Annotated in this window: 54 protein-coding genes and 1 pseudogene (1 of these 55 only partly in view); 44 read left to right on the top strand and 11 right to left on the bottom strand. The window is 37.1% G+C overall.

Features of this window, described 5'->3' with window-relative positions:
• From tkt to BS1321_RS02920, 7 genes are all read left to right on the top strand, one after another.
• Window positions 1-1,737: the 3' portion of a transketolase gene (gene tkt / locus BS1321_RS02950; protein WP_063234650.1), read on the top strand. The gene continues 267 nt to the left of window position 1, outside the view; only the last 1,737 of its 2,004 coding nucleotides appear in the window; its start codon lies off the left edge, out of view; the stop codon is at window positions 1,735-1,737.
• Window positions 1,738-2,034: 297 nt separating this feature from the next.
• Window positions 2,035-2,475 carry a sporulation inhibitor of replication protein SirA gene (gene sirA / locus BS1321_RS02945; protein ID WP_063234651.1) on the top strand — a complete coding sequence of 147 codons (441 nt, stop codon included), beginning with the start codon at window positions 2,035-2,037 and terminating at the stop codon, window positions 2,473-2,475.
• A gap of 84 nt (window positions 2,476-2,559) precedes the next feature.
• Window positions 2,560-2,775 (top strand): YneF family protein, encoded by a 216-nt coding sequence (locus BS1321_RS02940; protein ID WP_034312934.1) that lies wholly within the window; start codon window positions 2,560-2,562, stop codon window positions 2,773-2,775.
• Window positions 2,776-3,888: 1,113 nt separating this feature from the next.
• The gene (locus BS1321_RS02935; RefSeq protein ID WP_063234652.1) at window positions 3,889-4,308 is read left to right on the top strand and encodes an RrF2 family transcriptional regulator; all 420 of its coding nucleotides are present in this window, start codon (window positions 3,889-3,891) and stop codon (window positions 4,306-4,308) included.
• Window positions 4,309-4,408: 100 nt separating this feature from the next.
• A complete protein-coding gene (locus BS1321_RS02930) occupies window positions 4,409-4,795 on the top strand; it encodes an IDEAL domain-containing protein (protein WP_063234653.1) in 387 nt (128 codons plus the stop codon).
• Between the two features lie 47 nt (window positions 4,796-4,842).
• Window positions 4,843-5,157 (top strand): thioredoxin, encoded by a 315-nt coding sequence (trxA, locus tag BS1321_RS02925; RefSeq protein ID WP_063234654.1) that lies wholly within the window; start codon window positions 4,843-4,845, stop codon window positions 5,155-5,157.
• 85 nt (window positions 5,158-5,242) lie between these two features.
• A complete protein-coding gene (locus BS1321_RS02920; RefSeq protein WP_063234655.1) occupies window positions 5,243-6,367 on the top strand; it encodes an NADH-dependent flavin oxidoreductase in 1,125 nt (374 codons plus the stop codon).
• A gap of 397 nt (window positions 6,368-6,764) precedes the next feature.
• On the opposite strand, the gene BS1321_RS02915 is transcribed toward BS1321_RS02920, so the two are convergent.
• The 3 genes from BS1321_RS02915 to BS1321_RS02905 all read right to left on the bottom strand — a co-directional run bounded on the left by BS1321_RS02915 (window position 6,765) and on the right by BS1321_RS02905 (window position 10,145).
• Entirely contained in the window at window positions 6,765-7,583 is an 819-nt protein-coding gene (locus BS1321_RS02915; protein ID WP_063234656.1) for a hypothetical protein, read from the bottom strand.
• Between the two features lie 817 nt (window positions 7,584-8,400).
• Complete coding sequence (locus BS1321_RS02910; RefSeq protein WP_063234657.1) at window positions 8,401-8,799, bottom strand: DoxX family protein; 399 nt, start codon at window positions 8,797-8,799, stop codon at window positions 8,401-8,403.
• Between the two features lie 1,172 nt (window positions 8,800-9,971).
• Complete coding sequence (locus BS1321_RS02905; protein WP_076368851.1) at window positions 9,972-10,145, bottom strand: aspartyl-phosphate phosphatase Spo0E family protein; 174 nt, start codon at window positions 10,143-10,145, stop codon at window positions 9,972-9,974.
• A gap of 246 nt (window positions 10,146-10,391) precedes the next feature.
• On the opposite strand from BS1321_RS02905, the gene BS1321_RS02900 reads away from it, so the two are divergent.
• The 9 genes from BS1321_RS02900 (at window position 10,392) to BS1321_RS02865 (ending at window position 19,013) form a co-directional block, all read left to right on the top strand.
• Window positions 10,392-11,099, top strand: a complete 708-nt coding sequence (locus BS1321_RS02900) for a cytochrome c biogenesis protein CcdA (RefSeq protein ID WP_063234658.1) — start codon at window positions 10,392-10,394, stop codon at window positions 11,097-11,099.
• 285 nt (window positions 11,100-11,384) lie between these two features.
• Window positions 11,385-11,543, top strand: coding sequence for a response regulator (locus tag BS1321_RS27310; RefSeq protein WP_155726496.1), 159 nt, complete (start codon window positions 11,385-11,387; stop codon window positions 11,541-11,543).
• A 114-nt stretch (window positions 11,544-11,657) separates the two neighbouring features.
• The gene (locus tag BS1321_RS02895) at window positions 11,658-12,134 is read left to right on the top strand and encodes a CcdC family protein (protein WP_063234659.1); all 477 of its coding nucleotides are present in this window, start codon (window positions 11,658-11,660) and stop codon (window positions 12,132-12,134) included.
• Between the two features lie 175 nt (window positions 12,135-12,309).
• Entirely contained in the window at window positions 12,310-13,365 is a 1,056-nt protein-coding gene (locus BS1321_RS02890) for a YeeE/YedE family protein (protein WP_174524184.1), read from the top strand.
• A gap of 41 nt (window positions 13,366-13,406) precedes the next feature.
• Window positions 13,407-13,634: a sulfurtransferase TusA family protein gene (locus BS1321_RS02885; protein WP_048685981.1), complete on the top strand. Its 228-nt coding sequence runs from the start codon at window positions 13,407-13,409 to the stop codon at window positions 13,632-13,634.
• A gap of 128 nt (window positions 13,635-13,762) precedes the next feature.
• Complete coding sequence (locus tag BS1321_RS02880; protein WP_063234660.1) at window positions 13,763-14,068, top strand: DUF3219 family protein; 306 nt, start codon at window positions 13,763-13,765, stop codon at window positions 14,066-14,068.
• 80 nt (window positions 14,069-14,148) lie between these two features.
• Entirely contained in the window at window positions 14,149-14,577 is a 429-nt protein-coding gene (locus tag BS1321_RS02875) for a DUF2621 domain-containing protein (protein WP_063234661.1), read from the top strand.
• 162 nt (window positions 14,578-14,739) lie between these two features.
• A complete protein-coding gene (locus tag BS1321_RS02870; protein ID WP_063234662.1) occupies window positions 14,740-15,885 on the top strand; it encodes an exonuclease SbcCD subunit D in 1,146 nt (381 codons plus the stop codon).
• Window positions 15,882-19,013 carry an AAA family ATPase gene (locus tag BS1321_RS02865; RefSeq protein WP_063234663.1) on the top strand — a complete coding sequence of 1,044 codons (3,132 nt, stop codon included), beginning with the start codon at window positions 15,882-15,884 and terminating at the stop codon, window positions 19,011-19,013. The genes BS1321_RS02870 and BS1321_RS02865 overlap by 4 nt, the downstream gene beginning before the upstream one ends.
• Before the next feature lie 64 nt (window positions 19,014-19,077).
• On the opposite strand, the gene BS1321_RS02860 is transcribed toward BS1321_RS02865, so the two are convergent.
• Complete coding sequence (locus BS1321_RS02860; protein WP_063234664.1) at window positions 19,078-19,485, bottom strand: Hsp20 family protein; 408 nt, start codon at window positions 19,483-19,485, stop codon at window positions 19,078-19,080.
• Window positions 19,486-19,947: 462 nt separating this feature from the next.
• Between BS1321_RS02860 and BS1321_RS02855 the strand changes: the two genes are divergently transcribed.
• The 11 genes from BS1321_RS02855 (at window position 19,948) to BS1321_RS02805 (ending at window position 29,709) form a co-directional block, all read left to right on the top strand.
• The gene (locus BS1321_RS02855; protein WP_063234665.1) at window positions 19,948-20,751 is read left to right on the top strand and encodes an enoyl-CoA hydratase/isomerase family protein; all 804 of its coding nucleotides are present in this window, start codon (window positions 19,948-19,950) and stop codon (window positions 20,749-20,751) included.
• 95 nt (window positions 20,752-20,846) lie between these two features.
• A complete protein-coding gene (locus BS1321_RS02850; RefSeq protein WP_174524185.1) occupies window positions 20,847-21,275 on the top strand; it encodes an acyl-CoA thioesterase in 429 nt (142 codons plus the stop codon).
• A 96-nt stretch (window positions 21,276-21,371) separates the two neighbouring features.
• A complete protein-coding gene (locus BS1321_RS02845) occupies window positions 21,372-22,253 on the top strand; it encodes a PaaX family transcriptional regulator (RefSeq protein WP_063234666.1) in 882 nt (293 codons plus the stop codon).
• Between the two features lie 208 nt (window positions 22,254-22,461).
• Window positions 22,462-23,451 (top strand): MBL fold metallo-hydrolase, encoded by a 990-nt coding sequence (locus BS1321_RS02840; RefSeq protein WP_063234667.1) that lies wholly within the window; start codon window positions 22,462-22,464, stop codon window positions 23,449-23,451.
• Window positions 23,452-23,601: 150 nt separating this feature from the next.
• A complete protein-coding gene (locus BS1321_RS02835; RefSeq protein WP_069981740.1) occupies window positions 23,602-24,540 on the top strand; it encodes a Phenylacetic acid catabolic protein in 939 nt (312 codons plus the stop codon).
• Complete coding sequence (locus BS1321_RS02830) at window positions 24,541-24,867, top strand: metal-sulfur cluster assembly factor (RefSeq protein WP_230161747.1); 327 nt, start codon at window positions 24,541-24,543, stop codon at window positions 24,865-24,867.
• Window positions 24,864-25,094 carry a hypothetical protein gene (locus BS1321_RS02825; protein ID WP_063234668.1) on the top strand — a complete coding sequence of 77 codons (231 nt, stop codon included), beginning with the start codon at window positions 24,864-24,866 and terminating at the stop codon, window positions 25,092-25,094. Before BS1321_RS02830 ends, BS1321_RS02825 begins: the two co-directional genes overlap by 4 nt.
• Before the next feature lies 1 nt (window position 25,095).
• Window positions 25,096-25,746 (top strand): Phenylacetic acid catabolic protein, encoded by a 651-nt coding sequence (locus tag BS1321_RS02820; protein ID WP_063234669.1) that lies wholly within the window; start codon window positions 25,096-25,098, stop codon window positions 25,744-25,746.
• Window positions 25,736-25,915, top strand: a complete 180-nt coding sequence (locus BS1321_RS28680) for a PaaD-like zinc ribbon domain-containing protein (RefSeq protein WP_081113005.1) — start codon at window positions 25,736-25,738, stop codon at window positions 25,913-25,915. The genes BS1321_RS02820 and BS1321_RS28680 overlap by 11 nt, the downstream gene beginning before the upstream one ends.
• 301 nt (window positions 25,916-26,216) lie before the next feature.
• Window positions 26,217-27,770, top strand: a complete 1,554-nt coding sequence (locus BS1321_RS02810; protein WP_063234689.1) for a benzoate-CoA ligase family protein — start codon at window positions 26,217-26,219, stop codon at window positions 27,768-27,770.
• A 214-nt stretch (window positions 27,771-27,984) separates the two neighbouring features.
• A complete protein-coding gene (locus BS1321_RS02805; RefSeq protein ID WP_081113007.1) occupies window positions 27,985-29,709 on the top strand; it encodes an adenine deaminase C-terminal domain-containing protein in 1,725 nt (574 codons plus the stop codon).
• 724 nt (window positions 29,710-30,433) lie between these two features.
• Here the strand turns inward: BS1321_RS02805 and BS1321_RS02800 are convergent.
• A complete protein-coding gene (locus tag BS1321_RS02800) occupies window positions 30,434-30,820 on the bottom strand; it encodes a transporter permease (protein ID WP_063234672.1) in 387 nt (128 codons plus the stop codon).
• A 420-nt stretch (window positions 30,821-31,240) separates the two neighbouring features.
• Window positions 31,241-31,426: a recombinase family protein gene (locus tag BS1321_RS02795; RefSeq protein WP_063234673.1), complete on the bottom strand. Its 186-nt coding sequence runs from the start codon at window positions 31,424-31,426 to the stop codon at window positions 31,241-31,243.
• A gap of 350 nt (window positions 31,427-31,776) precedes the next feature.
• Here BS1321_RS02795 and BS1321_RS02790 point away from each other — a divergent pair, with 350 nt between their 5' ends.
• The 3 genes from BS1321_RS02790 (at window position 31,777) to BS1321_RS02775 (ending at window position 36,316) form a co-directional block, all read left to right on the top strand.
• Complete coding sequence (locus tag BS1321_RS02790; protein ID WP_063234674.1) at window positions 31,777-32,937, top strand: CapA family protein; 1,161 nt, start codon at window positions 31,777-31,779, stop codon at window positions 32,935-32,937.
• A 1,466-nt stretch (window positions 32,938-34,403) separates the two neighbouring features.
• Entirely contained in the window at window positions 34,404-35,540 is a 1,137-nt protein-coding gene (locus BS1321_RS02780; RefSeq protein WP_375781442.1) for a YibE/F family protein, read from the top strand.
• A complete protein-coding gene (locus BS1321_RS02775; protein WP_063234676.1) occupies window positions 35,540-36,316 on the top strand; it encodes a YibE/F family protein in 777 nt (258 codons plus the stop codon). Before BS1321_RS02780 ends, BS1321_RS02775 begins: the two co-directional genes overlap by 1 nt.
• Window positions 36,317-36,770: 454 nt before the next feature.
• Here the strand turns inward: BS1321_RS02775 and BS1321_RS02770 are convergent, their stop codons facing one another.
• Complete coding sequence (locus tag BS1321_RS02770) at window positions 36,771-37,586, bottom strand: transposase (protein WP_094246569.1); 816 nt, start codon at window positions 37,584-37,586, stop codon at window positions 36,771-36,773.
• A 279-nt stretch (window positions 37,587-37,865) separates the two neighbouring features.
• Between BS1321_RS02770 and gabT the strand changes: the two genes are divergently transcribed.
• From gabT to BS1321_RS02745, 5 genes are all read left to right on the top strand, one after another.
• Entirely contained in the window at window positions 37,866-39,224 is a 1,359-nt protein-coding gene (gene gabT, locus BS1321_RS02765; protein ID WP_063236465.1) for a 4-aminobutyrate--2-oxoglutarate transaminase, read from the top strand.
• A gap of 92 nt (window positions 39,225-39,316) precedes the next feature.
• Window positions 39,317-40,699: a sigma-54 interaction domain-containing protein gene (locus BS1321_RS02760; RefSeq protein ID WP_063236464.1), complete on the top strand. Its 1,383-nt coding sequence runs from the start codon at window positions 39,317-39,319 to the stop codon at window positions 40,697-40,699.
• Window positions 40,680-42,086, top strand: a complete 1,407-nt coding sequence (locus BS1321_RS02755; RefSeq protein WP_063236463.1) for an amino acid permease — start codon at window positions 40,680-40,682, stop codon at window positions 42,084-42,086. The genes BS1321_RS02760 and BS1321_RS02755 overlap by 20 nt, the downstream gene beginning before the upstream one ends.
• Before the next feature lie 278 nt (window positions 42,087-42,364).
• Window positions 42,365-43,774 carry an NAD-dependent succinate-semialdehyde dehydrogenase gene (locus BS1321_RS02750; protein ID WP_081113111.1) on the top strand — a complete coding sequence of 470 codons (1,410 nt, stop codon included), beginning with the start codon at window positions 42,365-42,367 and terminating at the stop codon, window positions 43,772-43,774.
• Window positions 43,775-43,821: 47 nt separating this feature from the next.
• Window positions 43,822-44,274 carry an SMI1/KNR4 family protein gene (locus BS1321_RS02745; RefSeq protein WP_063236461.1) on the top strand — a complete coding sequence of 151 codons (453 nt, stop codon included), beginning with the start codon at window positions 43,822-43,824 and terminating at the stop codon, window positions 44,272-44,274.
• Window positions 44,275-45,178: 904 nt separating this feature from the next.
• Here BS1321_RS02745 and BS1321_RS02735 read toward each other — a convergent pair.
• From BS1321_RS02735 to BS1321_RS02720, 4 genes are all read right to left on the bottom strand, one after another.
• Window positions 45,179-46,537 (bottom strand): TrkH family potassium uptake protein, encoded by a 1,359-nt coding sequence (locus tag BS1321_RS02735; RefSeq protein WP_063236460.1) that lies wholly within the window; start codon window positions 46,535-46,537, stop codon window positions 45,179-45,181.
• An 807-nt stretch (window positions 46,538-47,344) separates the two neighbouring features.
• Entirely contained in the window at window positions 47,345-47,710 is a 366-nt protein-coding gene (locus BS1321_RS02730) for a GntR family transcriptional regulator (protein ID WP_063236459.1), read from the bottom strand.
• Window positions 47,710-48,363, bottom strand: coding sequence for an ABC-2 transporter permease (locus BS1321_RS02725; RefSeq protein ID WP_063236458.1), 654 nt, complete (start codon window positions 48,361-48,363; stop codon window positions 47,710-47,712). The genes BS1321_RS02730 and BS1321_RS02725 overlap by 1 nt, the downstream gene beginning before the upstream one ends.
• A complete protein-coding gene (locus BS1321_RS02720; RefSeq protein WP_063236457.1) occupies window positions 48,356-49,210 on the bottom strand; it encodes an ABC transporter ATP-binding protein in 855 nt (284 codons plus the stop codon). Before BS1321_RS02720 ends, BS1321_RS02725 begins: the two co-directional genes overlap by 8 nt.
• 228 nt (window positions 49,211-49,438) lie before the next feature.
• Between BS1321_RS02720 and BS1321_RS02715 the strand changes: the two are divergent.
• From BS1321_RS02715 to BS1321_RS02670, 9 genes and pseudogenes are all read left to right on the top strand, one after another.
• Window positions 49,439-49,896, top strand: a pseudogene (locus BS1321_RS02715) (recombinase family protein); the annotation flags it as partial.
• A gap of 336 nt (window positions 49,897-50,232) precedes the next feature.
• Complete coding sequence (locus BS1321_RS02710) at window positions 50,233-50,553, top strand: PadR family transcriptional regulator (RefSeq protein ID WP_063236456.1); 321 nt, start codon at window positions 50,233-50,235, stop codon at window positions 50,551-50,553.
• A 4-nt stretch (window positions 50,554-50,557) separates the two neighbouring features.
• Window positions 50,558-50,935, top strand: a complete 378-nt coding sequence (locus tag BS1321_RS02705; protein WP_063236455.1) for a DUF1048 domain-containing protein — start codon at window positions 50,558-50,560, stop codon at window positions 50,933-50,935.
• Between the two features lie 18 nt (window positions 50,936-50,953).
• A complete protein-coding gene (locus BS1321_RS02700; RefSeq protein WP_063236454.1) occupies window positions 50,954-51,298 on the top strand; it encodes a DUF1048 domain-containing protein in 345 nt (114 codons plus the stop codon).
• 119 nt (window positions 51,299-51,417) lie between these two features.
• The gene (locus BS1321_RS02695) at window positions 51,418-51,810 is read left to right on the top strand and encodes a DUF2199 domain-containing protein (protein WP_081113110.1); all 393 of its coding nucleotides are present in this window, start codon (window positions 51,418-51,420) and stop codon (window positions 51,808-51,810) included.
• Between the two features lie 197 nt (window positions 51,811-52,007).
• Window positions 52,008-53,282, top strand: coding sequence for an IS110 family RNA-guided transposase (locus tag BS1321_RS02690; protein WP_063236580.1), 1,275 nt, complete (start codon window positions 52,008-52,010; stop codon window positions 53,280-53,282).
• 427 nt (window positions 53,283-53,709) lie between these two features.
• Window positions 53,710-54,564, top strand: a complete 855-nt coding sequence (locus BS1321_RS02685; RefSeq protein ID WP_081113117.1) for a DUF5067 domain-containing protein — start codon at window positions 53,710-53,712, stop codon at window positions 54,562-54,564.
• A gap of 858 nt (window positions 54,565-55,422) precedes the next feature.
• Window positions 55,423-55,929 carry a hypothetical protein gene (locus BS1321_RS02675; RefSeq protein WP_063236569.1) on the top strand — a complete coding sequence of 169 codons (507 nt, stop codon included), beginning with the start codon at window positions 55,423-55,425 and terminating at the stop codon, window positions 55,927-55,929.
• A gap of 464 nt (window positions 55,930-56,393) precedes the next feature.
• On the top strand, window positions 56,394-57,596 hold the full coding sequence (locus BS1321_RS02670) for an IS110 family RNA-guided transposase (protein WP_094246568.1): 1,203 nt from the start codon (window positions 56,394-56,396) through the stop codon (window positions 57,594-57,596).
• The last annotated feature ends 75 nt before the right edge of the window (window positions 57,597-57,671 follow it).

Genomic DNA, 57,671 nt, shown 5'->3' with positions numbered 1-57,671 from the left:
AAAGGCTTCCGCCAATGGGGCAGTAAAACTCCAGGACATCCTGAATACGGACATACGGCTGGTGTAGATGCAACTACCGGGCCGCTTGGACAAGGTATCGCAATGGCAGTCGGAATGGCAATGGCAGAACGTCACTTGGCAGAAAGCTATAACCGCGATTCTTATAATGTAGTCGATCATTATACATATAGCATTTGTGGAGATGGAGATTTAATGGAAGGCGTTTCTGCAGAAGCAGCTTCATTAGCTGGACATCTACAACTCGGAAGACTTGTTGTTTTATATGATTCTAATGATATTTCCCTTGACGGCGACTTAAGTCAATCATTTAGTGAAAGCGTGGCAGACCGGTTCAAATCTTATGGATGGCAATATATCCGCGTTGAGGATGGGAATGATCTTCAGGAAATTGCTAAAGCGATTGAAGAAGCGAAAACCGACGATGCACGCCCAACATTAATCGAAGTGAAAACGGTTATTGGTTACGGTTCACCAAATCGTTCAGGTAAATCTGCTGTTCACGGCGCTCCGCTTGGTGCAGATGAGCTGAAATTGACAAAAGAAGCATATAAATGGACATTCGAAGAGGACTTCCATGTTCCTGAAGAAGTGTATTCACACTTCAATGAAGCTGTTGTTGATGCAGGCGCTCAAAAAGAAGAAGCTTGGAATGAATTGTTCAAAAATTACAAAGAAGCACATCCTGAGTTAGCACAGCAATTGGAGCTGGCCATCAAAGGTGAAATGCCTGCTGAATGGGATCAGGAAATTCCGGTCTATGAAGAAGGTAAGACATTAGCTTCCCGTGCATCAAGTGGGGAAGTACTGAATGCGATTGCCAAAAAGGTTCCTAGCTTCATTGGGGGTTCTGCGGATTTAGCCGGATCTAATAATACTGCCATCAAAGGTGAGACTGATCTATTACCGGGTAATTACAGTGGCCGTAATATATGGTTCGGTGTACGTGAATTCGCTATGGGTGCGGCTTTAAATGGAATGGCACTTCATGGTGGACTAAAAGTATACGGAGGAACATTCTTCGTATTCTCTGATTATCTACGTCCTGCCATAAGAATGGCAGCACTAATGGGATTGCCTGTAAACTATGTATTCACTCATGACAGCATAGCTGTAGGGGAAGACGGACCGACTCATGAGCCAATTGAACAATTAGCCGCATTGCGTGCAATGCCTAACCTAGGGGTAATCCGTCCAGCTGATGGCAATGAAACTGCAGCAGCCTGGAAAGTGGCAATGGAGTCTACAAATAAACCAACTGCTCTTGTACTGACTCGTCAAGGGTTGCCAACAATAAAAGACACTTCCGAAACTGCGTATGAAGGTGTTTCAAAAGGGGCATACATCATCTCTGCTTCTAAGAAAGAAGTAGCCGATGCGTTACTTCTTGCGACTGGTTCCGAAGTGAACTTGGCTGTGGAAGCACAGAAAGCTTTAGCGAACGAAGGAATTGATGTTTCGGTAATCAGCATGCCATCATGGGATCGATTTGAAACTCAATCTAAAGAATATAAACAAAGCGTAATCAATCCGGCAGTGAAAAAACGTCTAGCTATCGAATTGGCTTCACCATTTGGTTGGGATCGTTATGCAGGTGATGAGGGTGAAATATTGGCCATTAATCATTTTGGAGCTTCTGCACCAGGCGGTAAAATCATGGAGGAATTCGGTTTCACTGTAGAAAATGTAGTTGCTCGTGTTAAGGAAATGCTTAAATAATAGTAATGGGGAACTGACACCAACTAACTTGGTGTCAGTTTTTTTAACAAAAACATTCCTATTTTATATAGAATGTGTTCTATTCTAAAGGAAATCTTCCATTCGACAAAAAAAGAAGAAAATTTCTCCAGCAAACAACATATCTTTTTAGTTTGTCAATATATAATGAGAATAAATAAAATTCGTTTAAATGTGTCAGTTAAAGGGGAAAGTTATCAATAGTGGAAAATGGTGGAGATTGTCCTGGTGGTTAGACGTTTTCGTGACCAAAATAGGAAAGCTAGGAGGCATTGGCTGATGAGAACCTATCAGATTTATTTAATCGAAGATGAATTTGCCCATCATTATTATGGAAGAGAAAAGCTATTTTTCAATTTGTTTTTGGAGTATATTCAAGCAAGGGGCAGACTGAAGAGTATTTTGCAAAAACAAATCGAATATGTCACCAAAACAGTCCCGATTATCCAGTTGCAGCTAGCTATTGAACAACGTTTGCAAAAAAAGATGAATTATTGGGCTCAAAATGGAAAATACTATTTAGAAAAAACAAACGGGTCAAGTAAAGCCGTTTTAATCATTCAGAATGAGTCCATTACTCTTAAAGCTGAAGGAGACTATGAAGCTGAGACGGCTTTCTTTGAAAGTATTCGAAAATATGAAGCGAGTTTTCTGGCCATTGATTTTGAACATGAAAAATACGGTTGGTTAAAACCGATAAAAGAAAGAAAATTTGTCTAAATGGGGGACTTTTCGGTAGCGGGTATTGTATAATAACCTTTGGTCTAGTACACTGATGTTAGACAACACGAAGGAGGAAATAGTATGTGGGTTTACATTCTAGTTGGCGTACTGGCATTGATTGCTGGAGTAGTGCTGGGATTTTTCATCGCTCGTAAATACATGATGGATTACTTAAAGAAAAATCCGCCAATTAACGAACAGATGTTGAAAATGATGATGATGCAAATGGGTATGAAACCATCCCAAAAGAAAATTAATCAAATGATGAGCGCCATGAATAAACAACAAACAAAATAAGATAGCATAAACCCTGATATATCAATGTTCTTGGAAGATTGGATGCAAAATTTTATATAATATCGAAATGGTTGATCCGTTTAGACTGAATCTTTCCACCGATTTTATATAAAATTTTGGTTTATCTTTCATTTTTGTTTCTTAAGCCACTTTTTCTGAATGAATGGTTCAGTAAAGGTGGTTTTTGTTTTGGAATAAATAGATAAAAGCAGAACAGTATTTACTGATTGAAGAAATTTATAAAGAACTCATATTTAAAAAAATAATTAGTGTAAAAGGTAAATCCTCATTCTATGTGAGGGCTTTTTTATTTGGAAAGTAAACACGCAAACAGAAAACAATACTTGTCCACACCTTCTATCAAAAGATGCATATACAGTATTAAGGAGGGTGTTAGAATGATAAATGATTTTGTAAAAAAATGCTTTGAGGATACTTGTTCGGTGTGGTTTCCTAAATGTGAACATAAATTTGAACACAAATGTAAATTTAAAGACAACAAATGGGAATCTAAATTCAAATGGAAATCCAAATGTAAATGTAAAAAATAAAAATCTTTTCTAATAATCTTTTTATTAAAGCACTTAACCAATAAAGAGTCAGTGAATATATAAAATTGATTTAAGTAAGCTTCCGAGTAATCGGGTGTTTTTTATTTGAATGAACTTTATAATAGAATAGCACATAACCTGAATTGGTCGAGTGCTTTTTTGTATTTATATAGGTTAGTTTTATTTCTGATGCCCAAATTAATTTCATAAAGGATCTATATTCATCATTCGCACCGTTATAAACCATAAAAATATGTGTTAATATTAAAGGAATCAAAATTTTTTTTAGTAAAATCTAAAGATGAAGAAAGAATGATTGAATCGTTGTCATTAATTGTGAATTTAGTTTATCTATAATTAAGGTTTAAGTTATTCGATAATTTTAACACCGAGTCTTTTTTTAAGGGTCTTTAACTCCGGCAATATTAAAAGAGTAAAGTGAGGATTTAATTGCAATAATAATGTAATCAACATAGTTGACGAACCTGTTGAGTCTTTTGAGTTGACATTATCAACTGTAAATATTAATATTACAGTAATCTCCTTGAGGAGGATGCATAAAGTGAATAGTGATTTTACAATAGCTGTGCATAGTTTGGTCTATTTAGCTTATTTACCAGATCATATGGCAAGCAGTGAGTCTATCGCAGAAAACGTTTGTACAAACTCGGCAAGGATTCGGAAAATGATGAGCTGCTTAAGAAAAAAGGGATTTGTTAAGACTAAAGAAGGTGTGGGCGGAGGCTATATTCTAGACTGTAACCCTGAAGAGGTAAGTTTGGCGGATATTTATATAGCGGTCTCACATGGAACCTTGAAACCAAAGTGGTGTACAGGTGATCCGGAGAAAAAATGTGTCATATCTTCCAATACCCAGGTAGTCATGGATCAAATATTTGATGAAGCTGAATTATATTTCGAAAAATATTTAGAAGATATAACTCTAAGCACTTTTTTGGAAAAAATTAAACAATGTCCGTGATATTGATTAAGTTTTTTCTTTGTCCTAAATGTATATTTTATTGTTACAGTTAATAACTATAGTTTGAATATTAAATGAACATAAAAGGGGTGTTAAGGAAATGGTTGAAAATAATCAGTTCAAAAATGGGGATTGGGTACAGGGGAAATCAAGAGATGGGGAACTTATCCATGGTTTCATTGAAACTGTAAGTGATAATCGAGAAATCGTTAAAGTGAATGTGGTGGAAAGTGACAATGAAAAAGCGGTTGGGAAATCGATTTGGATTCCGAGTAAATGGACCGAAAAATTGCCGGATTTAGAAATCAGTAATGAAACTCATCTTTTGGCCTTAATTGATTTGGCGTTACTTTCTAAAGATGAAACATGGTTTATGGAGTTATCCGGTAAATTGGAATCCATCAAAATCCATCCAAAAATAAATGCGAGGAAATCAGAATTTCTTATGCCGGGAAATAGAATCGCAAAAATTGATTTAAATAGATGATGAGTAAAGACCATAAATATTTCGGATAATACAAGGAGGAAATGATCATGACAATAGAACATGTAACAGATGATAATTTTGCTAATGAAATCAAGGAAGGTTTAGTATTGGTTGATTTCTGGGCACCGTGGTGCGGTCCGTGTAAAATGATTGCCCCAGTGCTTAATGAAATAGACGTGGAAATGGGTGATCGGGTTAAAATCGTAAAACTTAATGTGGACGAAAATTCAGATACGACAAGCGAATATGGAGTGATGGGAATTCCAGCTCTAATTCTATTCAAAGATGGAGAAAAGGTAGATCAAGCTATTGGCTTCCAGCCAAAAGAAGCCATTTCGGCATTAATCACAAAACATGCATGATTATTATCATAATATGCGGATGTGAATTGTAATTTAAGGACTTATACCAACCAACATGGTGGGTAACTAAATGGAGGATTACTAAATGAATTCTAAATATATACCATTATTTGAATCGTTCAATTTAGGAAAGAAATTAGAAGTGAAAAATCGATTGGTGATGGCGCCTATGACAAATTTCTCTTCTAATCCTGACGGGACTGTAACCGACGCCGAAGTTAACTATTATGAACGTCGGTCAAGCGGGGTCGGCATGGTTATAACGGCATGTACTTACGTGACGGCTAATGGCAAAGGTTTTCATGGGGAATTTGGCGGAGATAAGGATGAATTGATACCTAGTCTAAGTCGTTTGGCATCAGCGATTAAAGCGAAAGGTTCAAAGGCAATTCTTCAGATTTTTCATGGCGGCCGTGAGGTTCCACCGGAATTAATACCAAATGGCGATGTTGTCAGTGCAAGCAATATCCCATCGGAAGGAGAAGGGAAATCAGTTCCGCGCCCACTATCTGAAAAGGAAATAGAATCGATCATTCTCGACTTTGGTGAAGCCACCCGACGTGCCATTGAAGCGGGATTTGACGGTGTCGAGATTCATGGTGCAAATGGTTACTTGCTACAGCAATTCTTTTCGCCTCATTCAAACCGTCGTGAAGACAAGTGGGGAGGCTCCCTTGAAAAGCGCCTGACTTTTCCATTAGCGGTTGTGGATGAAGTGAAAAAGGCTGTTGCTGAACATGCCAAGGTTCCGTTCATCGTAGGATATCGTTTTTCACCGGAGGAACCGGAAACACCAGGAATCACCATGGAGGATACACTCGCATTAATTGATGGACTTGTAACAAAGGAACTGGATTATCTTCATGTTTCATTGATGGATTTCTGGTCGAAAGCAAGACGGGGAGCCGAGGTTGACCGACCTCGGATAGAGATTATTAAAGAACGTATCGGAGATCAAGTTCCCTTAATTGGTGTTGGTTCCATCTATACAGCGGATGATGCGATCAAAGCACTGCAATCGGGGGTTCCGTTAATCGCATTAGGTCGTGAAATCATAATCGATCCGGAATGGGTACAAAAAGTGGAACAAGGCAGGGAAGCTGAAATCGTGACAAAAATAAACAAAGATAATCAGCAGAAACTTGATATTCCAGACCCATTATGGCAAGCGATCATCCACTCTCCAGGATGGTTTCCGGGGATTGAATAAATAGACGTTCATATATTAGTGAAATAAAAAAAGCATAATGGTTTTCATTTAACCTCGGATAAGGTACACATATAAAAGTGTTCCTTACCCGGGGTTTTTTATGTTTATGGAAGGGTCATTTATATGAGTGAGAATCTATCTAAACAGCACTTAGGAAGCTGCTATTCAACGCCAGAAGTGCAACCAATAATGGCTGCTTTCTGGTGTTATCTTCTTTTTAACAGAATAGCTAATATCAAAGATATTTGCAGAGTAATGATAAGTAAAAGAGACAATATAAAATGTTCATCTAAAGATGCATCATAGCTAAAGATAAAAAATAAGATTACTGATATTATTAGAATGAAAATGAAATTAATAATGATTTGCCTCATGGCTCCCCCATTCTAACAACAGATCAATAAGACAGCGTTAATGCATATGACCTTGTATCTGTAGCTGTTGTTGGTGTAATAGATAAACCGGCCGGATAAACTGACACAGAAGGTGTACCAGCAATTCTTCTATGACCATAAGTTATTTTAATGTTTATTTTACCATTTTTGGATGTGGGAACATATACATATTGTCCAATATACCCTTTATGCTTAGTTTTACTAGTAGAAGCCCTGATATCATATGAACCAGCCACACCAGCACTTGGTTCCCAATTACTTGGAGAATACTTGATTGTATAATCTATCCAACGCCCATTTCCTTGTTGATCTTGAGAATATCTGTGCTGGTGTTGTTTTACTTTCCCTCCACTAGTTGGCAGGTACAGTCCTGAACTTGAAGGGAAACCAATTGTCATTTTATCCACTAAAGTATATGAAGGTGTTTTTAGCCATTGAAAGTTACCGTATATATAAAATTTATCATCTTTTGAACGATCACTTTTTACTTTATATACAGTTCCACCTAGTTTTAAAGTTGTTGCAGCGATAGATGCAAAAGTGCTGATTTGCCCTGGTTTAGTAACTTCTGGATCATATATAACCATAAATCCCGATCCAGAATCTATAACTTGAGCCTCCTCTTCAATTAATCGTCTTGAAACTTCAACAGGTAAATCCTCGGATTCTTCTTGAGTATTGCCGACTTCATTTACAAGATAATCCAACTCTTCTGGTGTCAGTCTTTCTTCGCTAACGCTTGAACCATTTTCCTCGGCAAATCCTACTTCAGCAAGACTAAAAGAAAATAAAAATACTGCCACAAATGATAAAAGCCTCATTTATTTTGCCCCCTTTTTCTTTTTATTACTGGATTTTCCTGTTTTCAAGTGTTAAAAAATATTAATCGAAGTAATGTTTATGAAAGAGTAAATGATTATGTCATCACTCGGGGATTAATATTGTTTATCTAGGTATGATCTTTTTTTTTACTAGAGTCTATATATCTATCATTTGTATACTGAAAGCCATAGGAACAAATTAAAGTACCATTGATTTCTATTATCCTCAGGATGGGATAGGAGCACTTTAACTGTCTCTGAGGGAATATATTTAACTTAGTTCTATAAAAATAGCGGTTTTTTGATTCAGTGAGGACACTACGGAGATATAAGAACATGAGGTTATAATCAATCTCATTATTACTGTACTCTTTTTTTCCTGATTTTGAGTTTTAGTTTTTAGACATGTTATTTCAAATTAGGAACTTTGGTTTTCGATCCAAAATTTCATTTTTTATTTTATTTAGGCACTAGTCCTGTGAAAATCCACATCAAAATGGAAGAGGAGGAACGGAATGAAAGGTTTCAAAAGTACTCTATAATTTATTGGCATTATTCCGACTCATTTGTGAAAATTACTGTTCAACAGTGATGTACAAGTAGTCTGTATTTCAATATTGAAACCATCTAATTTAAATATGGGACAACCTATGTTTCTATTTCCTCAACACTATAATCGAAGTATCCATTACTCGAGTTTTAAGCTTGATAACCAATATAAAAATTTCTGAGCAATGGGGAAAAAAAAAACACGGAGTGGCTTTATCCAACTCCGTGTTTTTCATAATGTAGGGATTAGCAAGCCCAAGCGATTTCCTTAAAAAAGAAAGGAATCAAGTGAGTATGGGCCAGCTCCGGTTATCGCAACGCCAATAGCAACTGCAAGAATGGCAAGATTATATTCATAACCGTTTTGAGTTGCCCAGTAGCCATTTGCTCCATGGACTTTAACGATCGCAACAAGCATTGTAAGTGCAATTAATATACCTGCAAAGGGTGTAAGGAGACCTAAAGCAAATAAAGCTCCGCCAATAAGCTCTGATAGACCAGCAAATAGGGCCATGGTAACTCCTGGCTTCATACCAATCGAATCAAACCAGCCTCCTGTACCTTTCAAGCCATGACCGCCAAACCAACCAAATAATTTTTGAGCCCCATGTCCGACAAACGATAATCCGATTACTACGCGTATTACTAATAAACCTATACCAATCATTTATGATTCCTCCTGGAATTTATTTTTAATTTAGATATCTTTAATTCGAGATTTATATCAAAAAAAGAGTGTTATCTCGAATTAATTTATCTTTAATTAAATATAATATTTTTTGAGCGATTTGTCAAACACAATTTTTATCATTTTCATTTTAAATATAATAAAGGTTAGAGGATAATTGAAGTTCCTTTTGTTTTTTTGTGTGAAAATTAAATGAGATGAAAAAAACCTTCCTAAATATACAATATAATAGGGAACTGCCCAAAATCTTGAGAGGGAAAAATAGCGTCTGCATAAGAAAATAAGGGAGAATGTTCAATGTCAGCTATTACAATTAAAGCGGTACTTCAAGCAAAATCAAATTACGAGGAAATTCTGCTTCAGAAGCTGTAGGGGGGAGGAAACTCCTTCACGTGAAGAAGAAGGGTGTATCACCTATGATATTCATCAGAAGATAATTCTGGCGTATTTATTTTTTATGAGTCTTGGAAAGACCAAAGTGCACGAGAGCTCTTATATATCCAATCATTATCCACAACAATACGGAATCCTTGATTGAAGCACGAGCAGTGTACCAATTGAAGAAATTCGAATTGTAACAAGTTGGCAGCCAATGGGTAATATAAGGAGGAAACTTACATTTTATATAATCAAAGTTCCCGCTTTTGTTACTTTGAATCGTTAAACATTTGAAGTAGCTTACTGTGGGTGGACTTAAATATTTGGGGTGTCACAGTCGCTATTAGGGTCTTCAAACGAATACCCCCCTGCAATATCTTACTCGTAAATTTCACACTTTTACTCGTGAGTTTTGCTGATTTACTAGTAAGTTTTGCACTTTTACTCGTGAATTATCTCCCTATACTTTTTATAAAAGGTAGTCTTGTGATATCTGTTCCGGACGGTTCTTTCATCTTAGCTGGATCTCCTATTATTCTTGTTGTGACAAACTATGCACCGACATCCAATGTTGATATTGCAACATGATTCATATGCATTATTTTAAATGAAAAAACAGGAAAACAGGCAGCGCACTTAGCGATTGCCTGTTTTTTTATATAGCAAAGGTCATGCCTAAGTATTCAAATTGAGAAAGAATGTAAAAAGGGGAGATTGACATAAAAATATTTCATATAATAATATATGTGGTTATCAATGGGAGATGAACTGAGTTAAAAACCTGTACCGGTTTTATAAAAAAGTTCATTATATTTATTTAATAATTGATCAAGTTGCTGGCTATATTCAACGGCAACATGCGAGTTTAAACCATCTTTAGCGACAATCTTGATAAGTTCATTTCTCTTTAATTCAATCTGTTCGAGAAATTCATTCTTTTTAGCCATTATATTTCCTTTCTGGCCCCAACATTTATTCAAGGTACCCTTAATTTATGTGTCCGTTGTAAAATCTGTATGAATATAACAATTATATCGGCTTGGACTAATGAATTCAAATAAGTTAACTTAATCCGTTGCCCCATCCAGTTATAAGCAATTGGTTGTCATGAAATATTCACAGTTCCATAAATGTATTTTTTTATCTTATTTGTTACAATGTTTATAGGTTGACATACATAGGAGTGAGCTTATTTGAATGATATTAATATGTTTTTAGCATTTGGGGCGGGCTTTCTGAGTTTTATTTCGCCATGTTGCTTACCGCTATATCCGGCCTTTTTATCTTATATCACTGGTATGAGTGTTGGTGAAATCAAATCCGAGAACGCCATGCTCCAAAGAAGAAGTATGCTGCATACTTTATTCTTCCTTCTTGGGTTTTCTCTGGTTTTTATTGCAATAGGTTTTAGCACGACATACCTAGGTTCTTTTTTCGCGAATTACAAAGAATTAATTCGTCAGATTGGTGCAATCCTGATTATCATTTTTGGTTTATTCATAGTAGGAATCTTTCAGCCGAAATCTTTGATGAAAGACAGTCGTTTTGAATTTAAGAACCGACCTAGCGGATATATAGGTTCCATTCTTATCGGACTTGCCTTTGCGGCTGGATGGACCCCTTGTGCCGGTCCGCTATTAGGTGCTGTTATTTCACTGGGGGCAACTAATCCTAGTGCTGCCATGAGCTATATGACTGCCTATATTTTAGGATTTGCCATACCGTTTTTCATATTATCCTTCTTTGTCGGAAAATTGAAATGGATCAAAAAATACAGCCAATACATCATGAAGATTGGCGGATATTTAATGATTGTAATGGGTGTGATTTTGTTTTTTAATTGGATGACCAAAATAATTGCAGTCCTGTCTAGACTATTCGGTGGCTTTACGGGGTTTTAGTCCATAATAAGCTATTTTTTCAATAATATTCTATTTGGATTGCCTGCTGTTAGGTCTTATGGTGTGTTATTTCTTTCTTTATTTGTGTCATTTCTGTTGATTCGGCGTCTAAAGTCATATATCCAAAAAATTATATATAAAAATCATTACATTTCTAACGCATGCTCTTGTTTTGAATGAGGAGGAACGGCTATTGTAATGCTAAGTATAAGAGAATGACACCTTCAATTTGAAATCCTGACCTTGTAACGAAGGATATGATCGTGCCAATCATGAGCGGGCTGGATGACGTTAAAGGAATTTCAGGCTGCAAAGGTTATATTCTGCTCTGTCATGGGTCAGCAAAAAAAGGTTGTCGAGGCTATAGAAGGCGGGTCGCTAGATTGTATCTTCAATCCTTTTGACGAGGGCAGGGTATTGGATGACAAAATGGCGCTTAATTAATGACACTCTCCTTGTTTATCTCAAATAGGTAATATATACTTTGTTTATAAATTGAAGTCATATATAATTTTTAAGGGTACTTACCTATTTTTAGTTTAAAGGGATGGTTAAGAGATGATATATATATCAACAGGTATAGCGATTGTGATGGCTATAGGTGTTTTCATGTTACGGATGAAGGAAACGAAAAAACCAGTGAATGAAAAGAAAATAATCTTACCGCCTCTGTTTATGAGTACGGGTGCTTTGATGTTTATTTTCCCGATGTTTAGGGTGACTCGATACGAATTGTTGGAGGCTCTTGTTGCAGGGATGTTGTTTTCCATCTTATTGATTAAAACATCTAAATTTGAAGTTAGAGATGAAAAAATTTATATTCTGCGCTCTAAAGCGTTCATATTCATATTGATTGGTCTCATGGTGATTCGACTGGTGGCGAAACTGATGCTGGGAAGCACGATTGAAATCGGTGTATTAAGCGGAATGTTTTTCTTACTTGCTTTTGCGATGATCGTTCCGTGGAGAATTGCCATGCTTTACCAATATAAGAAAGTTAAAGCAGCCAGTTTTGGCGGAAGTAGTATGGTGTGATACATGTATTATATGATTTAATCAAAGGGACAATCAAAAAACCTGAGTCGATATTCATTGACTCAGGTTTTTCATTTGCCTGGAGAATAAAAAAATTAACCCGAAAACCTAGTAATTTCATCCGGATTATATTATATTAGTATTGTTATTATTTTACTAAAGGAGGAAACGGTTCATGTTACAAATGATTGTGTTCGGGATTATTTGTGGTTTACTGCTGGGATTTGTGCTTCAAAGAGGCCGTTTCTGTGTTGTTGGTGCATATCGTGATTTGATTTTAGCTAAAGATGGACGGATGTTCTTAGCTACATTTATTGTTATAGCGATACAAAGTATTGGTGTTTATGCATTAAATGATACAGGGGTCATTCAGTTTGGAAATGATGGTTTTCCATGGTTGGGAACAATCGTCGGTGGTTTTATTTTTGGTATTGGTATGGTTCTGGCAGGAGGATGTGCCACTGGAACATGGTATCGTGCCGGAGAGGGCATGATCGGAAGTTGGGTTGCCCTTTTTGGATATATGCTAGGGGCAGCCATGACGAAATATGGTGTATGGAAAGTGGCTGGAGATAATCTGTTATCTTATCGTACAAGTGATACGTATATTCATCAAACATTAAATGTTTCGCCATGGGTGCTTGTGGTTATTGTGACACTATTGGTTGGCATATTGGTGCTTCGTGAATTGAGAAAACCAAAACTTCCAATCTTTAAAATGAAACCGAAAAAAACGGGATTGGCCCACATCTTATTCGAGAAACGCTGGCATCCCTTTGTTACAGCATTATTGGTGGGGATTATTGCAATCATGGCATGGCCGCTAAGTGCAATGACAGGCAGAATGTTCGGACTTGGAATCACAGCGCCTTCCGCGAACATTCTAACTTTCCTTATAACAGGAGAGGATGCGTTAATCGATTGGGGTACGTTTTTAGTATTGGGTATTTTCCTTGGTGCTTTCATTGCCGCCAAATGGAGCGGGGAATTCCGTTGGCGTTTGCCTGATATGAAAACGTTACGTAACAATGCAATTGGCGGTGTAACCATGGGATTCGGTGCAAGTGTTGCCGGGGGATGCACAATCGGAAATGGGCTGGTGAATTCGGCGCTATTTGCTTGGCAGGGTTGGATCGCAATTGTCTTTTTCCTGCTGGGTACATGGGTAGCAACTTATTTCATGATTATCCGTAAGCAAAAGCAGACAGCGGCTGCATCCAAAGCGGCTTAAAGTACGAGACAAAAATTTTTTAATCAAGGAGTGTAATATAAATGGCAAAAGTATTGGAAACGACCGGAATGGTATGTCCATTCCCTTTAGTGGAAGCAAAAGAAGCGATAGTGGACATGGCAAAAGGAGAAGAATTGATCATTAATTTCGATTGTACACAAGCAACGGAGAGCATTCCGCGTTGGGCTGCTACCGAAGGTCATGAAATCACGGAGTTTGAGCAAATCGATGACGCTAAATGGCGTATAATCGTGAAAAAGGGAAAGTAAATTGATTTGAAGAAAACGTGCTCGGGTTTCCTATGCACGTTTTTTTATTTTTTTAAGGTTGAATAATTGGCGCTGAAAGTATCTAGTGATAACATGTCTTTAACCACTTTTTTAAGGAGATGTTGATAATGGTAGATGAGGTCATTTTAAACGATGTTCCACTGCAGGTTACTGATTTTCTTTCTGAAACTGTAAAGGATTCTGAAGGTAAGGAAGTCAGAAAAGTCAGTTTCAATTTCAAGGTTACACATAGTGAATATCATGATATTACAACACTGCTTTATCAAATGGTATTTGATTTAAAAATTCCACAGTCAAACGAGGAGTTTCGAGCAGAGATCTTTAACTATGCAACTTCGGTCACGAATCTCTATGAAGAAAATGCGGTGGGGGATTTTTCGCTCGTCTTGCTGGAAGTGAACGGTCAGGAATGATTGCATTGCCAGTCTTGTAAAGATATGGGTTACTGTCTATAATAATAGTGACGATCATTCTATACATATGAGGTGGTACTTTGCTTAGTGGATGGTTTTTATGGTTTATTCTATTTTGGGTAGCCCTTTTAATTATATTAATGAGCATAGGTGGCTTTTTCATGTTTCGAAAGTTCCTAAAAAGATTTCCCAAAGAAGATGGGAAATCCGATATGGATTGGGAAGAATACTATTTGGACCAAACAAAGCACTTATGGTCAAAGCAGCAAAAGGAATTACTTGAAGATTTAGTGAGCCCTGTGCCAGAACTTTTTCGTGATGTTGCACGTCATAAAATCGCGGGAAAAATCGGCGAGTTGGCGTTAAAGGAAAAATCGGGCGATATTACGGAAGATTTAGTGATACGCGGCTATATCATAGCCACACCAAAGCGTGACCATAAATTTTTACAAAAAAAATTAGCTGAAAGAAAGGTGAATATGAGTCCATATGAACACTTATTCAGCTAATGAGGAAAAAAGCAGACTCTTTTGGAGTTTGCTTTTTTTATTCTGAATAATTCAAAAGAGTGGGGCAGTGTGGTAAAAATTAGAACGTTTGTACCCAAACCATGCTATTCGTTAAATTTTTGATATAATAATAGTAAGTAAAAATTAGGACGGAGTGAAACTATGAAATTTATCCATACGGCTGATTGGCATTTAGGGAAAATCGTTCACGGGGTACATATGACAGATGACCAAAGGCATGCACTCTTGCAATTCATAGAAATTGTCGAAGAGGAAAAGCCGGATGCGGTTGTGATTGCCGGTGATCTATATGATCGTTCCGTTCCGCCGACTGAAGCGGTAGAGCTTCTTGATGAAATCCTTTATACGATTAATGTGAAAATGAATACACCGATCGTTGCGATATCGGGAAACCATGATTCTGCGGAAAGGCTTGCATTCGGTTCATCATGGTATCGTCATAGTCAGTTATACATTCATGGGAAATTGACAAAAACATGTGAGCCGGTTCGCATCAAAGGCGTAAACTTTTATTGTGTTCCATATGCAGAACCTGGGACGGTCCGCCATCTTTTTGAAGATGATAGTATCCATTCACATCAAGCAGCGATGAAGCGGATAACAGGAACGATTGCCGAAAATTTCAATAAGGATGAGCCGAATGTCTTCGTAGGACATGCTTTTGTATTAGGCGGAAAAACGAGCGATTCAGAAAGGGTCTTGTCGGTAGGTGGTTCTGGCTGTGTTTCATCCGACTTATTTGATGCGTTCGATTATACGGCACTTGGACATTTACATAGTCCAGACGCGATACGTCATCCAAAGGTGTTTTACTCTGGATCACTATTAAAATATTCTTTTTCTGAGGCCAAGCAGAATAAGTCGCTTTCCATCGTCGATATGCAAGAAGATGGAAGCTTTGATATACGCTATCGTTCTTTGGCACCCAAGTTCGATATGAGGGAAATATCAGGAGTTATGGAAGAGTTACTCGATCCCGCTTTCTATCAATCGCAAAAAAGGGATGATTATTTGAAAATAACACTAAATGATGAGGGGGCACTCATCGATCCTATTAACCGCCTGCGCCAGATTTATCCGAACGTACTACATCTAGAGCGAAAATGGGATTTGGCCGACCTTAGAAGAAAAAAATCCTTCTCTTCTGTAAAAGATGAACGGAAATCAGAATTGGACCTGTTTGAAACGTTTTATCAAGAAATGACAGATCGGGACTTTGATTCTCAAAAGCAGGATTTGATGGTTTCGGTAATTGAGGCTGTTAAGAAAGAGGAGGCTTTGAAATGAGACCGGATATTTTAACGATGCAGGCATTCGGACCATATGCAGGAAGGGAAACCATTGACTTTAATTCCCTTGGAGAACGGACCATGTTTGTCATTTCTGGAAAGACAGGCGCAGGGAAAACAACGATATTTGATGGGATTAGTTTTGCGATATATGGAAAAGCCAGCGGTGAAGATCGAAGCGGGCAAGATTTGCGAAGTCAGTTTGCCGAAGATGATATGTTGACGGAAGTCTCGTTACAATTTACCCTGCGTGGAAAAACGTATTTGGTGACCCGATCGCCGCAGCAGGAACGCAAGAAAAAAGCAGGTGAAGGAACAACAACGGTTGGAGCAAAGGCTGAATTATATGAGATATTGGCCGAAGGGGAAAAATTGCTGGGTGCAAATGTACGGGAAGTTGAAGAAAAAATCAAAGTACTCATTGGACTTGATGCGAATCAATTCCGGCAAATCTTGATGATTCCACAGAATGAATTCCGAAAACTGTTAACTTCTGACAGCAAGGATAAAGAACAGATTCTCCAGAAATTATTCCATACTGAACTTTATAAACGAATAGAAGAAAAATTAAAAGAAGAGGCTTCCATCCTAAGAAAGAAAAGTGAAAAAAGTGCTCAGAGGCGAATTGAATTAATGAAAGGCATCCAGGCTGGCAATCATGAAGAATTGCAGGCACAATTACAAGGGGAAGAGCCTAATGAACAGCAGGTCTTACCATTGTTACAGGAAGTCATTTTGCAAGCGGCAGAAAAAAATGAGTATATAAATAAACATATACAGGAAAAGCAGAAAGCTCGTGATCAAGTAAACCAAGAACTTTCAAAAGCTGTCGATTTATTAAATCGATTTTCGGAAAAAGAAAAACTGCGAAAAGAAAAGGAGGCCCTTGAAGCAAAGCTGCCAGAAATGGAACTAGTGAAAGTCCAAATAAAAATGGCACACAAAGCGGCTTCGCTTGAAAAGCAGGAACAATACTATTTGAGAATTGGCAAACAAGTACAAGATGCGAATGCCGAACTTCAAAAGTTAAGTGAGCAGTCCGAGAAGTTACGGACTGAGCGCATTGAGAAGCAGGATTCCTATGATAAGGAAATGTTGAAGGAAAATCAAAGAGAGCAGGCAGTCAGAACTGTTCATCAACTTGAGCAGGTAAAAGAGGCTGTCATGACTTTTGCAAGCTTAAAAGCACAGGTTACTTTAGATGAAAAAGAGTGGCAAACTAGTAAACGACTTCGTGAAAAAACTGTTTTGGAACATCTGTCGATTGAAGCGGAATCAGAGAAAGTTGCTCAAGAAAAAACAGAAGCGGAAAAAGCGGCAGTTCTTTATCGTGATCAGGAAATTGAAGCAGAAAGAAATAATCAATCGTTATCGAAAATTAAAAAGCTTCAAGATGTTCTTTATGAAATCCAGAATACGAAACGAGTTCTGGATGAAAAGAATAATCGATTCCAAGAGTTAAAAAGAATACAAATTCAGGACAAGGAGAAACTGGAAACCCTGAACCGAAACTGGCGATCAGGCCAAGCGGGTATGCTTGCTTCCATGCTGCACTCTGGAGAAAATTGTCCTGTGTGCGGTTCGCAAAGTCATCCAAAGCCAGCACAAATGCATGAGCATATGCCGACGGATTTGGAACTGAAAGAGCAAGAAAACAAGCTGAAAACTGCAGAACAACAAAAAAGCCAAGCTGAAAGTGAATATTATCAAGCGAAATCAAAATATGATGCACTGGTAGAGTCTTCACAAGAAAAGCTTAGTGACTTACAAAATGACATGCCGGAGTTTAGGTATGAAGATATTGATGAGCATTTGCTTCAGTTTGTACAAAAAGGAAAAGTGCTTCAAGAGCAGCTAAAAGAATTGATGAGGAAAAAATCTGTATTCAATGATCTGGAAAAAAGGTTGCTGGATTTAAAAGAGAAAGCATCCCAGCTTAAGGAAAATCTGATCTCTTTAGAAAGAAAAGAGGACCAAGGGAAAACCAGGTATATTGAAAACTCTACAAAACTAACAGGATTAACCGATTCCCTGCCAGACGGAATACGGACAGAGGAAGAATATAATGCAGCTTATCAAATGGCTGTAAAAACACAGAAACGCTTACAATTGGCCTTGGAAGATGCACAAAAAAACCTTCAACTGGTGAAGGAAAGAGAATCGGCCATCATTGCAAAAAAAGAATCCCTAAGTGGAAATATAGAGGCTTTAAATAAAGAATTGAAAGAGGAACGGGAAAAGTTAATTACGGATATGACCAATCAAGGTTTTTCCAATTATAAAGAATATACGGCAGCAAAAAAATCGGAAGCGGCTCTTGGAAATTTGGAGGACCAAGTTCAGCAGTATAATCAAAATTGGCAAAGTGTTTTAAGTCTGTTTCATGATTTGGAAATGAAATTAAAAGATGTGACAAAACCGGATCTTGAAGGATTGAAAAAGACTTTCGATTTCATAGATGAAGAATTGGAGTCGTTACGCCAAAATCAGAATGAATTACAGGCTGAAAAGCGGACTAACGAAGAAATCGAAAGGAAATTGGCGCAAATCAGGGAAGATCAGAAAAGTTTGGATGAAAGGTACAGTATCGTCGGTCATCTGTCTGAGATTTCCAAAGGTCAAAACTCCTTCAAAATAACTTTTGAACGATATGTACTGGCTGCCTTTTTAGATGATATCCTAAAAGAAGCCAATTCAAGGCTGCTGAAAATGACAAGCGGTAGATATCAGCTGTTGCGAAAGCTTGATCCTACACGCAGGAATATCCAGAGCGGTTTGGAGTTATCTGTGTATGACCAATATACAGGACATGAGAGGCATGTCAAAACCCTTTCGGGAGGCGAGAGCTTTAAGGCCTCCCTTGCACTTGCTTTGGGTCTTGCGGATGTTGTCCAGCAGAATGCTGGCGGAATTTCACTCGAAACGATGTTCATCGATGAAGGTTTCGGTACGCTCGACCCTGAATCTCTTGATCATGCGATTGAAGCATTAATGGATATACAAAGCACAGGAAGATTGGTCGGGATAATTTCCCATGTCCCGGAATTGAAAGAACGAATCGATGCACAGCTTCAAGTCATTTCGACACAAAATGGAAGTCGAACGTCCTTTTATTTTGCTGGATAATCAAGAACAAAGAATGGCTAAGGGGGAAGTGGGTCCCTAGGCCATTCTTTTTTTTATGAACGAACTACTCAATGTTAATATCTTCAGCTGTTTTTCCGGGGGAAAACTTATGGATGCGAATCACCAATATCGGATTCAAGAATTCAGCGGAAATTCTTCGTGAGCAAATCGAAAAGGGGAAAGGGATCTTTCTCTGTGTGGGTAGTGTATCTTCTTTTTTTTCAAGAAAATGCTTATCAGTATCGTCAACGATGATCGATAGCTCATTATCACATAGGCAAACTTTTATATCTTTCACATCATGATTTTCCAAAACCGCTTCCACCATATACTCATCGTCACTTTCGTATATATCAATTGAAAAAAGTTGATGATCCAACGCACAAGTTTCCGGATCCAGAAAAAAACTTTTTACCCATTCATCAAACTTTTCAACCTCATTCATTTGCGATCCATGTTGATTGTCTTGCATGTTGATACCCCCGGTTTTCCTTTGATGTATTATATGTTAGAGCATGAAGAATGGTGATTGAAAAAGTGGTTCAAAAAATGTAAAAAGCAACCAAAGACTTTAGAAAAGTAATCAAAGCAAAGAAACGACGGGTGTGTGGGTATTAAAGGGAATTAAAAAGTTGAAGTAAGTTAATAAAAGTGATGACCAATTCTATATGAGTTGGTCATTTCTTTATAATCGATCATGTTGATCTATTAAGCTCGTATACTACCATCTATATCTTAATATTCGAAACCAGTTTTTTACTACTGTCAAAATGAACAATCCATATCATTGTTAATACATTACAAATGTCATATTAAATGTAATTTTTAAATAATTTACCAAAAATAATTGCAATTCTGAAAATTTAGTAGTATATTATGTAATATAAACGGAAGGAAATAAAACGTAATATAAAAATCAGAGGAGTGTTGATGAATGAGTACAGCAGTCGAAACGAAGCAAACGCTTACAATCCAAAAAAACAAAGAAACTGGAGTAGCGGAGGTACATCTTCATATTAATAAGACTAATGCCTATTCGCTTGATTTTTACAAAGAATTAAATGCTGCAATTGATGATATTCGTTTTGATCCAGATATGAAAGTAGCTGTATTAATGAGCGATATGCCTAAATTTTTCTCGGTCGGAGCGGATATTAACTTCCTCAAAGCTGCTGATCCGGTTTTTAAAACACAATTCTGCTTATTCTGTAATGAAACTCTTGATAAAATTGCCCGTTCACCGCAAATCTGGATTGCATGCTTGGAAGGTCACACAGTAGGTGGGGGACTGGAAATGGCGATGGGTTGTGATCTTCGCTTTATGGGTGATAAAGCTGGGAAAATCGGTTTACCGGAAGTTAACCTTGGGGTCCTTGCAGGTACAGGGGGTACACAACGTATGGCTAGATTAGTTGGTCACTCCAAGGCAATCGACCTGAATATTACAGGGGAGTCTATTTCACCTCAGGAAGCTAAGGAAATACGATTGGTGGATCGGGTTTTCCCACAAAATGAAATACGTGAAAAAACATTGGAATATGCCAAAAATGTCGCAAGTAAAGCTAGTTATGCAGTAACCAATATTAAACTATCGATAATGAATGGTAAAGAAATGCCTTTAAACGCGGCGATCCGTTATGAAGGGGAAATACAGAATCTTTTATTCCGCTCTGAAGATGCTAAAGAAGGTTTAGCTTCCTTCCTTGAAAAGCGTGAACCACAGTGGAAAGGAAAATGATTGAATTGTCCTTTTAAAAGTAAAAAAGCAATATCGGTTCCTGCCGATATTGCTTTTTTTACTACGAATGCTACTGGGAGGATGGTGTATATATAATGGAAGAAACTCATTTGAAAAGGCGCGTGAACGAAACGAAATTTCAAATTCAATGGGGTGATACAGACCGGGCAGGAATTGTCTATTATCCGAATTATTATAAATGGTTCGATCTAGCGGGTCATAATTTTTTTCGTTCTATAGATATGAGCCCTAAATATCTGGAAGAAGAGAAGGGAATCATCATTCCATTACTCGAAGCGAAGTGTACTTTTGAAAAACCGCTATACTATGACGATGAAGTGACAGTATACACTCATGTGAATGAGGTGAAAACAAAGACCATTCATTTTCATCATGAAGTTTATTGTGGGGAAAAAAGGACCGGGTATGGTTATGAAATTCGCGCTTGGACTTCCATCGAGGATGATGGGTTTAAGGCTGTACCAATTCCAGAAAATATAAAAAGAATATTAAAGGTTATATAATGATATGAAAGGGTGATTATCTGCAACAAGTTTGAAAATTGAGCCAATTTAGATTACATTAAGAAGAAAAGGCTTTATGAGAACAGGAGAATCAACATGAAACCAAGGTCATTATTGTATACTCTTTTTGGTGATTTCGTCCAATTCTACGGAGGGGAAGTATGGATGGGGACACTAATTAAAATGATGGGGCATTTTGGTGTTTCTGAATCATCTGTGCGTGGAGCTATTCTGCGTCTCGTTCAACAGGATTTAATTACTGGGCGGAAAATAGGCAATAAAAGTTATTATTCATTAACCCAAAAAGGGAAACGCAATATGGATGATGGTGTCAAACGTGTTTATACGATCCGGAATAATCATTGGGATGGTTTGTGGAGAGTGGTTACATACTCCATCCCTGAGGAGAAGCGAGTGCTGAGGAATCAAGTGCGTAAGGAATTAAGCTGGACAGGTTTCGGACTTTTGTCCAATAGTATTTGGGTCAGTCCTAATCCATTGGAAAAACAGGTTCTGACCTTGATGGATACATATGATTTAAAGGACTACCTGATTATTTTCAGTTCTAGTCAAGTGATCACCCACTCAAATGAAGAGATTTTACGTGCTTGTTGGAATTTAAATGAAATAAACAAAAACTATTTAACTTTCATCCAGCAATATGAAACGAAGCTTCAGGACATGCAGCAGGCTGTATGGGATGATAGCATTTCAAATGAAGAATGTTTTTATGAACGAACCCGGCTTGTTCACGAATATAGGAAGTTCCTTTTCCTGGATCCTGGTTTCCCGCTAGATTTATTACCTGAAGACTGGCATGGGATCAAGGCTAGGGAGCTATTTTGGAATATTCATCAGCTTACCTCGGTCAAAGCAGTGAAATATTTTGAATCGATCATGGAATATCCTCCTGATAAAGCGGGATTCGTAAATCGTGAGAAAGCAATTAACCCATTTTCAGAAATCTATCATGATTAAGAGGAGGTTTTATGCAAAAAATCCATCACCCATGTCATGTTGGATCGTTTGGAAGAGCTGAATGGCATGGATTATGAGTAATATGTGATTAATAAAGGGAAGTACTACTAAGGCTATGGAATCAAAAGCGTATGAGCTAACAATTGAAACACGGATAGAAAGGAAGCATTGCTTGCCTTTCAACAATGACTGAATCCAGTTTTAGGGAGTGATAACCATTTCTGAGCCATCAGGGAACTATCAACAAATAACGGATTATTTAATTCGCATAGGCATACCTGTTCCATTCCCCATGAAGCATGTTTATTGTTATTTATTTCGAATGAAAGAAGAAATCGTACTGGTGGATGTTGGTTTTCCAACAGAGGTCGCTAAGAAGTATTGGGAAAAAGTTCTTCAGGAGTTGTCCATTAATCCAACAGATATATCAAAGATTATCCTGACCCATTTTCATCCCGACCATACTGGATTAATCGACTGGATGCAGCAAAGAACCGGTGCACGTGTTTATATGAGTAATGTGGAAGCCAAGATGATTAGAACTGTGTTTGGGGGTAATACAAAACAGGCTGAAGCAACATATGACTTATTTGGTAAACATGCTGTTCCAGAGCCTTTGTTGACGAAAGTGAAAGAGAATGTAATGTTTCTTTCAAATAAAGTGAATCCACTTCCTAAAATTGAGGATTTTGAAGATACATATTTAGAAACTCCTGGTGGAAGATGGAGCGTCAAAACCTATAGTGGTCATGCAGAGGGACATCTATGTTTTTATCAGGAAACCCAGAAAATCATGTTAATAGGCGATGTCGTCTTGAATAAGATCACTCCGAATATTAGTCTATGGCCCAATTCCGATCAAAATCCTCTAAAAAGTTACTTTTCAACTTTAGATCAACTAGTTGAAAAGGATGTGAGCATTGCATACCCTGCCCATGGAACACCAATAGAAAATCTTGCCCAGCGGGCTAAGGAAATCATTGAACATCATAATGAACGTTTAGCGATCATTTTAACCATTCTGGAATCAAAGAAAGTGGCGTACGATATTACGGAAAAGCTTTTTCAACATAAGAAGTTAACTGATCATCAATGGAGATTCGCCATTGCAGAAACGTTAGCACATCTGGAATATTTAGTCGAACAAAAAAGAATTCAAAAAATCTCGGATGGCCGAATGTTTCGATATGAGTTATAAACAAATAAAGCGAGATGCCCTATAGTGCATCTCGTTTTATTTGTTTTCTGAAAAAACTGATAAAGTGTTGACTAACCAGATAAAGTAAATTATTATATTACTTATATAAGACGGTGGTTTAAAAAACATAATACGATAGGAGAGGGAGAAATGACAGAATCTTCAAATGATTTAATGAGCAAGGTCCAAGCCGGTTTTGTGGTGGAGAGAGTTGAAGATATGGATGAAAATTATAAAAAGGCATTGAAACAAACTTTGATGATCGTTGGGGATACAGAATTATTAAGTGTCCCGCCACTTTTGACTGTTTATAAAGATGCCCCAAATTTAAATTATAAAATTACGGCACTTGCAGTGATGCAGGATGAAATCGGCCATGCGCATATTGCCTACAGGTTATTAAAGGATTTAGGGGAAGATGTTCAATACATGTTGTATGAGCGTCCATCAAATAGATGGAAGAATCCATATGCTTTTGATTTTAAATTGGATAACTGGGTCGAGCTAGGAGTATTCAATGGCTTATTTGATCGAGCAGGATACAGCTTATTGGGAGATGCACACCAACATACGTCATATGGTCCTTGGAAACGGGCATTGGTCAAAGTTGATAAAGAGGAACTGTTTCATTTAAGAAACGGTGAAATCATAATGAAAGCAGCCATGAAAAATCCAGAAACGGCTAAGCAGGTTCAAGAAGCGATTGATTGGATGTTTATCATGTCCCTCGAATTCTTCGGTGTAGCCGATAACTTAAAAAGCAGGTCATCCCAGTTGGATTACAAATTGAAAGGAAAAACGAATGATGAATTAAGGCAGAAATGGTTGTCAACAGCTGTTCCTTTCTGTGAATCTCTTGGACTTGAAATCCCGGCCAGATACAATGCAGAGACTGGGAAGTATGAATTGAAAGTCCCCTTCCCGTGTAAATTCGATGAGGAAAACAAACGGTGGAAATATGATGAACCCGATACTTGGGATAATGTCATCAAGCGTTTTAAGCAGCGTGGTCCGCAAAATCAGGAGTTTGTTAACCGAATCCAAAAGGGGCATCAGTTACTTGAAGCCTATCGAAATGAGGCGATCTAGATGGGTGGGATGTTATATAAGGATCCCGTTCTAATCCTTGCGTTACAAGAAGTAGCTGATCCAGAATTTCCGATTAGCATCGTCGATATGGGATTGATTTATGGCGTTGAAAAACAAGGGAATACAGCATATGTAACAATGACATATACTTCAACAGGATGCGGATGCATGCAGTGGATTGAAAGCGATATCAAAAAAAGACTGCTACAAGAAGAAAGTGTTCATGAAGTGGAAATTGAGGTGGTTTGGAGTCCTGCATGGACGGTCGACCAAATGAGTGAAGCAGGCAGGCAGAAATTAAAAACCTGGGGGGTTAGTTCAAAATGAGTGATAGTAAAGTCCAAAACTATGAATATGATGTGCTTTCCCGAATCAATCGTGGTGACGATTTAATGCATATTGGAACCGTTGAGGCCAATAGTGATGAGTTGGCACGTGTTTATGCCCGGTATATTTATGATGAAGAAAAATGGGTGGAAATGTATATAGTCAAACGGGAAAACATGATTTGCATTAGAGAAGTAGAACCATTTTTTAAGAAAAGGGTGGTTTAATATGATGAATTCCACAAAGGTCAACGCTGAATTGATTACTCTAATAGAAACAATTGCTGATAATAAGTTCATTCTAGGGGATCGACTTGTAGAGGTCGGTGTCAGTGGGCCAAATTTAGAAGGAACACTTGCTGCAATTGCAATGGCCCAGTCAGAGCTAGGGCATGCACGTCTTCTCTATAACTGGGGAGCGAGTTTGAAAAGTGGTAAAGGGAACAAGAAGGATGTGAAGGAACAAACGGGAAAAGCGTTTGATAGCATCGTTCAAATCGAAGAGTGGATCGCACTGATAGCAGGTCTCTATTCCATGAACACGGCGCTTTGCACTTTAATAGCTTCATTGACCAGTCATCAAAAAGGCAGTGAAATTGAGCTGCAATTCAATAAATTGGCAAGAGAACAGGAAGAGCATATTTTGTACTCGAAAAACTGGGCACTCAAGTTATTGAATGATGGAGGATCGATACCTGTTCGATTCGGGAGGGCTTTTAAACACTGTGAACGTGAAGTCATTACTTGGCTGAAACAAGTTGAAGACAATCGCGTTCTTATTGAACATGATATTCTTCCTGTAAATAGTAATCTAGTCGATTCTTATATGGAAGCTTTGATCCCGAGTTTAAGGAATGAGGGGATAATAAATGCTCTGTGAAAAGGAAAATCCATCTTGCCCATTTTGTGATGGAAAAAATGTTGAATTATATTCATCTTTTGGTACTGCACAGCTTGTTAGGCAATACTATTGCCAAAATTGTAAAACTGTATTTGAAAGTATACGTTGGAAAAGTTCTCCTTCTACTGTTCAACCTCATGAAAACTAAATGGTAGGGATCAGTAATCTTGCTTTATTATAAGATAAGAATGAGTTGAGAGCGGTTACTAAACGAAAAGAGCAATTGTCACAAGGGTATTTGTAAATCAAGGTCGCTTAGTGTTTCCCAATGAACGGCCACTTTCCACCAAAAAATCTTTGTGGAAGTGTGGGAGATTAATCAGGTAATGTAATGGTATCCATATTCTTGCATGAATACAGAAGGTGGTTTGTCTCATGAAATTCATTAGTTTTTTGAGGAGGGTAAATGTGTGATAAAAACCGAATGTAAAATTAGAGGATTAGGCTCGATGTACAATGCTTCCTATAAATTTTTTCAGAAAAATATTGAAGCAGACAGAGGGGATAAAACCGCTATTTATTATGAAAATCGATCTTATACCTATCAAGAAATCGATACACTTGGTAACCAATTTGGAGCAGCTTTAAAAGAACTGGGTACAGAGATGGAACAGCGCGTCCTACTTATATTACATGACTCTCCAGAATTCATTATTAGTTTCTTCGGAGCAATTAAGGTTGGTGCAATTCCGATTCCAACCAATACTCTTTTGCCGACAAAGGATTATGAGTATTTTTTGAATAATAGCCGTGCGAAAGTGTTGGTTACGACTTGTGAACAATGGGATAAATTAAATATCATTAAAAATAGATTACTATTTTTAAGGCATGTCATCCTGGTTGATGGGGAAAATCAAGACTTGATGGAAGAAAACGAACACTCTTTCCAAGATATTACCCGCAGGCAATCTAAAGAACTGCCGCCTTGTTATAGCAATATCAATGATCAAGCATTCTGGCTCTATACATCAGGCAGTACAGGTGAGCCAAAAGGTGTGATTCACCTTCAAACCGATATGGAAGAAGCTTATAAAAATTACGCCAAGAACATTCTGCAAATTACTGAAAAAGATATAACTTTTTCTGCATCGAAGCTTTTCTTTGCCTATGGTTTGGGTAACGCGATGTATTTCCCTTTTGGAGCAGGGGCTACCACTGTTTTAATGCCGGACCGACCGACTGCAGAAAAAGTGTTCGAAACGATAGAGAGGTATCGACCAAGCATCTTTTTTGGTGTCCCCACTTTGTATGGATCCATGCTCAATTACATTGAAAAGACCAAGAATACCTATGATCTCTCTTCGATAAGACTTTGCGTATCAGCTGGTGAGGCGCTCCCGGCTTCTTATATCGAACAATGGAAGAAAACGTTCGGCTTGGATATCATTGACGGAATCGGCTCTACCGAATCTCTTCATATATACCTTTCCAATCAGGAAAATGAAATTCGGCAAGGAAGCACAGGAAAAATCGTTCCAGGTTACGAGGCTAAAATAGTGGATGAACATGGTCAGGAAACACAGGTCAATGAAGTGGGAGATCTTTTAATTAAGGGGGAGAGCATTGCCGCCTCCTATTGGAACCTTAATGTAGAAAATAAAAAGAAGTTTATTGGTGATTGGCTTATGACAGGAGATAAATACTTTAAGGATGAAGATGGCTTCTTTTGGTACGCGGGACGCATTGATGACATGATGAAGGTAAATGGGATCTGGGTTTCGCCAATAGAAATTGAAAACGCCCTATTATCACATCCCGATGTACTGGAAACTGCTGTTATTGCTTTAAAGGATGAAAATGATTTAATAAAACCCAAGGCCTATATAGTATTGAAAGCAAGTGCGGATCCAGATGAAGGAAGGAAAGAGGAAATAAAAGGATTTGTAAAAAAAGTGTTAGCACCGTATAAGTATCCCCGCGTCATTGAATTCGTAAATGAATTACCAAAGACTACTACAGGAAAAATACAAAGATTTAAATTAAGAGAGCCAGAGATTAAATGATAATCGTAAACAAATGGAGAAATCATTCTCATATCATGCTTCAAAACTAAAATCTTGAAGATTGTGGATTTCATAAAGGGATGCATTCTGCGAGCTGTATTGTTCATATTGAACCTTGAGGACATACAAAAAGGGATGGGGGCGAAGCGAAGTGAATGCAAGAGCATGTCGAGATGAATTGATCGAAGTGGCTCAAGGAAAACGACCCGCAGATATGTTAATTAAAGGCGGAACGGTTATTAATGTTTATTCTGGTGAATTTCTTCAGCAAAATATTGCGCTGTATAAAGATTGCATTGCCTATGTAGGGCAAAATGAAGTGAAGATAAATGAAAATACCACTGTAATAGATGCCAATGGTTTGTATGTGTCTCCAGGATTCATCGAAACTCATGCACATCCTTGGGTTATATACAATCCTATAAGCGTAACGGCAAAGGTATTGCCATTGGGGACCACCACAACCGTGAATGATAATTTATTTTTTTATTTGCACATGGGTCACTCGGGATTTAAACGGCTTGTAGGCGAGTTGAAGAAACTGCCAGGAAATTTCTTTTGGTTAATAAGATTAGTTTCACAGGCCATTTATCCAGGTGAAAGGGACTGGTTCAACAAAAAGGATATAATGGACCTTCTTTCGCTTGAAGAAGTACTTGGAACTGCAGAAGTGACTCGTTGGCCTTTATTATACAAAGGGGACCCCGTATTACTCGACATTATAGATTTAGCTAAAAAAATGGGGAAAGTAGTTGATGGGCATAATGCTGGGTGCTCTTATGAAAAATTAAATTCGATTGCAGCTTCAGGTATAAGTGCCTGTCATGAAGCAATAACGGCGGAAGAAGCTCTGGATCGATTACGCTTAGGATTATGGACAGTTCTTAGAAATAGTTCGCTTCGTCCTGATTTGTCAAAGGTAATCAAGCTGATTACAGAAGGACAAGTGAGTACGGGCAGGATATTAATGACAACAGATGGTCCGCACCCATCTTTTATTGAAAAAAAAGGATTCGTGGATGGGCTTGTCAGGCAAGCGGTGGAATTAGGAGTCCCTGTTATGGAAGCTATTCAAATGGTGACCATCAATGCAGCTACTTACCTTAAACAGGATGATTATATTGGAGGATTGGCTCCAGGTAAAAAAGCGGATATATTGTTATTGCCTGATTTGATAGAGTTCCGTCCGAACTTGGTGATCTCAAACGGACAAATAGTGGCTGAAAATGGCGAATTGACGGTCCAGATGCCAGATTTGGATTGGGGTAGGTATTTACCTGAAAAACCATTTTCATTTTCAGCGGGAATTTTAGCAAATCATGATTTGTATCTATATCCAAACGAATCTTCAAGCGATTCAGTACCTGTAATTCATTTTCTGAGCAATGTAATAACCAAACGAAAAGATTTGGTGCTTCCAACCAAGAATGGGTTTATCGATCTTTCGAATCAAGAAGGACTTATGTATGCAGCTCTGATCGATAGAAAGGGGGAGTGGGTGACAAAAGGTATTTTAGAAAAGTTTGCGGTGGATTTAGATGGGATGGCCTCAACCTTTAATACGACGACTGACTTGCTTACCATCGGTAGAAATCCAGAGGCAATGTCAATAGCAGCAGCGCGTGTTCATGAAATGGGAGGCGGTGTGGTCATTGTTGATGGAAAAGAAATCATACTCGAAATTCCTTTACGGCTTACGGGAATGATGACTTCTGATCCTTCATTTGATAGAGCCGTTGAATTTAATGACAAATTATTAACGACAGTCCAATCGAGGGGCTTTCCATTCCACGACATCTTATATACCTTATTATTTTTAACGTGCGACTTTCTTCCTGGGCTACGCTTGAATCCCTTTGGGCTATACGATGTGAAAAACGATAGAATCTTATTTCCTTCCACATCCATGACGAATTTTTTAAAAGAAATGAAAGCGTAGAAAAGAACAGATGATATTAGTATTTAATAGTTTTGGCTTGAATTCCAAAAAAGGAATAGAAAGCGAGGCTGCCGTTTCACCAAAGAATTTGGGGAAACGGCAGCCTGATTTTCGTTAATGCGGCTCATCAAAAATTCCCAGGGAACTGCAAATCAATTTTTAGGAATACTTGAAAAATGCCGATTATCCCAAACTATATTCGTTCGTATATACACTTGTTGTAATTGGGGGATGTACCTTTACCATTTTATATGGAGATTAAAAAGTAACTGAGCGCAATTTAGGGGGGGCTGCGGATGGGCATCTTCTTCATGCAGAACCGGAGTGGGCAGAGAAGGTTTCTATCTTGTCTTCAAAATCAAAAGATAGTAGTCAAATTCTTGTCTTATGTGGTGGATTTCAAAATTTAACATCTAGAAACAATGAAAGAGTCACATATCAAAAATCTTGCCATATGACAAATGCTTAAAAGATAACCAACGAACCAGTAGAGCTTATAAAGAGCATACCAGGCATAGAGTTTGTCGAGATGAAGGATGCCGATATGTGCTGTAGTTCAGTTACTTTGAATCCATGATAATACTAGATGCAAAGATGAAACATATGAAGGAAACTAATGCCTCAGTTATAATAACCACTAATCCAAGGTGCCTAATATAAATGAAAATGGGAGTTGAAAGGGAAAATTTATCTTCTTCAGTTAGAGCTCTTCACCTTATTGATACTAAATACAGGGAGCGTACTGCCATCCCCCAGTTAATGTATAAACAACTAGGTATATAAGGATAATGGGCCAAGCATAAATTACATACTTTTTTTGAAAGTCTATAAAGTTTGTCTCCGTAGAATCAACTAACATATATAGAGCTGGAATAACTGGTGAAATTAGCCGGAATGCCTGTCCCACCATGGAAGCTACAGCTGCTTCGCTAGCAGAAATTCCATATTGACCCATAACATCTGACATAACGCCGGCAATCCCAAAGTAGAAAGCATCTTGCGGTAAAAATGTAATTGCAGGTGCTGCAATTAACGCGTAGATTGGTGCCATATTTGAGCCTAATGATTCTGGGATCATAGCTGTAATAGATGTTGCTAAAGCTGTTGACATCCCACTACCTGTTAAAACGCCAGAGAAAACCCCGGCCCCAAAATAGAGTTGATTTCCCATTCTTAGCCGATGTTATATATTAATAAAGATTTTGATATATTTTAAAATCAACCTCGTTAGAATATATATATTAAGCTTCATCCATAAATAACTAAATACTCATTATTCTTATTTAGCAAGATATTTATGGGATCTCGCACTAATGGTGCTTAAAAAATAAAGATTAATAAAACTTGTTGCTGTAAATGAAGGGAAGAAACGTTAAAATGATCAACTTCTACTTACTGAAAACAGCTACAGGTGTAGATGATGAACGGTAAAATGCCTTTTTTAAATATTCCAATATCTTGCTTCTAGTTCAATAATCATTCCTTGAATATCTCTTCTTTATTACGTCCAAACCTAAAAAGATCATGAAGACTAACTCTCATCAAAACGGATTTTTTGTTTCACCTTTTGATACTCTGGACGTTCAAAGTTTCTACCGGAAGCAATATCAATATAAATTTTATCCCGACTATATTCATTCAGTTCTTTAATTTGTCGGTCAACATTTTGCGTTTTTGAAGATACACGTGCATATCCTATTTTTTGTCCTTTCCCCATAATAAATTCTCCCTTTCAATCTCTTTCTAACTCTATTTATTATACAACTTATATTTTACTAACAAAAACCACTCCAACATGCCTTTTTATGCGTCTACTATGAGTGTACTCAAAATTTACAAGGTATTTCGATTTCTTGAAAAAGCTGTTCCACAAGTGCTTTCAGATACAGTAGGCATATCAGAGATAGCAATCACATCTAATATAGCAACACATGATATGTCTAACTTTTTTTCCTATTTCGTACTCTGTTTCAAACGAATGATGTTTTCATTTTAAATATCAAATAGATATTTTTGTTGTTATTTCCTAAAAACACTCTACTATAATAGTAGGAGGTAGCATTTGCCATGAAAAGAATACTAGTGTTTCTAGCTACATTTATGTGTTTGTTATGGATTCTTGCACCATTTGTAAAAGGTCAATTTCAAGAGGAACCAAAAGTCTCGGAAACAAAGGCAGAAAATAAAAAGAAACTTAAACCCGAAAACGCTTCATCTCACGCTCATACACCTGTTCCGAAACAAAAAGTAACTGCAGCAACCATAGGCGCTGTGGGAGATATTTTAATTCACGATAGGGTGTATATACCCGCCCGCAAGTCAAACGGCTCGTATGACTTTAATCCGATGTTCCGATTTGTGAAGCCCTATCTGGGAAAAACGGATATTACGGTGGCTAATCAGGAAACGATGATTGGCGGGAAAGAAATAGGGCTTTCCTCATATCCTTCCTTTAATTCACCGGTTGAGGTGGGAGATGCTCTAAAGGCAAACGGGGTTGATCTCGTGACAATCGCCAATAACCATACACTTGACCGAGGAGAAAAGGCCATTTTGAATGCGCTTAACCACTGGAACAGTATTGGGATGCCTTATACAGGAGCTTATCAATCGTCTGAAGACCAGAAGATCATTCGGATATTAAAAAGAAACGATATTACCTTTTCGTTTCTCAGCTATACGTATGGAACGAACGGGATTCCTGTTCCTAAGGGGAAGCCGCATCTTGTGAATTTAATTGATACCACGAGAATCCAGGCGGAAGTTAAAGAAGCAGAGAAAGTTTCAGATGTCGTTGTGGTCAGTCTGCATTTCGGCAAAGAGTATGAACGGTTGCCTAATGATGAACAAAAGCTGCTAGCTCAAACGACAGCTAATGCAGGTGCTGATATTATTATTGGCCACCACCCACACGTTTTGCAGCCTGTTTCATGGCTTACAAAACCAAATGGCGAACGGGCATTTGTTGCTTATTCGCTTGGGAATTTCTTATCCGGCCAGCAGGGGGATTACAAAGACATCGGCGGTATTATGCAAATTGGCGTAAAGAAAATCCAAACCGGGGATGATGTGAAAATCGAACTGCAAAATCCCAAATTCCTGCCAACCTGGGTCAACCGGCCATATGAGATCATTCCAATGAAAGCCTTGAGTGATCAGTCCGACAAATATAACGAAATCCAAAAACATATGAATCAATTCATGCCTGAACTGTCATTTGATTTTTAATGAAGGTACAGTCTTTGGACTTGGAAAAAACTAATTGTTTTACATAATGAAAAAGCCACCGGCTATGTAGTCGGTGTACCTCATATTCCTCCTAATAAGGTAAACACTAATCACCATGTTCCAGCTAAACGGCTTGAACCAACAGACAAACACGACTCATTGACAAAGAACCTATTCCGCAAAACATATACGAAAAACTGTCATATGAGGTTATTTCTCTTATATCTAAAGTTGAAGAGTGGTGAAATTTAGATAAAATAGTCCGTATTATTAAGAAAAAAGTAAAAACAAGATATTAACCCCCTTGTTCAACTAATGGGTGCTTTACTTCAATAAGAGAGTTGCTTCGGCAGCTCTTTTTGTTATGGAACTATCGGGGCAGGATAGTTGCATAAAGTAATGGGAAATTGACCCAAATATAACTTGTTTTATGTTAGAATTTAAGGAACATAACTTTTCAAAGGGGCTTATTGTGCAAAAGACATTTATTATTGTTTCTTATTTGTTATTCTTTGTTCCTCTAATTTTCATTGTGAATTTTCTGTTTGATATAGTTACACTCGAAAAGATACAGGGATTGCCTATATTTTTTCCTTTAGTATTTTGTCTTTTTGGTCTTTTCTTCGCTTCAAAAGCACATAAAATACAAAAGGATGTTTTGACGTTTGGTGCTATCATTGTAAATTCGGTTTTATTAATTTTTCCTTTTGTATATATGATTCTAGGAACGGTGATATTTGGTGTTTAAGTTTTAGATAATACCGATAACCTTTCTTCAATTAACAGATGTTCGGGGCAGTTAAGGTTGGGATTTTTGCAACATAAAGTAATAGGTCTAAGAACTATTTTTAAGTTTAAAGCTAGGATAGATAGCGTAAGGCAGAGAGGGATTACTAATGAAGAAAATAATGTTTAAACCAGAATATATTACAATGTTTTTGGGGTGTTTAGTAGGGATAGGGCTTCTCATAGGAATATCAAGTAGACTGTTTTGTTTTCTATGAAAGAAATAGTTTCTTTCTTTCTAATATCTTTACTTTTTATTTTAAGTATTGATATAAAAACAGGTGCCTTTAAGAAGAAAAAAACAAATTCCCTATCAAATATTTTGTATTGATTTGTCTATTTTGTTTGTTAACCATTAACTAAATTTATACTGTATTTTTCTATTCATTTTTGAACTTATTTCAATAAATTTGTGAAGTATTATACTTAAACTAACGGGTGCGTTAGCGCCATAAGAAGGCCGCCAATTGGTGGCCTTTTGAAAGTACGATTATTACAATAATCATACTTTCAAAACCCAATAGAAAAATCCCCTTGGTTACCAATTGGATTTTTTTTTCGCAAATTAAATTTATTCATGATAAGATAAAAAAATCAAATACTAGTAAGGCAGGGCGGAGGTCAGTCAATTCTGGCTCCATCCTGCCTTTTTTGCCCACCCGATATTTGGAGGTTTTATTTTGAATGTTATCGTAAATAAATTTAAAAAAATGGGTTACAAGCATGTTTCTTTGTACGCCATCATAGCACTTTGTTTTGTCACCTCTGTTTTCTTTGTTCATCACAATTATTCATTCTATGAACTTCCAATAGCCAAAGTCATCAAAACAAATCTGGAAAATACAACTGAATTGAATGATATGTATCAAAATGAAGATCGACTATTTACCCAGAGTATAATAGCCGAATTACAAAATGGTGAAGAAAAAGGAAAACTTATTCATTTAAAGAATGAATATTCCTCATCCGGAGCTTATGATCAAGAATATCGAGTTGGAAATGATTTATTTGTTTCAATTGATACAAAGACAGAAGAAAATTCAGAGTTAACTGGAACCATAAAAGACGTAAAGCGTGATAAATATGTGTTGATTGTAGCATGGGTTTTTATCTTGACATTACTTATCGTTGGAAAAAAGCAAGGACTGTTTTCTATTATAAGTTTGGCAGTCAATGCCGTATTATTGTCATATGCATTAGATTTTTATTTGAATACATCAGACATTGGTTTGGTATTGATATGCAGTATAAGTATCATTCTATTTACGGTTCTTTCCCTTTTACTCGTTAACGGTTTTAATGAAAAAACCTATGCAGCTATTATTGCAACACTGTTAGGGACTTTTTTATCGCTGTTCATTACTTATCTTGTTATGTGGTTAACTTCCGAAAATGGCCTTCGATATGAAGAAATGCAATTTATCACTCGTCCTTATAAAATGGTGTTTATGGCAGGGTTATTTATCGGATCTTTAGGAGCCGTAATGGATATAGCCATTACCATGTCTTCTTCGATTTTTGGGTTGTATGAAAAGAATAACCACATATCAGTAAAAGCACTTAAAACTTCAGGATTAGAGATTGGAAAAGACATTATGGGAACTATGACAAATATTTTGTTTTTTGCCTATATAAGTGGCTCCATACCTATGATTATTTTGTATTTGAAAAATGCTTCTGCATTGGGATTTACCCTTTCCATGAACCTTACATTGGAATTGGCCCGTGCCCTAGCTGGGGGTATTGGAATCGTGTTAACTATTCCGATAGGTCTATATATTTCTATTTTTTTCATTAATCGAAAGAGGGAAAGATAATGAATGTATTAGTGTTGCTAGCGTTCATATTATTAATATTGATGATCTTGATTGGTGGAAAAAAAGGGGCACGTTCATTTTTTGCTTTGTTCCTAAACTTTGGTGTGTTACTTTTTACCATCATTTTTATGACAAATCCAAATAATGATCCGTATATCGTAACATTGATTGCATGTACGGTGATTAGTTATATTAATTTATTTTTTATTAACGAAGTGAACAGTACAACAAAAACAGCATTCATTTCTACCATTATCACGATTGTTATTGTACTCTTTTTTATTGTCATTGTGACGGAAAATGCGATGATACAAGGTTTTGGTGAAGAAGAAATAGAAGAGCTTAGCATCTTTTCCCTTTATATTGGAGTAGATTTTGTTAAAATTGGAGCTTCAGTAATTATTATGAGTACTATTGGCGCCATTATCGATACAGCCATGGCCATTTCATCTCCCATGCGAGAAATGTTTCATCACCATCCATCCATTAGCAAGAAAGATTTATTCACATTTGGATTAAGTATTGGGAGGGATATCTTAGGAACATCTACGAATACATTATTTTTTGCTTTCTTTGGAGGCTATTTGGCATTGCTTATATGGTTTAAAGATTTATCCTATTCTGTTGGAGAAATCATAAACTCAAAAATATTTAGTGCTGAAATGATCACTATATTTTGTGCTGGAACAGGTGTAGCCCTGGTAATTCCTATTACTGCCTTGATTACTGCTTATTTTTTAGTTAAAACAAGAGAGAAAAAAGAGAAAGTTATATAGGGTCATGGCAAAAAGGCTTATAAGCACTCATTTGTATAAGAGGAATAAGTTTTTGAGGGAGGTAAGTTTAGTTTTGCATAGCCTTCAATAAGGGCCATTATATGAATACAGATAGAGAATGAGGCTGCCAATTGGTGGCCTTTTTTCTTAATGAACTACCATGAAAATAAGTTTTTTTAAGAATGGAAAAATGACAAAAAAAGAGGAGAGCGTTAATTAATTAGTTTATGGATTAGGGTTGACTGGATTAAGGACAGTATCAGTATGGACACTTCCTAACCATTTTCATTCTTTGCGATTCATGGATGGCTAACGGGTGCTTTACTTCAATAAGAGGGTCGATGCGGCGGCCCTTTTTGTATGAAAACACATTAGTGAAAGACCATACTAAAATAAGCCCACCATAATTCTAATTTTTTGAAGGACTAAGTGTACTATGTCGTTATTTAACTTGTTATGCAGTTTGTTGTTCAGATGGAGGGATTGTATAGCCTTTCTTTTTTAGGTATTCGATCATTTTTAATTCTTTGTTCATTTGTTTTTCTTCAAGGTAATTTGACCTTAGTTCATGATAGGGTTCTCCTGTTTTTAAGATGTTGTAAGCAATCGTCAATAGTACATGAGCAGAAGCGATTCGTCCCTTCATTCCCTGTCGTTTGGTAATACTTTTTCGATGTGAAGCAATTCGATTATTTTGCCTTGAGGTTGCCAGTACACACTCTACGGCTATCGTTTTTAATGCTTTGTTTCCTTGTGTGGTTTTACTTGTTTTTTTACCGGCACTTTCATAATTTCCGGGACTCACACCAGCCCATGATGCAAGATGTTTAGCTGACTTAAATACGGACATATCAACACCCATCTCCGCAATAAAAGTAGCTGCCGCAGCTTTGTTCACACCAGGTATACCATCCAATAATTCTACTTCCTTACGATAAGGGGACAGGAGTTGATCAATTTGTTTTTCTAATTCTTCTATGGTTTCTTCTAAATAACCCATATGCTCCCAATGATAACGCAACATATCACGATGATGACGGCGAATACGACCATTAATTGCACTGGCAATGTCAGTAATACTTGCTTTTGTTCGCCAATCCACCATTTTTCGAAGACCATCGGTCTCTATCTTTTCACCATTTAGAATCGCTTCAAGGATACGGCGTCCCGATACACCAAAAATGTCTGATAGAACGGATGTTAGCTTGATATTAGCATCTTGAAGAATTTTGTGAATGCGATTCTGCTCTGATGTGCGATGATGAATCAATTTTTTTCGATAACGAGTAAGATCTCGTAAATCACGAATATCCTCTTTTAAAGGTTATAAAAAGCTCTACAGGTTTTTGGTTCATTAATACAAATGATTAAAAATAAGTCACTTAAGAATTATTCAATTCATTAGTGACTTATTTTTTTTGTTTGCTATTCATTAATAATTCATAAAATATAGGTATCTGACTAATAAAATAATTTGGCACGTTTCTTGCATTAGTATTTGTACAGGTATACAACCCCTAATGTTAATAAAGAGAAGGAGAGATTAAGAATGACAAAGAAGTTTGCAAGAGTTTCAGGAAATCTACCAGGAGTTAAAGCAAAGCAATTAGTGGAAAGAAGAAATTCAAGTGTGCCAAAGGGTGTCAGCAATGGCGTACCTACTTTTGTACAATCAGCAGAAGGCGCTCTTATTCATGACGTTGATGGAAATACCTTTATCGATTTTGTAGGTGCGATTGGTACGATTAACGTTGGCCATTGCCATCCGAAAGTAAAAGAAGCTCTTCACAAACAAGTAGATGAATACATTCACACTGGCTTTAACGTGATGATGTATGAACCATATATCGAGTTGGCAGAAAAATTGGCTAAGATTGCACCTGGCGACCATGATAAACAAGTCATTCTATTAAACAGCGGCGCTGAAGCAGTGGAAAATGCAGTGAAAATTGCTCGTAAATACACAAAACGTTCTGGTATTATTTCCTTTTCACGCGGTTACCACGGTCGTACATTAATGACTATGACGATGACAAGTAAAGTGAAACCTTATAAATTTGAATTCGGCCCATTTGCTCCAGAAGTATATAAAGCGCCGTATCCTTACAATTACCGTCGTCCTAGCGGCACAACAGAAGATCAATATGAAGACTTCATCATCGATCAGTTCAAGGAGTTCTTTATCAATGATGTAGCGCCAGAAAGCGTTGCGGCAGTAGTTATGGAACCAGTTCAAGGTGAAGGTGGATTTATCGTTCCATCTAAACGCTTTGTTAAAGCCGTTTATGACTTATGTCAAGAACATGGAATTTTGTTTATCTCTGATGAAATCCAAGCTGGGTTCAGCCGTACAGGACGTTATTTCGCCATCGAGCACTTCGATATCGTACCTGATTTACTTACTGTATCTAAATCACTAGCAGCAGGGGTGCCAATTAGTGGAGTTATTGGTCGTAAAGAAATCATGGAGGTTTCTTCTCCAGGTGAATTAGGAGGAACTTATGCAGGAAGCCCGCTTGGTTGTGCAGCAGCACTTGCAGTTCTTGATATTATTGAAGAAGAAAAACTAAACGAACGCGGAGAACAACTTGGTGAAGTAGTCATGAATCGCTTCCGTAAGTTAGCTGAAAAATACGACGTGATCGGTGATGTTCGTGGACTTGGTTCCATGTGCGCGATGGAATTCGTCAAAAACCGCGAAACAAAAGAACCAAATAAAGACATCGTGAACCATCTTATTAAAGAAGCAAATAATCGTGGTTTGTTGTTATTAAGTGCTGGAGCTTTCGGAAATGTTCTGCGGGTATTAATGCCTTTAGTAATAACGAATGAGCAATTGGCAGAGGGTTTGGACATTTTAGAAGAGTCCCTGGAAGCAGCTTATTCCGCTTTGACGGTGCAAGCATAATTTTCTAATGAGGTAGTCCAATGGCAGGCTTATCTTCTATATAGGTTTTTGATATAATATGTAAATTCTATATATTTGGAAGGAAGCTTGCCATGAATGAACATCAAGATGCTGTGAACGAAGAATTATTTGATATATTTGAATCGTCTTTCGATGAAATTTTTGTGACCAATGCCAGTGGTGTCGTGATTCGTGTTAATTCTACATGCGAGAAAAACTACAAAATGTCGGCCGGTGAATTAGTTGGGAAGCATGTAGTGGATTTAGAGAAAATGGGCATTTTTTATCCTTCTGCCACCTTAAAAGTAATTGAAGGACAGGAGCCGATAGAATTGTTTCAAATGACTAGTTCTGGCCGCTATCTGCATGTGCGGACGAGACCGGTTTTTAATGATCAAGGAGAGCTAAAGAGTGTCATCAGCTATTCCCGTGATTTAACGGAACTAATGCAACTAAGACATAGAGTAGAAGAAATGGAAGATTTGTTAGCGGGCTACAAAAAAGTATTGCATGAACCGTTTGAAGTGGAAGGATTAATTTCCAAAAGTGAGAAAATGGAACGAGTGATGGTAACTATTCGCAAGATTGCGAAAGTCAATACTACCGTATTGTTGCTTGGAGAGACGGGAGTTGGCAAGAGTAAAATCGTTCGATCCATCCATCAGCTTAGTGATAGAAGAAATGAAATATTAAATGAAGTCAATTGTGCAGCACTTCCGGAACAATTAATAGAGTCAGAATTATTTGGATATGAAGGCGGAACATTCACCGGTGCTTTTCGGGAAGGGAAGAAAGGGCTGATTGAGCTATCTAATAACGGTACGTTGTTTTTAGATGAAATTGGCGAATTGTCCCTGCCAGCACAAAGCAAACTGCTACATGTTTTGCAGGAAAAGCAAATCCGACCGGTGGGAGGGAAAGTTCCTATTTCCCTGAACATCAGGATTATTGCCGCTACAAACAAAAACCTGGCTGAGATGGCCGAGAAAGGCACGTTTCGGAAGGACTTATACTATCGGTTAAATGTGATACCTATTCATATACCGCCTCTCTGTGAGAGAAAAGAAGACATTATCCCGTTAACTTATTATTTTTTAGAACATTTTAATCAGTTGTACGGTACAAGTGTCCGCTTTTCCCCAAAGGTGCTGAATGTCTTTTTAGACTATGAATGGAAAGGTAATATTCGTGAATTGGAAAACATGGTTGAACGTTTAGTAGTAACAAGTGATGCTATAGTAACGATAGATGATTTACCACTTGAAATACTTCATCAGGAATTAGCTAATAAGGGGACCACACTTCCTGAAGTGATCGAGGAAGTGGAACAAAAAATGATAGTACAAGCCTACGAACAATATAAATCCACTTATAAAATTGCTAAAGTTCTTGGCATCAGTCAATCGTCAGCAACTAGAAAGGTTAAGAAGTTCATACACGAGAGGATTGAAGGAGATGGCTATTCAGAAAAATGAACTTCAAAAAGGTTTGAAAACAAGACACATAACAATGATATCTATTGGTGGAGTAATAGGATCAGGATTATATGTGGGTACAGGAACGATTATAAATGATACAGGACCAGCAGCTATCTTATCGTATCTATTGGCAACAATCATGGTAGTGCTAGTTATGCGAATGCTAGGTGAGATGGCCGTGTTAAATCCAGATAGTGGGTCATTTTCAACTTATGCTCATCAGGCAATAGGTCCCTGGGCTGGCTATACCATTGGTTGGTTGTATTGGTTTAACTGGATTATTATCATTGTAATTGAGGCAACTATATTAGGAGCTATGGTCCATCAATGGGTACCGTCTATCCCAATGTGGACAGCAAGTTTATGTTTCCCTATTATTATGATGTTCACTAACATATTTTCAGTTAAATCTTATGGGGAATTTGAATATTGGTTAGCATTTATTAAAGTGGCAACCATTATTTCATTTTTATGTGTAGGTACGGCAATGTTCCTAGGCATTATGCCTGGGGTGGAATCGCCTGGCATGGATAACATTAATTCCTATGGAGGATTTTTCCCTCAAGGAATTCTCCCTGTATTTTTAAGTATTGTATTTATAACATTTTCTCTTTCAGGAAGTGAAGTAGCAGCTATTGCAGCAGGAGAATCTGAAAATCCAGAAAAAAATATCATTAAGGCAATTAATAGTGTTGTTTGGAGATTGCTGATTTTCTTCGTTGGCTCTTCGATAATACTAGTATTCTTACTTCCAAAAAGTGAAGCAGGCTTATTCAAGGCACCTTATGCAAGTATATTTGATATGGCAGGTTTACCTGCAGCTGGTCAATTCATGAATATTGTAATCTTCGTTTCGTTACTTTCGATTTTAAATACAGGTATGTATACTAGTTCGCGTATACTATACTCCTTATCTAAAAAAGGGGATGCACCAAAATTATTTTCAAAAGTAAATAAACGAGGGGCCCCAATTGGAGCAATATTAGCGTGCGTAGTAGCTGCATACATGTTCACATTACTAAAATTTGTAGCTGCAGATCAATTCTTTGTCATTTTAGCTAGTAGTTCTGGGGGTGTAACAATGATTATGTATATTTTTATTGCTATATCTCACTTGCGTTCTCGAAAGAAAATTGAGAAAGAGAATCCCGGATTATTAAAAGTGAAAATGTGGTTGTTCCCTTATCTAACATATTTAACAATATTTATGTTATTTACGATATTTGTTGCACAAGCTTTTATCCCATCAATGCGTTTACAATTTTTCCTTACATTTTGCATAACGGGTTTGGTACTAGTGTCGTACTTTGTATTTATTAGAAATAAAAAAAAGAAAATGAATTTTGTTCAAACCGTAAATAAGAAGATACTTGAGGGAAAATGAAAGCTCTTCCATTGAGAGAATACTGAATGAAGCCTAAAGATGGAAAATAGGGCGTCTGTTTTCGTTATGAGCAACCAATTTTGACCAGTAAAGGGTGGAATCTCTTGAATAACTAAAAAAACCGTGGGATCGGATTTTTAACATGGAATCATGTATGCAGTTTGCGGATGGACGCTGATAGGTGCGTATTTCTTTGTGCAGATGACACGCAATAAATATATTCAAAAACCGAACTTTGAGATAGAGAAGGGAAGAGAAGTAAAATGAAAAATTGGAAAATGTATATTAATGGCGAATGGATCGAGCTAGACAATAAAAAAGAAGTTATCAACCCAGCAATTAATCAAGCATTTGCGACGGTTCCTAATGGTGGCACGAAAGAAGCGGAGCAGGCAGCGGATGCAGCTTACGAAGCTTTTAAGCTATGGTCTAAAAAAACAGCGGGCGAACGTGCTGCTTACTTAAATAAATGGTTCCAATTAATCGAGGACCAAAAAGAAGAAATTGGACAAATCATGACAGAGGAACAAGGAAAGCCATTGAATGAAGCGATTGGTGAAGTCAATTATGCGAACAGCTTTATTTCTTGGTATGCAGAAGAAGGAAAACGTATTTACGGTGAAACAATCCCTTCTTCTGATCCACGTAAAAGAATCATCGTTCAAAAGCAGCCGGTTGGTGTAATGGCGGCTATCACGCCTTGGAACTTCCCGGCAGCAATGATTACAAGAAAGGTAGCTCCGGCTCTTGCTGCTGGTTGTACAGCAGTAATTAAACCGGCAATGCAAACACCTTTAACTGCAATTAGGTTAGTTGAATTAGCAGAAGAAGCGGGCATTCCTAAAGGTGTAATTAACCTAGTAACAGGAAGTGCGAAAGAAATTGGTGATGCGTGGATGCAAGATTCCCGGGTTCGTAAAATCTCTTTCACAGGTTCAACAGAAGTTGGTAAAATGCTTATGCGCGGCGCGGCTGAAACAGTGAAAAAAGTATCATTTGAGCTTGGTGGACATGCTCCATTTATCGTGACAGCTAATGCAAATATCGAAAAAGCAGTGAAAGGTTTAGTTGCGTCCAAGTACCGAAACGCTGGACAAACATGCGTCTGTGCAAACAGGGTCTATGTTCATGAATCCGTAGAAGCTGAGTTTGTAGAAGCATTCACGAAAGAAGTAGGGACATTCAAGATAGGTAACGGCCTTGATGAAGGCGTGCATATCGGCCCTCTAATTGATGAGCATGCTGTTTCTAAAGTACTTAGTCAGTTAGACGACGCTAAGCAAAAAGGAGCCACTGTAGCAGTTGGTGGAAAAGCGCTAGAAGACAAGGATGGCTTCTTCGTGGAACCAACAGTATTAACAGGCGTAACTGATGATATGCTTTGTATGTATGAGGAAACATTTGGTCCGATTGCTCCTATTACGACGTTCAAAACAACAGAAGAAGTCATTGAACGTGCAAACAACACGCCATTCGGCCTTGCTGCTTATGTATTCAGTGATAACCTCACCGAAGCCATTGAAATCTCAGAAGGCTTGGAATACGGGATTGTCGGATTAAATGATGGTTTACCATCTGTGGCTCAAGCTCCTTTTGGCGGCTTCAAAGAAAGCGGTCTTGGACGCGAAGGTGGTCACTACGGCATTGAAGAATACCTAGAAATCAAGTACATCTCTTTAGGATTTTAATATGGGTCAGCTTATTGTTTATAGAAAATTGAACAGGAGTTGATAAAATGAACATTACTGGATATGGACAAGCCACACAGGAAGCAATCAATGACTTTGAGCGATATGTTGATTTTGAAATCCCTGCCGATTATAAACAATTTCTCCTTGAATATAATGAAGGTACTACTATCGTGCAACAAGGTAATTTTTATGTGGATGCGTTAGACACACTTGTTTCATTAAAAGTATTATATGGAATTGATTTTAATGAAAAAGAGCTTGATTTGATGAAATGGCATGAGGAGTATAAGAAAGACTTACATACGAATTGCATCATAATAGGTAGTGATACGTACGCAGGTAAAATCCTCTTGATAAATAATGATGAGGAAAAAGGAATCTACTTCTGGGATCAAGGGTGGTATTCGGATCCATCAAGCCAGGACGAAAATATCTATAAGGTTGCAGAAAGCTTTAAATCTTTTATTGAAGGACTGAAGGTCCTGAATGAGATCTAATTTTATTTGATTCCCCTTGATTGGCTATGACCTTTCAAGGTTTTTTTATAGTCAATTTACAGGACAATATAGTTTGATATGTTTTTCAAAAGGGCTGTACGGGCCTTATTTGGGGTACCGCCAACATTTTATCCTATGTACAGTGATGGAGACTTCATTGTGATACATTCAAACTGTATTCAAGTTGCCCTCTTAATTCAACTAACTTGTTCTTTACCAAATATCGCTATTTGCATTAATTTTACTAGAGATCTTTAAAATTGAATTTCTGGTCGGTTTTTTTCTTACCTGATTCTTTTTCTTCAAAAGTCTGGTCCACTCCGTAGTGAGCCAATGCATCAAGTTGTAACGATAATGACTGACACGTGCATATCCAAATTTCAACAAGAATCCCCCCTTATTAATGCCTTAACTATACCAAAAAGGGGGTAGAGATAAATATATTGGTATTTAGATTTTGGTTATATTTTTGGTTATGTATTTAAGTAGTTTTTGAGGTTTTTTGTCTGTCACTTTGACCGATAATTTGCGTATATTTTAAGTGTTATTTTGCACATCCAACTTTAAAACCCAGCTACCTTCACATGAGAAGATTAGTTGGGTTTCTTAATTATTTACATCCAATCATTTATAGAACGTTATGATCTGTTTAGTAAAAAAGTGACTGCTCATTATTCAACAATCGCGCCCATTTCGGAATAGAGTAACCGTGGCTTTTAACTTTACTACATTTTTATAATATGGGGATTTTTAACAATCATAGCAACAAAAATAATCTATTCAGTTGCAACTACACCACTATTTTGATACGGCTAATCATTTTTTATGTCTTCTTATTGCGGGTGGTAACAACTTTGCTGGTATTACTCCCATGCAGTAGGCACGGTGCTAGACCTACCCGATGTTAACCTGTAATAACTCTCTCTTTTGGATAATGATAATTATCTTCCTTATTGTCTTCTCCTCCGATGATAAAAAAGAAAGAAGTTAAACCAATTCTTCCAATAAACATTAAAATCATAAGAATACATTTCGCAAAAATACTAAGATCTGGGGTAATCCCCATGGATAAGCCTACTGTACCGAAGGCAGAGCAAACTTCCAAAAAAATAGCAATAAGCTGCTGCTGTTTATCGGAAATACTTATAGCAATAACTGATATGAAGCACATGACAATAGCTAATAACGTAATGGCAAATGATTTCATAATATCATACTGATGAAGTTCACGATTAAAGACTTTGATATCACGCTTTCCTTTCGCAAAGTTATAAATAAATAATAGATTTAAAGCGAGCGTAGTCGTCCTGATTCCACCGCCCATAGAATTGGGAGATCCGCCTATAAACATGAAAACACTCATAACTAGAAGTGTAGGCATTGAAAATTCTGTAATATCCATTGTAGTAAATCCGGTGCTTCTTGTAGTCGCTGATTGGAAAAAAGCATAAAAAAACGCTTTATGCCATGACACATCCTTAAAATAATGTTGAAATTCAAGTAGCAAAATAAGGATTGTCCCAATAACAAGAAGAATTCCGTATGTAATTGTCGTTAACTTTGTAAATAATGAAAAACGGAAAGGGTATTCACTATTTTTCCTAGATAAATATTCCTTCACTTCTATTAATACAGGAAACCCAATTGCTCCAATGATAATTTGTATAATCGTCATCAATTGTACAAAATAATCATTCGCATAAGGAATATAAGATTCTCCGGTTATATCCATACCAGCATTTGTCGTCGCGCAAACCGATGAAAATAGGCCTTGAAGAAATGCTTCCTTCCAAGTAGGATAATAATTCAAGAAATAAAATCCCAAAATGAGTCCTCCGAAAAGTTCAATAAAGAGAATCATCTTTAGAATATCCCGAACTAATCGAACGAGTCCTGATAATTCAAACTGATTATTGTCAATCATTATTAGACGCCGTTTTTTTAATCCAATTTTCTGGCCCAAAAGTATCCAAAAAAATGTGCTCATGGCCATAATGCCAATGCCCCCAAATTGTAACACGAGCATAATAATAAAATACCCAAATACGCTATAAGTTTCCGATATATTAAATATGGTCATACCTGTGTCAGTCACTACACTGACAGCCATGAAAACTTTATCAAAAAAAGACACTTCTACCCGAGGTTTATAAACCTCGGGTAGGCTAAATAGTAGAATTGATATAATAACTGCTAGTAAATAATAGCCTGTAATAATTTGGGCAGGCGAACGTTTTTCCAGCCAGACTCGTACTTTACTCACATTGCACCCCTTCAATTTTTCGTATTCCTTTTATTACTTAATCTTTTTGTTAAAAGACAGCTTGCCTTTAACTTTGTTTATATTATGTAGCTTTAAGTTTTTTTTATACAAAATAGGGGTAACACTCGAGGGCGAGAAAAACAGACAAAGGTTTTAAACTCATTCAGAAAAAAGCCATTTGTCAAAGTCATGATGCTACTTCCTTTAGTTACTTAGCCCTTAAAATTACTCCTGATGGAAATTATGTCCCTTAAGTGCTATTAGTTTAAGGCTTCACCCAAATGGCCCGATTGCTGGACAAAAATAAACACACACTTGCTTATCTGTTATTGTAGTTCATAAATAAAATTCTAAATTTATAGAATTTGTTCCAAAACTCGTGTATTATCGGTATTGAAAAAGGATCTTCATCGAAGATCCTTTTAGCTGTTTGTTCAATTAAATTCTTCGCAGATTAGTACCAACCAGTCATTCCTGAGGCTATACCCCAATTGATATAGCCTTTAGCCTTAGCTTTATACCCAGCACCATTATACACTTGAGCGGTATAACAGGAGGTTTGACCTTTCATTATCGCCCCTCGACTGCTCATTGTTCGGCAATTGCACCCGTTTGCGGAACATCTTAATTTTAAACAGAAACGGCATTTTGTCACCTGCTCATCCGATGTGAATTTTTTAAACAGTATATCTTTTAAAGTCTGAATGTTTATAACAAAGTTCGATCAAAAAATCTGTGCTGATTGCAGGATCTTTTTTGCTCAGCAATCGGGCCAAATTGCAGATGTCGTATGGCAGGTGTATTTTCTTAATAAACCTTCTTCATAAGCTCAAAAACCTCTTCTATGGTAAGGCCAAGGGATTTGTAATAAGAAGTGTCAACAACCATTTGCTTCATGATCATTTCATTACGTTTTTGAAGCATATCACCGGATGAGAGTTCGGCTACAAAACACCCTTTACCAGTTATAGTATAAATCAAATCACTTCGTTCAAGTTCTTCCCAAGCTTTTTTTATAGTGATAACACTAACACGCAATTCTTTGGCTGCTTGTCGTATTGGGGGTAAACTATAACCTTTTTCTATCTCACCCTTGAGAATTTTAGCGCTGATTTGTTCAAAAAGTTGCTGATAGATTGGTTTTTCAGATGTGTTTGAAATAGCTATGTTCATTAAATATCCACTTTCTCCAATCGTTTAATGGCTATATTGCAGGCTGCAATAGTGAATACTGTAAATATTGCAATTCCGGCAATCAGGATTGATATTTGAAGCGCTGTACTATCAGCACCAGAACCATTGAAAATGTCAAACACAAAAGAATTCTGGATTCCCAACCATTGTGCACCTCCGGAAAAAACCAAAGCAGCCGTAATGGATGCAGTCGCCGCAAGACCATATTTATACGCCGTTTTGTAATACATGGAGATAAAGAAAATGTTGAAGATTGCAAGCATGACAAAACACAGCCCCCAAAAACCCATATGTGGTGCGAAGAAATAGTAGTTCATATTCGGGTACAAGTGAATCGTGAACAAACCAAAGATCATTGCTATCACAATATGCAATAATTCCAGGATAACAATAACGGTTACCCTTGCCTTCACTATGTCTTTTCTGGATACAGGCATTGTCGTGGTAAATATTAGATCGTTCTGCGCTTTAAATTGAGCACAAATATTTGGCACCGAGATCCAGAAAAAATACTGAAGAACGATAAAATAAATCCAGCTGGGAATAAGCATTAAGGCGCCTGCAAAAAAAGGCAGTGCCAGAAACCAAGGATTTATGCCTAATTTTAAATCCTTCATCACTAAGTTATACATACATATCCTCCTTTTTCGCGAAATAAATCATGATTTCCTCGAGACTCGGTATGGTTGCTTTTATATCAGAAGAGGTATCGAAGTCGCATGAGCGGATCAATCCCGTAAAGCCGAATGAATTGATTTTATATGAAATCAACCTCTCTTTCACCTGGTTCAGCTGGGTTTCATTACCGTTCAGCAGGCGATAGGATTCCTTAAATTCTTCTTTTTCCGAGCTGTGGATGATTTGGCCGTTTTCGATAAAGGTAATTAAATCGGCGCATTTCTCCAAGTCAGATGTAATGTGCGTAGAGAAGAGAATGCTGATTTCACCATTTAATACGAGTTCTTGAAAAATATCCAACAAATCATCTCTTGCGACCGGATCGAGTCCGCTTGTTGGCTCATCGAGAATGAGAAGATTCGCACCATGGGACAAGGCAAGGGCTAAGCTGTACTTTACTTTCATTCCCTTTGACAAGTCGACGATTTTTTTGTTTTCGTCCAGCTTGAATCTTCTCAGATAGTTGTAATAGGTTTCATCATCCCAATTCTTATAGAACTTCTTGATCACATTGGTCAATTTCTTGATTTTGCTTCGAGTATAGAAATCGATGCCGCCAAATGCGAATCCGATGTCCTGTTTCAATTCGAGTTCATGTTCAGCCATGTTCTTGCCCAGAATGTGCACCTCGCCGCTTTCCAATTGAATCATATTCAAAATCGATTTGATGGTGGTTGTTTTTCCTGCGCCATTGGCACCGATAAAGCCCATAATATAACCCTTTTCCAGCTGAAACGATACATCCTTTAAATGAAAATCTCTATACTTTTTATTTAAACCTTTAACCTCTAAAGCGATCATATGACATCTCCCTTGTGTATATCGTATATGCACAATATATGCTATAGTGTGCAATAAGTTGTTGAAAAAAAACTTTATTTCAAAACTTCATTAGAGTTACTTAAATATTATTTCAACTCTCCATTATGTGCATAATCTGTTACTCAACAATATGATCCGTATGCTGAAAAAAATTAAAAACGCCTCTTTAGCTATCTGCTAATTTTTAATATTTGTTCCAAAACTCGTGCTAAATCTGACAGGAAAGAACTTGCTAAGGCGTTGGACTATTTAAGGGAAGGTGACAAGCTGGTTGTTTACAAGTTGGATAGATTAGCACGTTCCACCTTTGACCTACAAAAGATTGCTAAGGATTTAGAAGAACGTGGAATTTCGTTAGTTTTCATTAAGGAACAGATTGATTTTTCTACACCGAGCGGAAAGTTAATGTTTACTATGCTGGGGGCCATTGCTGAATTTGAACGTGATCTGATTAAGGATAGAACCACTGAGGGACGTGAAAGGGCAAAGGCACAGGGATACATTTGGGACGTAAAGGGAAGGACGAGAAGGAAGTTAAGAAGGCTTTAAAGCTGTATGATGAAAGAGAATCGAATGGAATAAGCGTAAATGATATAGCCAAAATGACAGGCATTCCACGTTCCACTATTTACGCTACAGTTAAAGAGATGACTAGCAATAGCTAATCGTCTTTTTTCTTGTGGCATTGTTGTAGTTTTAAAATAAAGTCGTACCGTTTATAAAAAAGATGTCACGATTTAAATAAAGTTTAATCGTTTATAAAAATGATAAACCGAAATCAATACTTGATTTTGGTTTTCCTTAATGAACTCCCTCAGTTTAATAGATAATGCTCAAGAATACCTTTTCTTACTCCGCATTTACAGCAAATCCTTTTGTATCTTTTAAATTTATAATTTTTTTAATGCACACTTGACACCCTTGCTACATAGTATTACAATATACCAGTACTTATTAATACTGAATATCTGTATAACTTGTTAGCTTAGGAGGTGTATGCTATGGAAAATTTAACAGAAATGCTCAAAGGTGTGTTGGAAGGTTGTGTGCTGGAAATTATCAGCCGGGGAGATTCTTACGGCTACGAGATTACCCGCCGCCTCAATGAAATGGGCTTTACAGAGGTTGTTGAGGGAACGGTCTACACCATTTTGGTGCGATTGGAAAAGAAAGAATTAGTGAATATCGAGAAAAAGCGTTCTGAAATGGGTCCTCCTCGCAAATTTTATTCATTAAATAATGCAGGACACGAGGAACTCGAACAATTTTGGAAAAAATGGAATTTTGTTTCATCAAAAATTAATATCCTAAAGGGGGAGTAATAATATGAAGAAATTTATAGAGCTAATCATTGGCGATTTAGAAAGCAAGAAGGAATACAAAGCATTTATGAAAAAAGTAAATTCCCTACCGAAAGATTATGTCTTTGTGTTCAAAAAGATTCAAAAGTACATGTGGAATTTCGGATATGGATTTGGTGAAGAAATCATCAATTTGTATGAACTGTTTGAAGCCAGTGCAGCAGAAGGCAAGCATGTGCTAGATGTTACCGGTGAAGACGTGGCGGCATTTGCCGACGAATTGATGGCTCTCTCAAAACTAGATGGAGAATCGGCGAGTATATTAGGAGGGCAAGTAGATTTGAAAAAAGAAATTGAGAGTAGAGTTGAAGAGCAAATAAAAATATGGACGAATAAAAAATAAGGTAGGAGGTTAAATACCATGGTAAATTTCATCAAAAAGATACTTGACGACAAAAAAGAATATAAAGAAATGATGGCGCGTGTGGAAGCTTTGCCAGGCGACTACCCAGAAGCCTATAAAAAAATCTGCAACTATATGTGGGGTTTCGCCTCTGGAAGCGGCATGGATATGCTGAGAGTCCAGTACGATCTCATTGATTTGTTTGAAGCTGGTGCGGCAGATGGCAAAGACGTATTGGAATTGACAGGTGAAGACGTGACAGCATTCGCCAATGGACTTATCGACCAAGCGAAAAGATGGGATGATAAGTTACGCAATAATTTGAACAAAAGCATTCTGAATCGTGTGGGTAAGAAAAAATAAGCGTTGAACAACCCAACTGAATAGATTTTTTGAAAACAAGCTGTTCAGTTATATTTTGAACAAGTAAGTAGTATAACTGATTATCTGTCAAATTCGAAGAACAAGAAAAACGAATTGAGATGCATGAAGATGTGTGTATTATTGATGATGAGTATTTCTTTATTCGTGGCTGTATTGAACTTCCAGTAATAGATGGGGAAGGTCCTTTTATTTGGGATGTTTGGGTTTCATTAAGTGAAACGAATTTTGATAAAATGATGGAGTATTGGGAAGTTGAAGGCAGAGAAAGGGATTTGAAACCAATGTTTGGTTGGCTGCAAACTTCTATTCCTTGTTATCCTGAAACATTAAACTTAAAAACAATGGTTCACACTCGCCCAATAGGTTTACGTCCTTCTATAGAATTAGAACCAACACAACACCCGTTATCCTTAGAGCAAAGAGAAGGACTTGGATTTAAAAGAATAAAGCAGATAGCAGAAGATTTGTGTAATGTAGAAGAAAAATTATAACTCAGCTTAATGAACTAACAGGTGCTTTAGCTGAAGATCGGAGCTGTCTTTAAGGCAGCTTTTTCTTATGCAACTAAAGGGTCAGGTTAGCATTCCTGTAGATCGTTAAATATCAGGTTTGAAAAAAATAGAGCCCCTCAGTAAGATACGAGTATAGAGTCCAATCTAACTCAGAGTCTTAAGGAGGAAGCCCTACTATGAATTTTAAAATGCAAGACAAACAAAATCAACTAATAGAAAGAATTTCCGATACACACCTTATTGTTGGTGTGGATATCGCTCAACAACTACACGTTGCAAGAGCAGTTAACTTCCGTGGAATTGTAGTTGGAGAGCCTCTTACATTTGAAAATAATGAAGAGGGGTTCCTTAAACTATTAAAATGGATTCATGATTTAAAAAGATTAAAAAACTTAGATGCAGCAATAGTAGGTATGGAGCCTACAGGCCATTACTGGATTAACCTTTCAAAATGGTTATATAACCAAAACATTGAGGTTGTAACAGTCAATCCCCACTTAGTAAAAAGGAATAAAGAGAATCGTGATAATACCCAATCTAAGAGTGATAAAAAAGATGCGCTCGTTATCGCGGATATGGTCAAAAACGGCTACTATTCCTTTATTCGCCCATCATCAGAATCATTTGAGAAGCTTAGAGTTCTAATGTCTAATCGTGATGTGATTGTTAAACGTCTCGTGATGTCTATTAATCAAGTAAATCGATGGGTGGATGTGGTCTTTCCTGAACTCAGACAAGTGTTTAAAGATGTAACGTGCAAAGGGGCGATCGCAACCCTTCGTTTATTTCCTACACCGGATGAAATATCTTCACTAGAAACACTAGATGTCATGAGGGGTTGGAAGTCTTTAATGAAACGACAACCAGGACCCAAGAAGGCTCAATTACTAATCAATCTAGCAAAATCCTCTATTGGGACCGGACAAGCTCTTGATGCTTATAAATTCCATTTAGAACAATTATTAGAGGAATATGACCTCGCTGTCAAACAACTCGAAAGAGTTGAACAACAAGTTAAAGAAGTTCTCTACAAAATACCATTTGCAAAAAAACTACTTATGATTAAAGGAATAAGTGAAATTTCATTAGCCGGGATACTGGGTGAATCAGGAGATCTAAGTGGTTTCTCTCACGGAAACTCTCTATTGCGGCATGCGGGATTACATCTAGCTGAAGCAAGTTCAGGCAAATGGAAAGGTCAGATTGTCATTTCAAAGCGTGGAAGGTCAAGACTACGACGATTCCTCTACTTAGCAACTATGAGCCTTGTGATGAATAACCCTGAGTTTAAGGCCGTCCATTCCCATAATGTGAAGGTAAAGAAGATAAAGAAAATGAAATCAATCATGAAACTCATAGGTAAACTAGCAAGGATTTTTGTAGGAATAGCACGACGAAACGAGTCTTATTGTCCAAATAAAGTCCAAGTATTAATCCCATTAGCAGCATAGAAATAAAACATTAGTTATATAGAATGTATCATTCAAAATAGTTAACTTTAATTTTGAATGTTGTCTTATTCGTAGGATTTCAAATATGTACGAGTACCAGGTTTCTTAAACAAAAGGGCACAGTGACCCATCAGGTTAGCATAACTGGCCTCCACCCCTTGGATAGGCATGACGAAGGAATGAGAGGGCGATTGACCCGTTGAGACATGGGAGGGAAAGCCTCCAGGGGCGGCATGGAGATGTACATTATATGGTAAAATGTGGAGTGGTAACTGACTCCTTTATTTAACTATGCCTTCACGAAGCCTAACTTATCTGAACTCATTTCATTTACCCGTAAGTCTAATTACAAGGGGTATGAAATCCTGCGAATAAGTGAGCATTCGAGAGATATTCGCATCAAACTGAGGGAGTTTAACAAGGTTAATTGGGAAATGGTGAAAATATGAAACAATATGATGTTGTAAGGATAATTAAAGATGATCCCAATAATGAGTTTACTAAAGGACAAGTAGGCACTATCCTAGAGGTTTATGAGGATAACAATTATGAAGTAGAGATTGCTGATAAAGATGGGATAACTCTATTCTTGGATGCAATATCAGGAGATTACTTACAACAAAAAAGGTGGAATAATATAGAAAACATTAGGACTATATTCACAAAAAAAGTTACACTAATAATAATCAAATTAAAACATAAGGAGAAATGTAACATGATGAAAAAAACTTTAATATTAATTTCTGCACTAACACTATCTATAATTGCTGGTTGTGGCAATCAAGAAGAAGGAACGAAAAATGGTTCTGATTCTGCAAATAAAGAAGCAACTACAGAAAATACAAATGAAGAAAAAGAGACGAATAATGATCTCTATTTCAAAGATAATGAAGCAAAATTAAATGACTTAAAAATTAAAATTACAGAAACTAAAGTTATTCAAGCTGGTGAAAAAGGAAATGAATATGGTGAAAAACCTGTATTTGCAATTTGGTATGAAACAACTAATTTAAGTGATAAAGAGATTGACCCTACTACTGGATGGACGGCAGTATTTGAAGCAGTACAAGACAATGATCCTAATGCAGTCAATACTCTTGAAGTTGGTGGCCTTCCAGATGACCAATTTCTCGATTCTCAATTAGAAACAATTAAAAAAGATGGTACAGTTAAAAATGCAGTAGCTTATGAATTAGATGATTTAGAAACACCTGTAACATTAATTGCTACACAAGGTATTGGTGGCGATAAATTAGGTGAACAAACTTTTAATATTAAATAAACGTTTTAAATCTGTTTAAAAAACACTTACATTTGTAAGTGTTTTTTTTGCTAATTGATCCCAAAATTAAAGCAGCAGGATGGCAATAAAGTCAAATACAACGTGAATATAAAGTTTCAGCATGGCGACTCATTTTGATGAAAAAAGGAAGAGGTGAGAGTCCAAAATCTGCGGACTATTTGCTACGCTATCGTTCTTCTAGGTGCTGTATTTTCTGAATATAAAGTTTTTTACTAACAGGTGCTTTAGTTGATTAAGGATCAAAAAATGATCAATCTTTTTTATAAAATACAAGAAGATTAAAAAAATAAGTTGTGTTCGAAAAAGGGGAGGGTATAGATATTGCCTTCCCCTTTGTGTTTACAGATAAATTTATATGACTGTATTGTTTATAATGTACTCGATTTTGTATCTCAAAACAGTTAGAGATTGCATTGGTGCGGTTTTGAGTGGATTAATAACTCTATGTACTCAAATTCATGTCCCCAATGTACTTATCTTTGTGTCTTCGTACAGCTTGTTAGGTATTTTTTTATCAAACTTATTTTCAAAGCTTCACAGGCGGCTATTTCTAACAAACATTAAAGGACCGTCAATAGACCTGTTTTTTTGTACGAAAGAAGGATAGCCACCAAGTTTCGACGAATATATCAATATACTTTTTGGAGGTGTTGATATGGCGATTTGTTGTGGAGAGTGTCACGTTGAATTAAAGAGTGATGATTATGTCACATTAGATGAATTTAGCACGATGAGGCACACATATTGCGGTTATGATCTTATTGCCGATCTGATCAAAGACATTGGGACTTATCGAAATATCAAAACAAAGTATTGGTTTTCCCGTGAGCGCACTAAATGAAAATCGGGGAAATCTTGGAGTTAATTAAAACTGATACACCAGCGAATATTGCCAAAAAGGCTGATGTTCATCTTTCAGAAAAATTACTAAGAAAAGCATTGAAAAAAGCTGGTTATGAGTATAGAAATTCAGGCGAAAAAGGCTGGTATTTCGTTGGTGAAGGTGACGAGGAAACGGTACAAGAGCAGCTTATTTATGACTTTGCAACAGAAGGAAAAGCAAAAGCGAACGTTTCAACTAATGTAAATAAAGAACCTATTAACGATACCAACCAACGTTCTAACGTTGGCATAAAACGTGGTAAAGAACAGCTCAAACAAGCGAACGAACAATCAGCACCAACCATAGAACGAACCAACGTTATAAGAAAACGTTCTTCATTCGATATGGATGTTGAACTTATGAAGGAACTAAAAATACAAGCAATCATTCATGATAGGACGGTTTATGAACTAGTTGAAAGTGCCGTAAGGCACTATTTAGCTGAATTAAAGGGAAAATGATGTGGCTTTGAAATAAAGTCACGATGTTTATAATAAAGTTACACCGTTTTACCCCTTTGGATAATATCCTCTAAAGGGGTGTTTTTATGTCCAAAAGATAGAGTACATCTGAAATTTAAAAATGGATCAAGGGAATTTTTGAGTGGTAATAGAGGTGTTCCATTAAAGGGCGCGATTCTTTAATAAGAATCGCTTTTCTTAATGAACTAACGGGTGCGTTCGTATTATAAGGTTGACCAGTAAAAATTACTGGTTGACCTTTTTTTAATAGAATCTATTATATCAGTAGCCAGAGTAGGACGTACGGGTGCGTGGGACTTGATCCCGTGAACTAAACTGTCCGCCCCCTACTTGTAGAAACATGTTTGAGGCTGGTTGGGACGTAGATCTCGTATAACAAGCGAAGCTATGACACTACATGGAGGACTAGGGGTACTGGTTAGTAAGTAGAGGAGGAAAAAACAATGAATCCAGTTGTTGGTCTGGATGTGGCAAAAGAAGAGAGCCAAGTACAGGCATTTTTAGACCAATCTAAACCGTATGGGAAGAGCTTTTCAATGAAGCATACCAAGGAGGAATTGGATCAATTTTTAGACTTTCTAAAAGAAGTTGAAGAGGTGGCAGGGCAGATGCCTATGGTCATTTTAGAATCTACAGGGCATTACCATTCTCCCGTTATTCAATACTTGGAGGAACAAGGGATTCTATATATCTTACTAAATCCGATTATTTCTTATCAGGCAAAGAAGTCCAGTTTGCGGAAGGTAAAAACGGACGCAATCGATGCGTACCAGTTGTGTGTGCTGTATTACAAGGAGGATTTTGAACCTCATAAAATTAGAGGAATTCAGCTTTTAGACCTTCGTAATTTGTCAAGACAACAGGAAATCGTAACGAATATGTATGTGGAGGCTAAACTTCAGTTTCACACCATTTTAGATCAGGTGTTTCCTGAATACCGAAAGGTTTTTGGGGATCTATATTCGAAGGTTTCTTTATTGATGTTAAAGGAATATCCTACTTCAGAGGCGGTATTAACGGCCGGAGAAAGTAGACTAGCAGAGAGTGTAATAGAGTTCTGTTCTAGCAGATCGGGTGAATGGGCATGGGAAAAAGCAAAAAAAATAATGGATTCCGCATCTCGAAATCCATTTCAAAAAAACGTGTATGAAAGTCACGTAATCAATCTTCGTATGTATATTGAGTTGCTTTTTCATTACCAGGGACACCTTTCTGATTTGGAAGATCGTATAGTGGCCCTGGCAAATGAAATGGAAGAATATAAGATCATCCAATCGATTCCCGGTATAGGAGAAAAAATCGCAGCAACGATTATCTCTGAAATTGGTGAAATCGATCGGTTTAATCATCCGAAAAAACTGGTTGCCTTCGCTGGAGTGGATCCAAGTGTTCACTCATCGGGTAAGTTTACGGCAACCATTAATCGTATTACCAAAAGGGGTTCGAGCAGACTACGTCATTCTCTGTATCTTGCCGTACTATGCGGCATAAGAAGTTCAAGGAACAAAAAGCTTAAAGCATTCTATGATAAGAAAAAATCAGAAGGAAAACCTGCCAAAGTGTCAATCGTTGCCTGTATGAATAAGTTGCTTCATTGGATTTATGCTTTATTAAGCAGAAAAGAAACGTTCCTAGATTTAGCCTAATTAACGGTTTTGTGAAACAGAGAAAAATCCTTCCAAAAGGGTTTTGGAGGGTTATTTGGCATGGCCAAAAATAGT

Source organism: Peribacillus simplex NBRC 15720 = DSM 1321 (assembly GCF_002243645.1).
GTDB classification, from domain to species: Bacteria; Bacillota; Bacilli; order Bacillales; family DSM-1321; genus Peribacillus; species Peribacillus simplex.
Note: the sequence above shows the minus strand (reverse complement) of the source record. Positions and strands in the feature narration are given on the sequence as shown.

Bases quoted from the DNA above. Each gene is read 5' to 3' on its own strand.
- BS1321_RS02850 (WP_174524185.1), top strand. From the start codon at position 20,847: ATGGAAGAAACTCATTTGAAAAGGCGCGTGAACGAAACGAAATTTCAA.
- BS1321_RS02910 (WP_063234657.1), bottom strand. From the start codon at position 8,799: ATGATTGGTATAGGTTTATTAGTAATACGCGTAGTAATCGGATTATCG.
- BS1321_RS02920 (WP_063234655.1), top strand. From the start codon at position 5,243: ATGAATTCTAAATATATACCATTATTTGAATCGTTCAATTTAGGAAAG.
- BS1321_RS02795 (WP_063234673.1), bottom strand. From the start codon at position 31,426: ATGGGGAAAGGACAAAAAATAGGATATGCACGTGTATCTTCAAAAACG.
- BS1321_RS02825 (WP_063234668.1), top strand. From the start codon at position 24,864: ATGAGTGATAGTAAAGTCCAAAACTATGAATATGATGTGCTTTCCCGA.
- BS1321_RS02755 (WP_063236463.1), top strand. From the start codon at position 40,680: ATGGCTATTCAGAAAAATGAACTTCAAAAAGGTTTGAAAACAAGACAC.
- BS1321_RS02940 (WP_034312934.1), top strand. From the start codon at position 2,560: ATGTGGGTTTACATTCTAGTTGGCGTACTGGCATTGATTGCTGGAGTA.
- BS1321_RS02790 (WP_063234674.1), top strand. From the start codon at position 31,777: ATGAAAAGAATACTAGTGTTTCTAGCTACATTTATGTGTTTGTTATGG.
- BS1321_RS02890 (WP_174524184.1), top strand. From the start codon at position 12,310: ATGTTACAAATGATTGTGTTCGGGATTATTTGTGGTTTACTGCTGGGA.
- BS1321_RS28680 (WP_081113005.1), top strand. From the start codon at position 25,736: ATGCTCTGTGAAAAGGAAAATCCATCTTGCCCATTTTGTGATGGAAAA.
- BS1321_RS02835 (WP_069981740.1), top strand. From the start codon at position 23,602: ATGACAGAATCTTCAAATGATTTAATGAGCAAGGTCCAAGCCGGTTTT.
- BS1321_RS02865 (WP_063234663.1), top strand. From the start codon at position 15,882: ATGAGACCGGATATTTTAACGATGCAGGCATTCGGACCATATGCAGGA.
- BS1321_RS02730 (WP_063236459.1), bottom strand. From the start codon at position 47,710: ATGAACATAGCTATTTCAAACACATCTGAAAAACCAATCTATCAGCAA.
- BS1321_RS02810 (WP_063234689.1), top strand. From the start codon at position 26,217: ATGTACAATGCTTCCTATAAATTTTTTCAGAAAAATATTGAAGCAGAC.
- BS1321_RS02750 (WP_081113111.1), top strand. From the start codon at position 42,365: ATGTATATTAATGGCGAATGGATCGAGCTAGACAATAAAAAAGAAGTT.
- BS1321_RS02805 (WP_081113007.1), top strand. From the start codon at position 27,985: ATGTTAATTAAAGGCGGAACGGTTATTAATGTTTATTCTGGTGAATTT.
- BS1321_RS02855 (WP_063234665.1), top strand. From the start codon at position 19,948: ATGAGTACAGCAGTCGAAACGAAGCAAACGCTTACAATCCAAAAAAAC.
- BS1321_RS02870 (WP_063234662.1), top strand. From the start codon at position 14,740: ATGAAATTTATCCATACGGCTGATTGGCATTTAGGGAAAATCGTTCAC.
- sirA (WP_063234651.1), top strand. From the start codon at position 2,035: ATGAGAACCTATCAGATTTATTTAATCGAAGATGAATTTGCCCATCAT.
- BS1321_RS02830 (WP_230161747.1), top strand. From the start codon at position 24,541: ATGGGTGGGATGTTATATAAGGATCCCGTTCTAATCCTTGCGTTACAA.
- BS1321_RS02885 (WP_048685981.1), top strand. From the start codon at position 13,407: ATGGCAAAAGTATTGGAAACGACCGGAATGGTATGTCCATTCCCTTTA.
- BS1321_RS02690 (WP_063236580.1), top strand. From the start codon at position 52,008: ATGAATTTTAAAATGCAAGACAAACAAAATCAACTAATAGAAAGAATT.
- BS1321_RS02745 (WP_063236461.1), top strand. From the start codon at position 43,822: ATGAACATTACTGGATATGGACAAGCCACACAGGAAGCAATCAATGAC.
- BS1321_RS02915 (WP_063234656.1), bottom strand. From the start codon at position 7,583: ATGAGGCTTTTATCATTTGTGGCAGTATTTTTATTTTCTTTTAGTCTT.
- BS1321_RS02775 (WP_063234676.1), top strand. From the start codon at position 35,540: ATGAATGTATTAGTGTTGCTAGCGTTCATATTATTAATATTGATGATC.
- BS1321_RS02905 (WP_076368851.1), bottom strand. From the start codon at position 10,145: ATGGCTAAAAAGAATGAATTTCTCGAACAGATTGAATTAAAGAGAAAT.
- BS1321_RS02800 (WP_063234672.1), bottom strand. From the start codon at position 30,820: ATGTCAACAGCTTTAGCAACATCTATTACAGCTATGATCCCAGAATCA.
- BS1321_RS02895 (WP_063234659.1), top strand. From the start codon at position 11,658: ATGATATATATATCAACAGGTATAGCGATTGTGATGGCTATAGGTGTT.
- BS1321_RS02880 (WP_063234660.1), top strand. From the start codon at position 13,763: ATGGTAGATGAGGTCATTTTAAACGATGTTCCACTGCAGGTTACTGAT.
- BS1321_RS02725 (WP_063236458.1), bottom strand. From the start codon at position 48,363: ATGTATAACTTAGTGATGAAGGATTTAAAATTAGGCATAAATCCTTGG.
- BS1321_RS02845 (WP_063234666.1), top strand. From the start codon at position 21,372: ATGAAACCAAGGTCATTATTGTATACTCTTTTTGGTGATTTCGTCCAA.
- BS1321_RS27310 (WP_155726496.1), top strand. From the start codon at position 11,385: ATGACGTTAAAGGAATTTCAGGCTGCAAAGGTTATATTCTGCTCTGTC.
- BS1321_RS02860 (WP_063234664.1), bottom strand. From the start codon at position 19,485: ATGCAAGACAATCAACATGGATCGCAAATGAATGAGGTTGAAAAGTTT.
- trxA (WP_063234654.1), top strand. From the start codon at position 4,843: ATGACAATAGAACATGTAACAGATGATAATTTTGCTAATGAAATCAAG.
- BS1321_RS02760 (WP_063236464.1), top strand. From the start codon at position 39,317: ATGAATGAACATCAAGATGCTGTGAACGAAGAATTATTTGATATATTT.
- BS1321_RS02930 (WP_063234653.1), top strand. From the start codon at position 4,409: ATGGTTGAAAATAATCAGTTCAAAAATGGGGATTGGGTACAGGGGAAA.
- BS1321_RS02820 (WP_063234669.1), top strand. From the start codon at position 25,096: ATGATGAATTCCACAAAGGTCAACGCTGAATTGATTACTCTAATAGAA.
- gabT (WP_063236465.1), top strand. From the start codon at position 37,866: ATGACAAAGAAGTTTGCAAGAGTTTCAGGAAATCTACCAGGAGTTAAA.
- BS1321_RS02700 (WP_063236454.1), top strand. From the start codon at position 50,954: ATGGTAAATTTCATCAAAAAGATACTTGACGACAAAAAAGAATATAAA.
- BS1321_RS02710 (WP_063236456.1), top strand. From the start codon at position 50,233: ATGGAAAATTTAACAGAAATGCTCAAAGGTGTGTTGGAAGGTTGTGTG.
- BS1321_RS02675 (WP_063236569.1), top strand. From the start codon at position 55,423: ATGAAAATCGGGGAAATCTTGGAGTTAATTAAAACTGATACACCAGCG.
- BS1321_RS02695 (WP_081113110.1), top strand. From the start codon at position 51,418: ATGCATGAAGATGTGTGTATTATTGATGATGAGTATTTCTTTATTCGT.
- BS1321_RS02720 (WP_063236457.1), bottom strand. From the start codon at position 49,210: ATGATCGCTTTAGAGGTTAAAGGTTTAAATAAAAAGTATAGAGATTTT.
- BS1321_RS02670 (WP_094246568.1), top strand. From the start codon at position 56,394: ATGAATCCAGTTGTTGGTCTGGATGTGGCAAAAGAAGAGAGCCAAGTA.
- BS1321_RS02705 (WP_063236455.1), top strand. From the start codon at position 50,558: ATGAAGAAATTTATAGAGCTAATCATTGGCGATTTAGAAAGCAAGAAG.